The sequence below is a fragment of the Polynucleobacter sp. AM-7D1 genome, from assembly GCF_018688455.1.
In the GTDB taxonomy this organism is placed as follows: Bacteria; Pseudomonadota; Gammaproteobacteria; order Burkholderiales; family Burkholderiaceae; genus Polynucleobacter.
Map to the genome: position 1 here is coordinate 855,692 of NZ_CP061319.1, position 57,671 is coordinate 913,362.

Consider the following 57,671-nt stretch of genomic DNA (forward strand, 5'->3'; position numbering starts at 1 on the left):
TTATGTGCAAATTGTAGATCGCAAGAAAGATATGATCGTTGTTGCCGGCTTTAAAGTATTTCCGAATGAAGTCGAAGAGGTGATTTCATTAATGCCGGGCGTAAGAGAATGTGCGGTCATTGGAGTTCCACACCGCAAGCTTGGTGAGATTGTGAAGGCCTATATTGTTAAAGATAAACCTGATCTCACTGAGGCTCAAGTCATTCAGTATTGCAAAGAGCAAATGACGAGTTATAAACGCCCTAGAAAAATTGCGTTTATTGATGAAATGCCAAAGTCGAATGTAGGCAAGATTCTTCGTCGTCACTTGCGAGACTTATAAAGTTACAAACCGCCACCAAAGCGGTATTGCCAAGAAATACCATATAGGTCGTAGCTATTATTTGTCCTGGAGTACGCGCCAGTACTCGCTGATAGTCGGATAGAGTTATGTCTATTGACTGGATAGGACATCGTAGTGCCAAAGCGCCAGTTTTCTTGGTTCCCGTTAATCGGATTTCCGTTTAGATAGGATTGCCCACCAGTGAAGTAGGTTGCATCTACAGAGATCCAGGCCGTATTCTGAAAGTAATAGATCGCGTGAGTCTGAGTTGAGTAGACTGGGTTTTGGGATAGCGAGTTCCCGCCCATAAAGTCGGTATTGCTGGTGTAAAAAATTCCGGCACCAGCTAACTCTAATCTCCATGGGCCAAGTGCCTTCGATACGCCAAGACCTGGCTGGATAAACCAGCGATTGGCACCTACATTAATCAGTTGATTGTCGTTGTACTTACCCCATGGTACAGATGCCGCAAGACTCACGCCTACAATAAGATCTTGCTGATAGCCTTTAAATTGATCAAGATTTAATGCCGGGGCGCCATAGAGATTAATCGCAGCCTTAATCAGCGGGTCAGATAGACCTTCCGTGCTGGCATTCACTGTTCGACCGCCAATACTGCTTGATCCACTCAGTTGACCATAAGGAAAAACAAGGGTGATTTTTCCGGATTGACCGCCGGCATCAAAAATATGGGTGAGACCCATGACCTCACTAGTGAGCGTGTAATTTCCTGCTTTTGCTTGAGCAACTCCAGCGCTGATGAAGTTAATGCCTACTGGTGCATTGGAATAAGTGCGTGCCTCGATTTCTTGCGCCTGAGGTAAGCCAGGCAATAGCGAAATGAATGCTGCTACAAGGCCAGACAATATCCAGCCACTTCTACCTTGAAGAGGGAAGGCTGAATTGAGCATCAAGAATTTCAGACCGAAGTCTTATTTACTTGTTTTTTGTTTATTGCCAAATAAGATTTCTAAGGTGGCAGGACTTCCAAGCATTAAGCTCATGCCAGTCAATAGAAGATACGGCCAGACAATTAACCAATACACAATTGACATCGCTACTACCCGCAATGGATTTGATTGGCCAAATTCAGCCATGGAAGCAAGGAATGCTTTTCCATGAATCAATCCGTGAACGCCAGCCTCTAAATAATTTAATCCCAAAACAACCAGTAGATAAATCACGGACTCTAAAAAAAGTGAGCCAACGATGCCATCCGTTTTGTTCACTTTGATTGGAAAGGCAACCTGAGCTAGCAACATGAACTTAGCACATATGGCTGCTTTGAATAGGGCAAAGCCAAAGATGGATAGAGGAATAGGGCTTTCATCTAGCGAGGCAGCCCCTAAAAAAGCAATCGCACAAAACCAAGTACCGAAGTAAACGGTCAACTGAAATGCCTTTACAAATTCTTCCTTTGCTTTTTGTTTAAAGGTATGCGTGGGAGCTGAATTTGGTGATGTTCCGTTCATGAAAACTTTCTTAGAAATTGGATTAGCAGTTACTGCAAGAGCCGCCAGCCTCAACAGGGGCGGGTTCTTGGGTATAGCGAGCAATAAATGCGTGTTTACTCTTGAGTGGTAATTGAATCCAAACAAAGTGACCTGAGCCAGGCGCAACATCAATAGGTTCACCTTTGAGATTCCACATGGCATCTAGCACCATGTCTTGGTTGCCCTCGGGCTCAATGATTTCTAATTTATCGCCGATTGAAAAGCGATTTTTTACATCCACCTTGACGCGACCAGAGGATTCATCAATTTCTAAAGTTTCGCCAACATAGAGGCTTCTGCCGGAGAGGGAGTGACCGCGCATATAGAGTTGATATTCTTTGTCGTGGTGACGCTCATAAAAACCATCTGTATAGCCACGATTTGCAAGACCCTCTAGATTACCAATCAGAGACATATTCATGGGGCGACCAGCTACGGCATCATCAATCGCAGTACGGTAAGCCTGGCAAGTACGAGAAACATAATAAGGTGACTTGGTGCGACCCTCAATCTTGAAGGAGTCCACACCCATTTTGGTTAGTCGTTCAATGTGCTCAATCGCACGTAAATCTTTTGAGTTCATGATGTAGGTGCCATGCTCATCTTCTTCCATGGGCATCAAATCATCTGGACGACGCGCCTCTTGAAGTAGGACTACATCTCCGCTGGTATTTTGTTGGCCTGGCTTGACTTTGTAATCCCAGCGACAGGCATTGGTACAAGCACCTTGGTTAGAGTCGCGATGTGACATATAGCCAGATAGCAAGCAGCGACCTGAGTAGGCAATGCATAAAGCGCCATGAACAAATACTTCCAATTCCATTTCTGGACAGTCTTGACGCACTTCTTCGATTTCATCAAAAGAAAGTTCACGCGACAGAATGACGCGACTAATACCAACAGAGCGCCAGAACTTCGCAGAGGCTCCATTTACAGTGTTAGCTTGAACTGATAAATGAATCGGCATATCTGGCCAAGCTTCTCTAGCCATCATGATCAGACCGGGATCCGACATGATCATGGCATCAGGTTTCAATGCAACTACAGGATCCATGTCTTTAATGTAGGTGCGCGTCTTGCCGCCATGAGGAAGTAGGTTAGAGACTAGATAAAACTTTTTACCTAAAGCATGCGCGGTATCAATACCTTCTTTGAGTGTCTCCATTTTTCCGAAGTCGTTATTACGTACTCGGAGTGAATAACGTGGCTGTCCGGCATAAATGGCGTCAGCACCAAAGTCAAAGGCGGTACGCAGCATGGAAAGGCTGCCGGCAGGAGCTAGAAGTTCAGGGATCTTAGTCATGGGGGCTATTTTAGTGAATACAGGCATTCTTGGTGGATTTGCTGCAATGGCAAGCCCAGCAAGCTGCCAGACATGTGTTTATTCCGATTTCCAAGTAAATAACCCACCATCAAGAGTATCCTACGGGGTCTGTGGCCAGCGCAAAAATGAATGGGAAGCCTTCCCCTTGAGCTATCCACCCGAAATGAAGGCGCTCATTAAAGAATCAGAAAGAACGTAATGACAAAACTCACATCCAAGCCAATCCTAAAAAAAGCGAGTGGCATTTTGGCGCAAGAGTTTGCTATACCTAAGGACATCGCCTGGGCCTGGGTTACCTTATTGCTATCGCAAGAAGAGCAAAAGCGCGATAGTGAAGAAAAACGCTATGCCCGTATTGCAGAATTCGAAGCCTGGATTACGGAACTCAATTTACCAACTGACCCAAAAAATCCTGCAAGTGCTGCAGTAAGTCCAGAGTCAGTAAAAAATTCAGCCAGAAATGTGTTTGAGTGGCCGCATGAATACATCTTTGAAGAGCCTTTAGCAGCCAAGCATCCAGACTCTAAAGTCACATACAGCGATACGATTACCAAACCCATCTTAGATGCCATTAAAGATGCTGGAGGTTCTGATGATCGTCCGGCACTCATTGCCATATTGGAGGGTTACGCAAAAGAAGGAAAAGAACCATTTGCCAGTGTGACAGCAGAAGGAATTGAATGGAAGGGCAGCAATTGGTCTGAGGGCGACAAGCTGAATCTGCTCACCATCAAAACCCTTAATAACCGCCTCGCTAATCTAAAAAAGAAGGGGTTGATCTAGGCTCAACCATTTCACTCAAGTCGCAAAAGAAAAAACCACCTAAAAGGTGGTTTTTTTGTACTGGGCAAGGCCTATATCTGGTGCATTTCAGTCCAGAAGAATTAGCAAGAATCAGCCATAAATAAGTGTTAAATTTTTACCTTTAATACGCATCTATCTGAGGTTGCTATGAAAAAATGTCCGAGCATTAACTAACTAGTGTAGTTGTTGCGAGTCCAATAGTTGATATGACTCCGTAGTGATTCACCAGAGATATCTGCAAAATCCACTACTTAAATACATATGTATCAGATGGCATTCTAATCTCTCCTTTGTGGCTGGTTCATCGCCCGAAGTTATCCATTTAGCTGCAGTGTTCTTGCAATAATAGTGTTAGTTTTTTTGAAGTGATTATTTTTTCCTAGGATAAGAAATGAAATCTAAAAATTATTTATTAAGTAGTCTCATTATTGGGCTCTTTAGCGCGCAATCGCAAGCGACACAATTGCTTGAGCCACCTCCCATGGGGATACCTAAAGAAATCACAGTTTTTGTTGCAAAAAAGATCGTGACTATGGACCCATCTTGGCCTACTGCAACTGCAGTAGCAGTGTCCGATGGCAAAATTCTGTCGGTTGGCTCTCTAGATGATTTAAAGCCCTGGACAGATAAGTATCCAACCGCAATCAATCGCCAATTTGCTGACAAGGTTTTATATCCAGGATTTGTTGAGGCTCATGGCCATCCGCTATTAGGTGGCTTAACCCAAACAAGTTTGCCTTTAACCTATCAACCCCTGCCAAATCCTTGGGGACCAGCATTCCCTGGAGTTCGAAATTTAAAAGCAGCTGTTGAGCAGTTGAAGAAGTACTCTGCGCAAATGAAAGGCCCATCAGAACTATTGCTTGCTTTTGGTTATGACATTGCTGCAATGGGGCAGGCGCCTGACCGCCAGATATTGGATGAGGTTTCAACGACTCGCCCAATTATTGTTTGGGATAATTCAGAGCACAATATGTTTCTCAATTCTGCTGCAATTGCTAAATATAAAATTACTCGCGCTGCCGTAAAAAATATTATTGGCGTGGGTCTTGATAAGAGTGGCAATCCTAACGGAGAGTTCTTGGGCAAGGATGCATCTGAATATATCTTAAGTGTTGCTGGTAAAGAAATGATTTCACCAGCAAAGATCCCCAAAGCAATGCTGTACTCAAATGATTTAGCGCAGCAAAATGGTATTACCAGTACAAGTGATATGGCCTTTGGTGTGGTCAATATTGATTTGGAGACTGAGGCTATGAAAGCGATCACCTCATCCAAAGCCACCTCACTGCGTATTGTGCCTGTTGCGATGGCGCAGAACTTTGTTGAAAAGTACGGTAATCAAAGTATTGAGAAGGTAAAAGAGCTTCAAAAATTAAACACTGATAGATTAATGTTTCATGGTGTGAAGTTTATGAGTGATGATGCATATCTTGCGAACACCATGAAAGTGGAGGGCCCCGGCTATGTCGATGGTCATCAAGGTGTCAGTTTTTATACCTCGCCCCAGGGTTTATACAATGATATGAAACCTTGGTGGGATGCTAATATGCAACTTCACGTGCATAGCAACGGTACAGGTGGTAATCAAAACACCTTAAATGCATTGCAACTACTTCAAAATAGTAAGCCACGCTTTGATCACCGCTTTACTTTGCAACATTTTGGATTGCCTACAACAGCGATGGTCATGAAGATGAAAACATTAGGCGCTGTTGCAAGTGTGAATCCGGCCTATTTCTATACTCGTGCTGCTATTCAAGGTAAAGACGTTGGTGTTGATCGCATTTCTTCTGCAACGCGTGTAGGTTATTTAAACAAAGAGGGCATCGTAGTTTCTCTGCACTCAGATAATCCAGTGGCGCCGCCTTTGCCTTTGACCATGGTTTGGGCTGTAGTAAATCGTTTGAATATAGAAACTGGCAATAAAAAATGGGCCCCTGCAGAGGCTGTTTCAGTTGCAGATGCCATGAAAATGATTACGATCAATGCGGCTTACACGGTGGGCGTTGAAGATAAAGTAGGAACAATTGAGCCAGGTAAGTATGCTGACTTTGCGGTATTAGGTGATGATCCGCAAACTGTGCCTTCAATCAAGATCAAAGACATTCCAGTAGTTGCTACAGTTTTGGGTGGAAGAGTTATTCCTGTATCTGAAACTAAGCAACCCAGACCACTACAGTAAAGAAGCTGCCTTAGTTGGTTGCTTCACTAAAAAGCCAACCTTCGGGTTGGTTTTTCTTAAGCAATTGATTTGGTCGATTTTGAGCAAAAGAAAAAACCACCTAAAAGGTGGTTTTCTTGTATCTGGCTCCTCGACCTGGGCTCGAACCAGGGACCTACGGATTAACAGTCCGGCGCTCTACCAACTGAGCTATCGAGGAATAAGCCGATATTATAGCAAGATGAAATCACTCACCCCAACTTCTATACAGATACCCAAAGTATTGACCATTGCCGGGTCCGATAGCGGCGGTGGCGCGGGCATCCAGGCGGATCTCAAAGTCATTACAGCCCTTGGCGGATATGGGATGACAGTCATCACCGCTATCACTGCCCAGAACACTTTGGAGGTGAGCCGCATTCAGGATATGGACCTTGATGTGGTGGAGGCTCAGATCGATGCGGTATTCATGGATATCGGGGTGGACATCGTCAAAATTGGCATGTTGGCTAGCCCAGAAATTGTTCATACTGTGGCATCAGCCCTCAAGCGCCATGGAGCTAAAAGAATTGTCTTGGATCCAGTATTAAGAGCCACATCCGGCGCTAGTCTGGGTGGTGACGATACTGCCCAAGCCATGATTATGGATTTATTCCCAATGGCAACATTAATTACGCCTAATCTCGAGGAAGCCGGCCTACTTTTAGGGCGAGAGCTTACTGGTGCGGCAGATTTTCAATTGGCGGCTGAAGAGTTGCTTGAGATGGGTCCACAAGCAGTTTTGATTAAGGGTGGTCACCTCGATAAATCCCATACTCAATTGACTGATTTTCTGATGTGGCGAACGATTGAAGATGGTCTTGAAGTGGTTCAGTCAAAAGAGTTCAAACACTATCGCGTTAATACGGCTAATACCCATGGCACCGGCTGCTCATTAGCCTCTGCTATTGCAACTTATTTAGCAGATGGTCATGACTTGCCACATTCTGTAGCAAAGGCAATTTCTTACGTTGAAGCAGGGCTCGAGGCAGGGCGTTTCTTAAGTATTGGTGAGGGGCCTGGCCCTCTGTGGCACATGCACGATTTCTATAAAACTGCATTGCCGGATGAAGAGGGTAAGTATTAATTTAAGCCTGGGTTTAATGCCTTAGGTTTTCATTAACTCTTGTAATCGTTTCACTGCAGCCTTGGGATCACTTGCACCATTAATTGCTCTGACAACTGCAACAGAGCCCACACCGCTCTGTGCAACCGCATGAATACTTCCCTCATCAATGCCGCCAATAGCGACAAGCGGATAGTGATTCATCAATTGAGCATATTTATATAAACGTCCTAAGCCTTGGGGTGCTGTAGCCATCTTTTTAAGATTGGTTGGGAAGACTGCACCCATAGCGATATAGCTTGGGCAGAAGCGATCGGCATAAATCATCTCGGCATAGCCGTGCGTACTAAGACCCAAGCGGAGTCCTGCAGACCGAATGGCATCAAAATCTGCCGTTTCTAAATCTTCTTGGCCTAGATGAATACCGTAGGCACCAGCCTCAATCGCCTCTTGCCAGTAGTCGTTAATAAAAAGTAAAGTTCTGCTACCTTTAACCGATTCAACTGATTCCTTAATTTGTTTTTTAATCAGTTTTTTGTCTTCGGACTTAAGCCGAAGTTGTACGGTTGGCACCTCAGCCTCAACCATCCGTTTTACCCAATTGGCATCAGGCATGACAGCATACAAACCTAAACGCTTTGGACATTCTGCAAAGGCCTTGGGATTCATATTCCGAGTCCAAGGCAACAGATCGAAATGTTCTGGTCTGGATGGCCACTTAAGGGGATTGAAATTACCATCTTGATGAACCATGCGCGACCAGGCTTTGCCTAAGGCCTTGGCATCACATTCAATGAAGCCCATGTCAATTGCGGCAACTGTACCCGCTAACTCGTAATGATCGGCCGCCTGTTCATTATCAATTTTTGGTGGAGGTGATGACAAGCTGTATGCCGGAATGGGCAAACACAAATCATCCTTGATATGGGCTGCAACAATTTGATCCGCAAGGTCGCGAACTAGACTCATTAGTTTTATCTTTTAACTTTGATGCCAGAAAGGTGTGCCAACCAAAGGCGTGCTCGCTTGAGCTGACTGCTGGGCTTTCATAGCGCCAGAGAGGTAGGCAGTGCGACCAGCGTCAACTGACATTGCAAAGGCTTTAGCCATAGCCACTGGATCATCGGCTAGTGCAACCGCAGTATTGAGCAAGACCCCGTCAAAACCCCACTCCATTACAGTGCAGGCATGTGAGGGGAGGCCTAAGCCCGCATCCACCAGAAGTGGCACTTTCAAGCGGTCACGTAAAAGTTTTAGTGCGTAAGGATTTAAAGGTCCTTGACCTGTGCCGATCGGAGCAGCCCAAGGCATTACTGCCTGGCAACCGACATCTACTAAACGTTGGCATAGAATGAGATCTTCAGTGCAATAAGGTAAGACCTTAAAGCCATCCTTAATTAAAGTTTCTGCAGTAGAGACTAGACGCAAGGAATCTGGCTGCAGTGTGTAGTCATCGCCGATGAGTTCCAGCTTAATCCAGTTGGTTTCAAATACTTCACGCGCCATTTGGGCTGTAGCAATCACTTCTTTGGGGCTATGGCAACCTGCGGTATTCGGTAAAACGGGTACAGCCATTTTTTTCAAGAGATCCCAAAAACCAGAATGGGCTTCAGTAGTGGAAGTGCCTTGTCTGCGTAGACTTACCGTAATCATTCCAGGATTAGACTGCTTCACGGCATTCTCTAAAACTTGTGGAGACGGATAACGTGATGTCCCGAGCAATAAACGGCTAGCAAAAGTCTCCCCATACAGCACTAATGGGTCTGCAGTATTTAGAGGGTTCGGTAAAGGGGCTGTCATCTTAATCAAGTACTTTTATCTGTTTTGCTATATTCACCGCTGGATTAGCCACCAGTCACAGGAGAAATTACTTCCATTTCGTCACCTTCACGCAATACTTCTTCGGCATGTCTAGTCTTGGGAACGAATTCATAATTGATCGCAACAGCAAATGGCGGTTGTGCATCAATCATGACCAGTACATCATCAATCGTGCTGTTATCCGGAACCTCTTTGGCAACTTGATTCACCATTATGTGCATGCGCTCAGCTCCTGATGGATCGAACCTGTTAGGCCTAAGCCCAGTTTCATAGCGGTAGGACTTGATCCTGAGCCCAACACTTCTAATGCGCAATCCAAAATAGCTGGTGAGATCATGAAGCCATGACGATAGAGTCCATTGATCATCATGAGATTGGCTTGATCTGGTTTGTGATCAAGAGATATCTCCGGCAAATTATCTTTCAGCGTAGGGCGACACTGTGTTGACATCTCTAAAATACGCGCTTCAGCAAACCCACTGTGAACGGTATAGACCGCACTGAGTAATTCCATAGCGGATCGAACACTCATGGGAGATAAATCCTCTGACTCAATTTCTGTTGCGCCAACAACATAGACGTCATCTTCTTTAGGCGCAATGTAAATGGGGTAACGTGGATGGATCAGACGAGTAGGGCGACGCAGTTTGACTTCAGGCGCATACAAACGAATAACTTCGCCACGAACGCCACGCAAATTCTTGGAGGCATCTTTGGCGCCAAGACCACGACAATCTATGACCCAATCAAAACCATTCTCTGGTTTACGAAGTTGCTCTGGATCGGTGGATTGATTCCAGTGACAAGGCACCTTCATGAGAGTGAGTTCAACCAGTAAAGCTTCTAGGAGTTGACGGTTATCTAGCTGTCCTTCATTAGGAAGATAGAGGCCTTGAGTAAAACGCTCAGCCACACCGGGCTCAATTTCTGCAAGAGATTGGCTATCCAATTGAATTGGCTTAGCAAGCGCCTGGTTTTGAGCGCAATTGCGCTGTAAATGGGAAGTAAAGCGTTCTGCATCACTAGCATCTTGACGATGCCACAAAATCAAAGTGCCATCTTGCTGAAAGAAAACGGGCTTTGCTAACTCATCGATAAGTTGCTTCCAACGAGGCAGGCTATGTATACCCATGCGCACGACCTCATCTTCCGTGATGGCAGATTCTGCGAGTGGGGCCAACATCGCAGCAGCAATGCGTGCAGCCGAATTAGCAGCATCTGAACCACCTTTCTCAAACAGCTCTACACGAGCACCGCGCTTAGCAAGTGCGACCGCTAGCAACCGACCCATGAGGCCGGCGCCAACGATGGCATATTTGCCGTTTGAGAACACGCTCTTCACTTACTGATAAATCTCGCTACCGCGCTTACGGAACTCAGCTGACATCTCTTCCATACCTTTTTGAGGATCGGTAGAGGCTTCCGCGGTGATCGGAATGACCTTCGCTTTCGGATTGCCATCTGCATCTAAAGTTGCTGCGTAATCACGCACCTCTTGAGTGATCTTCATCGAGCAGAACTTCGGTCCACACATGGAGCAGAAGTGCGCAATTTTGGCGCCTTCAGCAGGCAAGGTCGCATCGTGGTATTCACGGGCACGCTCAGGATCTAAGCCGAGATTAAATTGATCTTCCCAACGGAACTCAAAGCGCGCTTTAGATAAAGCGTTATCGCGTACTTGAGCACCAGGCAAGCCTTTAGCCAAGTCAGCACCATGAGCAGCAATCTTGTAAGTGATGATGCCGGTACGAACATCCTCTTTATCTGGCAAACCTAAATGTTCTTTTGGTGTGACATAGCAAAGCATTGCTGTACCGTACCAACCAATTTGCGCTGCACCGATACCACTGGTGATGTGATCGTAGCCAGGAGCGATATCAGTAATCAATGGTCCCAGGGTATAGAAGGGTGCTTCTAAGCAGTGCTTTAATTCCTCGGTCATGTTTTCTTCAATACGCTGCATTGGAACGTGACCAGGGCCTTCAATCATGACTTGCACATCATGCTTCCAGGCTTTGGCAGTCAATTCGCCAAGAGTATGGAGTTCGCCAAACTGCGCTGCATCATTCGAGTCAGCAATACAGCCTGGACGTAAACCATCACCCAAGCTAAATGACACGTCATAGGCTTTCATGATTTCACAAATCTCATCAAACTTCGTATAGAGGAAGTTTTCTTTATGGTGAGCTAAGCACCACTTAGCCATGATGGAACCACCACGAGACACAATGCCTGTAATGCGATCAGCGGTGAGTGGAACATAACGCAGCAATACCCCAGCATGAATAGTGAAGTAGTCCACACCTTGCTCAGCTTGCTCAACTAAGGTATCGCGGAACATTTCCCAGGTAAGGTCTTCTGCAATGCCGCCGGTCTTATCAAGAGCTTGATAGATAGGAACGGTACCAATCGGAACTGGTGAGTTACGAATAATCCACTCACGGGTTTCATGAATATGTTTACCGGTAGACAGATCCATGATGGTGTCTGCGCCCCAACGAATTGACCACACCATTTTTTCTACTTCCTCATTAATGGAGGAGGTCACGGCAGAGTTGCCGAGGTTGCCGTTAATCTTCACGCGGAAGTTGCGGCCAATAATCATGGGCTCTAGTTCTGGGTGATTAATATTGGCTGGGATGATTGCGCGACCAGCAGCGATCTCAGAGCGCACAAACTCACCAGTAACAATGTCAGGCAAATTGGCGCCATAGCTCTTGCCAGGATGTTGCTTGAGAAGTTGTTTGTATTCAGGGTTCTTGCGCAATTGCTCCAGACCCATGGACTCACGCAAAGCAACGTATTCCATTTCAGGAGTCACGATGCCTTTGCGGGCGTAATACATTTGACTCACGTTCTGGCCTGCTTTAGCAACACGCGGAGGATTGATGTGGGCAAAACGTAAATTCTGTGTCGCTGCATCTTGTGAGCGCGCAACGCCGTACTCCGAACTTGGTCCTGCTAATTGCACTGTGTCATCACGTTCTTCAATCCAATTCTTGCGTAATAGCGGCAAGCCTTTTTCAAGGTTAATCACAATATCGGGGTCGCTATATGGCCCTGACGTGTCGTAAACCGGAACAGGTGGATTAGGGACTATTTCTTCACCTACGCGTGTTGATAACTGCTCAATCATGCGAATCGGTGCTTTGATGTCTGGGCGTGAACCCTCTAAATAGGTTTTTGTGGAGGCGGGATAGGCAAATTTTTGGCCAAAGTCACGCTCCAAGCTCTTAAGGCTGGGAATCTCTTGTTTAGATTTTGTATTGGTATCGCTCATGTCCATCTCCTGACTGTAATTAGATGGACGAAACCGGGTGACGGTCTGATGGAAAACTCCCCACGCCAGCATTACCTGGATCGGGTTAAAGGGTCTTTCTCAGCGCCTCGTAGTAAAAATCACTAGAAGGGCACCCCTGTTTCATCCTTAGGGCTAATTTAACCACGAAATCACGCCAAGCTGGGTGACCAAAATCAAGTAGAGAACTGAAGGCATGTCCAGAGCTGGAAATCTAAGCCGCTTTTATATTGCGCAAAATGAAATCTGCAGTGACAAATGCAGCATCGCTAGTGAATTCATCAGCCAGAATACGGGCTGCAGCCTCTGAAAGCGAGATTTCAATAAAACCACTGACCTCGCCATCATGATTGGTGGGTATAAAGTTATCCGCAAGCTCTAAGTCATAAATATAGAGCTGCTCATCATGAAATCCTCGCCCTAGAATGGGGCGGCGCATATGAATGCGGCCAACCGGCTCGATTTGATCGGCAATCTGGGGAGGAACACCGGCTTCCTCCCATAATTCTCGACGGGCATTAACCCAAGGGGTTTCATCTGCGCCGATGCCGCCTGCTGCCAGGTTATCTAGGCGACCTGGGTCGGTCTGCTTAGTTTCGCTGCGACGGCCAAGCCAAAGATTGCCAGCCTTGGTATAGCCATTAATGTGGGTTGCCATGCTCTGAAAGCCAAAAGTACGGAAGGCTGCACGCTCTAGGCGGAAGTATTCATGTCCATTTTGGCCAATCCAAGCAAAATCTTCATGCCTCCAGCCTGGAATAAACCCACCTTGGTGCATCCGATCGGCCAATTTCGCAAGACTCTGTGAAAGCACTAAAGGTCTTGCATGCTGAATGCTGAGTCGATCATGACCAATTCCGATATGAGGGATTGGATTTTTAGCCAAGGATTCTTGTAAATAGGCAGTGAATTCAGGGTTAAGGTGCCCAATAATCTGTCCAGCTGAGCTTTCCCCAGAAAAATGGATGGGCAAGAAATCTGGTGGGGCAGATCTTGCAGCATTTTGGAGCATCTCCTCTAAAGCGGCGACGGTGCTGGTGCTGAGTGTATTAGTGAGCCTGTGCATGTTCTCAGTGTAAGAGAAATTAAAAATACTGAAAAAGTAGTCTAAAAATCTATAAATGAATTCGAATTGTCAACAGATCTTGATTTATTTTTTTGTCAGAAACAAATGCTCATAATTTAGGCAAGCTAGGTCACTCTATACAAATCTATGACTTACGAAAACTTTTAGGTATTTATCCACAAAACCTGTGGATAAGTTTTATATTTTTTTAAGTGGTCCCGCCGACAGGAATCGAACCTGTATCCCACGCTTAGGAGGCATGTGCACTATCCATTGTGCTACGGCGAGAGTAAAAATAAAAAACTATTTTTGAAAAAGATGTTAAGCGTAAAACATTATCCACTGATTACCAACCACACATTGCCCACACTGAGTTCGTGATTGCAACCATCGTGTCTGGAGCAAAGTAGGCAGAAAAAATAATTCCCAAAGCAATGCTTGCAAATAGATATAAAAATAATTTTGGAATAGGATATTTTTTTTGCATGAAGTCTTAGGCGATTACAGTGCGTTCAAGTGCTCGCTCTTTTACGGGAAGATTAACTAAGAATGCAAACATACCTAATGCGATAGCGATATTCCAAACAATCAGATAAGAGCCGGTGCGATCAAATAAATATCCACCAAAGTAAGCACCGCAAAAGCTACCTAGTTGATGAGAGAAGAATACCAAGCCTGAAAGCATGGTGAGGTATTTGACGCCAAAGATTTGCGCCACAATGGCATTCGTCAGGGGGATTGTGGAGAGCCAGAGAAAGCCCATGATTGCAGCGAAGATGTAGGTAGAGACAGGGCTGAGAGGTAGCCAAATAAAGGCTGCGATGGCAATCGATCTACTAATATAGATGCCTGAAAGCAGGTATCGTTTCGGAAATCGTTGCCCCAGAATTCCGGCACTGTAGGTCCCAAATATATTGAAGAGTCCAATTAAGGCAAGTGCAGTTGTTGCAACTGCAGGTGCGCCCACATCGGGGTAGATTTTGGATAAATCTTTAAGATATGGTGCTAAGTGAACAGCTATAAATACTACCTGAAATCCACACACAAAATATCCCAAGGTAAGTAACTTGAAACTCGGGTTGCGGATTGCTTCTTTTAAAGCTTGCTTGATAGTTTGATCATTGCCTTGATGTTGATTGATAGCCTTGGGTTCACGCAACATAAATGCAATCGGAATCATGAGACTGGCCATGAGTGCCAACATCAGCAGCGCATCATTAGCGCCAAAGCTACTGAGTAATCCTTGCTCAACCGGAATCATGAGGAACTGTCCAAATGATCCTGCAGCGGCAGTAATGCCCATTGCCCACACTCTTTTTTCTGCAGCAACGTTGCGACCTAAGATTCCATAGACCACACTGTATGTTGTTGCAGTTTGCGCAAGACCAATGAGTAATCCACCAGCTAATGAAAAATTCAAAGCATCTGTGGAGATGGCCATGCCAGCCAAACCGAGTGCATAAAGTGCACCACCGGCGACCATGATTTTGAATGCACCATAGCGATCTGCTAAAGCGCCTGTAATAGGTTGAACTGCACCCCAAATTAAATTCTGTAATGCGATAGTTAGTGCGAACGTTTCACGGCCCCAACCATTTTCCATTGTGATTGGTAAATTAAAGAGACCAAATCCATGGCGTATCCCCATGGAAAAAGTTACCATCAGGCCGCCAAAAATCAGTACCTGTTTCAGAGATAGTTTTTGGCTTGTCGTACTCTGGGACATTGGGTTTAAGTAATCCCTTTTTCTTTCAGTGTGGCAATAGCCTGAGAATCAAGACTAAGGCGCTCCCGAAGTATTTCATCGGTATGCTGACCCAAGGTGGGTGGAGCCATACGGACCTCTACCGGGGTCTCTGATAGACGCATTGGGCTACCAACGAGCTTCATAGTGCCTGCCGTAGGGTGCGGGACATGGATTTGCACGCCTCGAGCCTTAACTTGCTCGTTATCAAACACTTCTTCAAAGTTATTGATTGGCCCACAGGGGACGTTTGCCGCTTCTAAAAGGCTAATCCACTCAGCCTTTGTTTTACGGCGAGTCATCACTTCTAGCAATGGAATCAATGACTTACGATTCTCAACACGGATTGGATTATTAATATAGAGGGGGTTTTCAGCCAAATGGGCCTCGCCACCCGCTGTGACAAAGTGCTTGAACTGCCCATCGTTGCCAACTGCCACAATCATCCAACCATCTGAGGTCGGAAAGGTTTGATAAGGAACAATGATGGGCGAGGCATTGCCCCAGCGACGAGGTACTTTATCTGAGCATAAATAGGCGCTGGAGACATTGGCCATCACTGCAATCTGGGTATCAAGGAGTGCCATATCAATATATTGACCCTGTCCCGTTTTATCTCGATGGACGACCGCAGCCAAAATAGCGGTGCTGGCATACATACCGGTAAAGATATCAGCAATGGCGACACCCGCTTTTTGTGGGCTAGCCCCCGGAAAGTCATCTGCTTCCCCGGTAACACTCATAAAACCACCCATTCCTTGGATGATAAAGTCGTAGCCAGGGCGATGCGCATAAGGACCATCTTGACCAAAACCAGTAATAGAACAGTAAATCAGGTCAGATTTGACCTTTTTAAGGCTTTCATAGTCCAGGCCGTATTTGGCTAGATCACCAACTTTGTAGTTTTCAATGACGACGTCTGACTCTTTTGCCAGTTGACGTATGATTTCTTGACCCTCAGGCTTGCTGATATCTACCGTAATTGAGCGTTTATTGCGGTTAATACAGATGAAATAGGCTGTTTCTAAGGTGTCATTGCCCTGGGTATCCTTCACAAATGGAGGGCCCCAGTGACGGGTGTCATCTCCAACGCCTGGGCGCTCAACTTTAATGACATCTGCACCGAGATCGGCGAGGTTTTGTGCGCACCACGGGCCGGCAAGCACACGGCTGAGGTCTAGAACGCGAATATGACTTAAGGCTCCCATTCATCAATTTTGGCATGAATATAGGGGTAATTGATGAAAATTCGGGTTTTGTTTCAGACATGACTACAATTTCCGCGCATGGCTACACGTAAAACTTCCGAATACAGCGAATCATCCATTCAGGTTCTAAAAGGTCTTGAACCCGTCCGACAGCGGCCGGGAATGTACACCCGTACCGATAATCCTTTGCACATCATCCAAGAGGTACTTGATAACGCTTCTGATGAGGCTTTAGGCGGATTTGGTAAGCAAATCATCGTGACTTTGCATACCGATAGCAGTGTGAGCGTGGAAGACGACGGTCGTGGAATCCCCGTTGGTATGCATCCAACTGAAAAGTTGCCTGTAGTAGAAATTGTCTTTACCCAACTTCATGCTGGCGGTAAGTTTGAAAAAGGCACTGGTGGCGCCTATGCTTTCTCTGGTGGTTTGCATGGTGTCGGTGTTTCTGTAACAAACGCCTTATCGAAGCGCCTAGAGGTCACTGTCTGGCGTGAAGGCCAAATTTCTACTTTGACCTTTGCTGATGGCAAGGTCATCGAAAAGCTCAAAACTAGCGCTGCTGGTAAAGAAGATAAATCTCACGGCACCCGTGTGCGTGCATGGCCAGATGGCAAGTACTTTGATAGTGCGGCCATCCCGATGCCTGAACTCATTCGGCTCTTGCGCTCTAAGGCAGTTTTACTGCCAGGCGTCAAAGTCACACTCATTCAAGAGAAGTCTGGCGAGAGTCAAACTTGGCAATATGCCCAGGGCTTACGCGGTTACTTAAATGAAGCAATAGCTCAAGCTGGCCATGGCCCAGAAGTGATTCCTCCATTTGAGGGGGAGCAATACGCTACTGGCAATGGTGATGATGATTCCTTTGCTGAAGGCGAGGGTGCAGCCTGGGTTGTGACCTGGACTGAAGATGGACCACCGGTGCGTGAGAGTTATGTGAACTTGATTCCGACTCCAGCAGGCGGAACCCATGAGAGCGGATTGCGTGAAGGCCTATTTAATGCCGTCAAAGGTTTTATTGAGATGCATGCTTTGCAGCCTAAAGGTGTGAAGCTCATGCCTGAGGACGTGTTTGCCCGCGCCTCATTTATTTTGTCTGCCAAAGTATTGGACCCACAATTCCAAGGTCAAATCAAAGAGCGTTTGAACTCCAGAGATGCGGTGCGCTTAGTTTCTGGTTACGCTAAATCGGCACTTGAGCTTTGGCTGAACGAGCATGTGGATTACGGTCGTAAATTAGCAGACTTAGTAATCAAGCAGGCGCAGGCACGAACCCGCGCCGGTCAAAAAGTCGAGAAGAAAAAATCCTCTGGTGTAGCAGTTCTACCTGGAAAACTGACCGACTGTGAGAGTCAAGACATTGGCCTTAATGAAATCTTCCTCGTTGAGGGTGATTCAGCGGGTGGCTCAGCCAAGATGGGTCGCAATAAAGAGTATCAGGCGATTCTGCCACTGCGCGGTAAGGTTCTCAATACTTGGGAAGCGGAGCGTGATCGCTTATTTGCGAACAATGAAGTGCATGACATTGCTGTTGCCATTGGTGTAGATCCCCATGGCGCTAACGATAGTCCTGATCTATCAAACCTGCGTTATGGCAAGGTCTGCATCTTGTCGGATGCGGACGTGGATGGTGCTCACATTCAGGTACTGCTATTAACTTTGTTCTACAAGCATTTCCCAAAACTAATCGAATTGGGTCATGTGCATATTTCTAGGCCACCATTGTTTAGGGTGGATGCACCAGCACGTGGCAAAAAGCCCGCACAAAAAATCTATGCGCTAGATGCAAATGAGCTTCAGGCTATTGAAGACAAATTGCGCAAAGATGGCGTAAAAGAATCTGCTTGGCAGATTTCTCGCTTCAAAGGTTTGGGTGAGATGAGTGCTGAGCAATTGTGGGATACGACTTTAAATCCAGATACCCGTCGCCTCTTGCCGGTGACCTTGGGCACCTGGACGGAAGATGAAACAATTAAAACAATGGATATGTTGATGGGTAAATCCGAATCCGGGGCGCGTCGTGATTGGTTAGAAGAGCGCGGTAACGAAGTGGAGGCGGATATCTAATGGCGATTAAAAAAACTCCAGGCGGTAACAAACCAGTAGAGCAAGCGGACTTGTTTGCAGGTGAACCTATTGAAATGAACATCGTTGAAGTGGATGAGCCCATTGCCGCTCAAGCAGGTGGCCCGAAAGATCCTCATGATCCAAAAGTTGTTGAGCTCAATGAAGATGATAAAGACAGCCTCACCTTGGCAGTCTATGCTGAGCGCGCTTACTTAGATTACGCAATCAGCGTTGTTAAAGGCCGCGCCTTACCCGATGTATCGGATGGTCAAAAGCCAGTACAGCGCCGTATTCTGTTCTCAATGAGTGAGATGGGTTTACGCGCTGACGCTAAACCTGTGAAGAGTGCTCGCGTGGTTGGTGATGTTCTCGGTAAGTTTCATCCCCATGGCGACCAATCTGCCTACGACGCATTAGTGCGTCTTGCCCAAAGCTTTTCACTGCGTTATCCGCTGATCGATGGTCAGGGTAACTTTGGTTCACGTGATGGTGATGGTGCTGCAGCAATGCGTTACACCGAAGCGCGTTTAACCAAGATTGCTGGACTCTTACTCAGTGAGATTGATGAAGGTACGGTGGACTTTGCACCGAACTACGACGGATCTTTCCAAGAGCCTAAGTTATTACCAGCGCGCTTACCCTTTGTTCTATTGAACGGCGCATCCGGTATTGCAGTAGGTATGGCAACAGAGATTCCTTCACATAATTTACGTGAAGTCGCTAGCGCGGCGATTGCTTTAATGAAGTCTCCGAAGATGAGTACTTCAGAACTATTGGAGATCATGCCTGGCCCAGACTATCCAGGTGGCGGTCAAATCATTTCCTCCTCAGCAGAGATTGCTCAGATTTATGAAGCAGGGCGAGGCAGCCTCAAAGTGCGTGCTCGCTGGTCTATTGAAGAGCTAGCTCGTGGCCAATGGCAAATTGTAGTGAATGAGTTACCGCCATCCACATCATCTCAGCGTGTATTACAAGAGATTGAGGAAATTACCAATCCAAAAGTGAAGGTTGGTAAAAAGACATTAACTCCTGAGCAAAACAATCTCAAATCCACCATCTTGAATGTGCTTGATGGTGTACGTGATGAGTCCAGTAAAGATGCGGCTGTGCGTTTGGTATTTGAGCCTAAGAGTAAAAATATTGACGTTAATGAGTTCGTCAACTTATTACTTGCGCATACCTCCTTAGAATCCAACGCGCCAATGAACTTGGTGATGATTGGTACTGATGGCCGTCCACGTCAAAAAGGTCTCAAAGAGATTATTGCTGAGTGGATTTCTTTCAGAGTTGGAACTGTTACACGACGGACTCAGCATCGCTTGGATAAAGTCAACGATCGGATGCATATTTTGGAAGGGCGCCTCATTGTTCTTCTCAATATTGACAAGGTCATTAAGATCATTCGTAATAGCGATGAGCCTAAGGCTGACCTCATTAAAGAATTTAAGCTGAGCGATCGTCAAGCCGAAGATATTTTAGATATCCGTTTGCGTCAGTTGGCTCGACTGGAAGGTATCAAGATTGAACAAGAGTTAAAAGAACTCAAGTCCGAGCGTGATGACCTTGAAGGTTTGTTGCAGAGTGATACCGTATTGCGTAAGCGCATCATCAAAGAAATCGAGTCTGACATGAAGGATTTTGGCGATGATCGCCGTACCTTGATTCAGGAAGATAAGCGCGCTGTTGCCGAGACTAAGGTATTGGATGAACCGGTAACGGTGATCGTATCTCAAAAGGGTTGGGTACGTGTACGCCAGGGTCACGAGCATGATGCAACGCAGTTTGGCTTCAAAGCGGGTGATGCTCTCTACGGCACGTTTGAGTGCCGCACAGTCGATGTGATGCAAGGCTTTGGTAGTGATGGTCGTGTCTATACAGTTCCCGTCAGTGAATTGCCGGGTGCCCGTGGAGATGGTTCGCCATTAACAAGCTTTGTGAACTTGGCAGCTGGATCGCAGATGGTGGCCTACTATGCCGGTCAATCTGATGATCTTGTGCTGATCTCAACTCGATCTGGTAATGGCTTCCTAGCAAACGTTGCAGACATGACTACGCGTAACAAGGCTGGTAAGTCATTTGTTGGTATCGATAGCAAATTCCCAGGCGGTGATGCACCGCTCGGAGCCGCTAAGGTGACTGCTGGCATGAAGCAAGTTGCCTGCTTATCTGAAAGCTCTAAGTTGCTAGTTTTCCCGCTCGACGAGCTCAAGCGTTTACCTACTGGTGGTAAAGGTGTAATTTTGATGGGCTTGGACGATAAGGAGAAGCTGGCTTCTGCAATTGCGGTGGGTCCTGATGGCGCTACATATTCTGGTGCTGGTCGTGCAGGCAAGCCAACAGAGTTGAGTCTCGACGCAAAAACCCTGAAGTCTTTTGCAGGTAATCGTGCTCGTAAGGGACATTTTGTAGAGCCAAGACTCAAGGATGGAAAGCTAAAAGCGAACTAAGATTCTTCGCTCAGCCTCTCAGAACTTAAAAAATCCGGTCATTATTTGATCTGATTTTTATTTTCGACTCAGACTTTCTTGGGGATTGGTAGGCCGTACTTAACTGAAATCACTTCAGCCAAAATGGATACAGCGATTTCTGGTGGAGTTAAGGCGCCAATAAATAGGCCAACAGGACCATGGAGGCGTTCAACTTGTTCCTGTGTCACATCAAACTCGAGCAAGCGGGCTTTACGTTTCTGAGTATTGATTCTGCTACCCAGCGCACCAACATAAAAAGCGGGAGACTTTAATGCCTCCATTAAGGCCATGTCATCCAGCTTCGGATCATGAGTTAGAGCAACTACAGCTGTATGAGAGTCAACCCCGATTTCTAGCAGGACGTCATCCGGCATGCCCTTGATAAATTGAATGTGCTCGCGATTAATTCCTTCTGCATACTCCTCACGTGGATCAATCACAATGACTTCAAAGTCAGAGGCGAGCGCAAAATCAGCGGTATAAAGCGAGAGTTGGCCTGCGCCAATGATGACCATGCGCCAGCGTGGACCGTAAGTAGTTTTCATCAGTCGATCATCACAGATGAACGCCTCATTACGATCACCAGCCTCTAGCGTTGATTTTCCTGTTGAGAGATCAACCGTGCGCGAAGTGATTTGGTGATTAGAGATGGACGTCAGAATGGATTCCAGAATCGCTAATTCCGGTTTTGGTTCTACCAATAAGCGTAGCGTTCCACCACAGGGTAGGCCAAAGCGGGCGGCTTCTTGTTGGCTAACCCCGTAGATCACCATTTCAGGCAAATCCTTTGTGAGGATTTCAGTTTGGACACGGCGAATCAAGTCATCTTCTACACACCCGCCAGAGACCGATCCAGTAACTTGTCCATCGCCACGAATAGCCAACCAAGAGCCTATGGGTCTTGGAGCAGAGCCCCATGTTTGAGCAACTGTAGCGATGGCGACAGGATGGTCGGATTTGAGCCAATCAACGGCAGCTTTTAATACGCTTAAATCGGTGCTGTTCATCTCTTATCTTTAATATTTTTTTGTATTTATTATTTTTTCACTAGCAATCTAATTATTATCACCTTAATGACAAGTTCTAGCCCATCCACTCAAACCTCGCCATTACGCTTAGCTGTGCTGTTATTGGCAGCAGGTGAGGGTAGTCGGCTAGGTACCTACCCTAAAGCCTTGCTTTGTAAAGATGGTCAGACTCTTTTGCAGCGCTTTTCGAGTGCAATCCAAGAATTTAGTCCAATTGAGTATCTAGTGGTGACAGGCTTTCATGCGGAGGCGATCCATTCGGAGCTTACTAAGTTGAATGCCTTGCTAGCTTGCCCCATTAAGGCTATTCAAAATCCTATCCCTGAAAGAGGTCAACCCTCATCTGTTCGCCTAGGACTTGAATCTCTCCATGGAAACTTTGACGTTTTGTTAATTGCACTATCCGATCAGCCAGAAGTGGGGGCAAAGGAAGTTCAAGAGTTATTGGATGAGTATGACAAGCGTGAGAGTGGTCAAGAAATCATTCTCCCAGTGGTAAAAGGGAGGCGTGGCAACCCCGTTCTATTTTCACGTAAAGCAGTAATGGATGTGTTAGCAAGTCCAGACATGGTTTGCCGAAAATATATGGATATCCATCCTGACCTCGTCAGACTGATGGCCACAAGTAATGAAGCATTCATAACGGATGTCGACACGCCGGAAGACATCCATCGGCACAATTTGAGTCTATTGAGTTTTTAAATCTCAGCAATCAACTCAATTTCAACGCAAGCGCCTAGAGGGATTTGCGCGACACCAAATGCGCTACGAGCATGTTTACCTGCATCACCAAACACCTCAAAGAGTAATTCCGAGCAACCATTCACAACCAAGTGTTGCTCAGTAAATTGAGAGGTGGAATTCACAAGACCCATGACTTTCACAATGCGTTTCACTTTATCAAGAGAGCCTAAGTGATTTTGTAATGTTGAAATTAAATCAATCGCAATTGACTTAGCTGCTGCTTTACCAGTCTCCGTATCCATATCTAAACCCAGCTTACCAACCCAGGGCTTGCCATCTTTCTTGGCAATATGTCCGGATAGAAAAACGGTGTTACCAGTCGTTGCAGCCATGACATAGGCAGCAGCAGGGGGTCCGGGCGGCGGTAAATCAATACCTAGGGTTTTCAGGCGATCGCTAATGTGATTTGTCATAGGGTGTTAAAAAAATAAAAAATGAAAAAAGAAATTGATGAGCGGTTTGGTATGAGTAAATACTACTAGATTACTTGGAAAGTTGACGCATGGCATTTTCAAGACCATTTAATGTAACGGGATACATGCGGTCCTTCATTAAGCCCTTCATGATGTCGATTGATTGTCGATACTGCCAAACTGATTCAGGCTCAGGATTAAGCCATGCAAAGTGGGGAAAGTGATCAATGAGGCGATTAATCCACGATGCACCCGTTTCTCGGTTGTTATATTCCACTGCACCATTTGGACTCAGAATCTCATAAGGGGACATGGTGGCATCCCCGATAAAAATGAGCTTGTAGTCCGGACCATATTTATTAATGATGTCTTGTGTAGCGCTGACCTGATCGCGTCTGCGGCGATTGCTCTGCCAGAGATGCTCATAGACGCAATTATGGAAGTAGTAATACTCCAAGTGCTTAAATTCAGTTTTGACAGCGGTGAACAATTCAGAGATGCGTTGAATATGATCATCCATAGATCCGCCAACATCCATTAGCAACAATACTTTGACTTGGTTATGGCGTTCGGGCCGCATTTGAATATCGAGCATGCCTGCATTTGCAGCTGTGGAATGAATGGTTTTATCTAGATCTAACTCAAGGCTAGAGCCTTCTCTAGCAAAACGACGTAAGCGGCGCAATGCCATTTTGATATTGCGCGTACCTAGACTGAGGTCGCTGTCGTAATCCTTAAATTCTCGCGCTTCCCAGACTTTAATAGCAGTTCGATTGCCAGCACTTTCGCCGCCAATACGAATGCCTTCTGGGTGATAGCCACTGTGACCAAAAGGTGATGAACCTCCTGCACCAATCCATTTATTGCCGCCACCATGCCACTCTTTCTGTTCTTTCAGAAGCTCTTGAAGGCGCTTTTGTAGTTCTTCAGGGCCACCTAATTTCTTAAGTGCTGCTTTTTCTTCTTCGCTCAATACGCGTTGTAGTTTTTTCTCAAGCCAGTCCAGCGGAATATCTGGAGCTAATGCAATGATTTGCTCTACACCATTGAAGTAAGAGCCGAAGACTTGATCAAAGCGATCAAAGTGCTGCTCATCCTTTACCAATGTTATGCGCGCTAGTTGGTAAAACTCATCAATCGAAGGATTAATGACGCCGCCTCTTAAAGCCTCAAGAAGCGTTAAAAATTCTCGAACTGAAACAGGTACCTTAGCCTCTTTGAGCTTGAGAAAAAATTGAATCAGCATGATTCAGCTATCGCTATATAAAGGTGGGTGAGGCTAGCGGTGATTCCGGTTCATCATCACGAGTCGCTCGAATAGATGAATATCTTGCTCATTTTTGAGGAGAGCACCATGTAGCGGTGGAATCGTAATTTTCTCTTCACTGCTATAGAGCGCATCTGCTGGAATGTCCTCTGCCAGCAGAAGTTTTAACCAGTCAATAAGCTCTGAGGTTGAGGGTTTCTTCTTTAAGCCTGGTAATGAGCGGATCTGGTAAAAAGATTTAAGGGCTGCCTCAAGCAATTCTTGTTTGATATTGGGGTGATGCACATCAACAATGCTTTGCATAGTTGCAGCATCTGGAAATGAGATGTAATGAAAAAAGCAGCGACGCAAAAATGCATCGGGTAATTCTTTTTCATTATTTGAAGTGATGATGACAAGAGGGCGGTGCTTGGCCTTAATGAGTTCACGGGTTTCATATACATAGAATTCCATGCGATCAATCTCCCTCAGGAGGTCATTGGGAAACTCAATATCTGCTTTATCTATTTCGTCAATCAGGAGAACGACAGGTTCATCCGCTTCAAACGCCTGCCAAAGAACCCCTTTCACAATGTAGTTACGAATGTCGTTTACTTTCTCTTCGCCAAGCTGAGAGTCCCTTAGTCGGCTAACAGCATCGTATTCATATAAGCCCTGTTGAGCCTTTGTGGTGGATTTAATATGCCATTGCATGAGCGGCATATTTAGGGCTGCAGCGACTTCCTCGGCCAACATGGTTTTGCCTGTCCCTGGCTCACCCTTAATCAAGAGGGGTCGCTGAAGTTGAAAAGCGGCATTTACCGCCAATTTCAAGTCATCGGTAGCAACATAGCTTTTGGAGCCATTAAAACGGGATTTGGTCTTTGTCATGGTTGTAGCAATCAATTTGTCTGAAACAGCATTCAAGTATAGGTAAAAGGGTGCTTATTTTCAGTGTTTTTACTGATTTCAGGGCTTGAATCGAGGCAATCCGCTCTGTCTCCGCTATACTCTTCCCAAATTGATTTAAATCAAACTTGTTAATGATGATTTCTATGAAAAAACACCTCATTCTTTCCCAATTGACCCTCTGCGCTGCTTTTGCTTTTGCTGGATTTTCTGCCCAGGCTCAAGATGTCAAAGGTTCTGCCCAAGCTGGACAAGGCAAGGTTTGGCTTTGCATTGGTTGCCACTCTATCCCAGACTACCGTGCTGACTATCCATTGGTTTACAGAGTTCCAATGTTAGGTGGCCAAAATGCTGCTTACATTTCTAGCTCTTTAGCTGCCTACAAAAAAGGCGAAAGAAAGCATCCAACGATGCGTTCTATTGCTGCCAGCTTGTCTGATCAAGACATGGCTGACCTTGGCGAATACTATGCTGCGCAAACTGCCAGCTCACCAAATAACCCATTGAAGTGATATTTAGAGGCACGTTTATGAAATTCGCACTAATTACCGCCATTTTGTTATCCAGTATTGGCATTGCTCACGCGGCTAGCGCTGATAAAGGCAAAGCCCTAGTTGAGAAGGCCAACTGCGCCTCTTGTCACGGTGCCGGCCTGAATGCACCAATCTTGCCTGCTTACCCAAAGTTAGCCGGTCAGTACCCTGATTACCTTTACTACGCTTTGCGTGCTTATCAAGTTGGCGGCAATAATGCTCAATTTGGTCGCAATAACGCTGTAATGTCTTCACAAGTACAGTCATTTTCAGATGCAGACCTTCAAGATATGGCTGCCTATATTTCCAAATTACCTGGAAATTTCGTAATTAAGAAGTAATCCAAAGGTTTGGGTTGCACAAACAAAAAGGCTTAGGTTAATCACCTAAGCCTTTGTTTTATCTGAGTTTTTTCTTGCAGACTTATTTAGTTGCTTCAAGACCTCTAGCCAGATGCTTGCGCATGGCTTGCTCTGCAGCGAGAGGATCTCTTTTGAGGATTGCCTGCAGAATCTCTCGATGTTCTACAAGGGAGCTCAATAGTCTTCCACTTCTACTGAGAGAATCTCGTCTTTGCAATTTCAGCACTTTGCGTAAGTCATCTATGACGCCATTCATCCATTTATTACCAGCAATTTCTTGGATTAACTCATGAAATTTGACGTTAATTTCAAAGAACTGCTCCAAATCTCGGTCTGCAGCCGCCTTTTCTAGGCGGTGATGAATGTTATCGAGTTGAGTTAGTTGGGCCTCTGAGGCCTTAATAGCAGTCTCTTTGGCTGCTTGACCCTCAAGGAGGGAGAGAACGGTAAAGATTTGCTCAAGATCGCGCCTATCTACCTCGGTGACATAGGCGCCTTTATTCATTTTGGTAGTCACTAGGCCTTCAGAGGCAAGTACTTTGATTGCCTCGCGCATTGGGGTTCTGCTGATTCCAAAGGCCATCGCCAGGCTTTGTTCATCTAGCCAGCTCCCTGGGGCTAATTCATGGGAAAAGATTTGCTCACGCAGTCGTTCAGCAACGTCTTCGTATAAGGGTCGATTAATTAGTTTTGTATTCATAATTATGTATACAGTATCTAGACAAATTTAGAAATGTCAAGCAAAATAACCCCACAAATTTAGTAACAATGTAATAAAGCCAACCAGGAGTGCTTTATGAGTGCGAGTGAAAAAAAGTCAGCAACGAACACATCTAATACTTGGCCAAATGTGCCGGACAGTAATTTAGATGCTTGGAAAAAATCAGCCCAAAAGTCAGCGCCGAATGGTGATGTCGATAAATTAGGTTGGCAAACTCCAGACGGGATACATCTCAAGGCCTTGTATACCGCTGAAGATACCGAAGGACTTCAGTACACACATTCCTTGCCTGGTTTCGAGCCATTTGTTCGTGGACCTCAGGCAACAATGTACTCAGTGCGCCCTTGGACAATTCGTCAATACGCCGGCTTTTCAACTGCAGAAGAATCTAATGCGTTTTATCGCAAAGCGCTGGATGCGGGTGGTCAAGGTGTTTCTGTAGCTTTCGACTTAGCAACCCATCGTGGCTACGACTCTGATCATCCTCGGGTAACTGGTGATGTTGGTAAGGCTGGTGTAGCCATTGATTCAGTGGAGGATATGAAGATCTTGTTTGATGGCATTCCATTGGACAAGGTATCAGTGTCGATGACAATGAATGGCGCTGTATTGCCGGTATTGGCTGGTTACATTGTTGCTGGTGAAGAGCAAGGCGTTAAGCAAGAATTATTATCAGGCACGATTCAGAATGACATTCTTAAAGAGTTCATGGTGCGCAACACTTATATCTACCCACCAGAGCCCTCAATGCGCATCATCGGTGACATTATTGAATACACCGCGAAGCACATGCCGAAATTTAACTCAATCTCTATCTCGGGTTATCACATGCAAGAGGCGGGTGCAAACCAAGTTCTCGAACTCGCTTTCACATTGGCTGATGGTAAAGAGTATGTCAAAACTGCTCTGGCTAAGGGCTTGGATGTTGATGGCTTTGCGGGTCGACTTTCATTCTTCTTTGCTATTGGCATGAACTTCTATTTAGAGGTCGCCAAGTTACGTGCTGCTCGTCTCTTGTGGTGGCGCATTATGAAGTCCTTTGAGCCAAAGAATCCAAAGTCCTTGATGTTGCGTACACATTGCCAAACATCGGGATGGTCTTTAACAGAACAGGACCCATATAACAACGTGGTTCGTACAACAGTTGAAGCTATGGCCGCAGTTTTTGGTGGTACACAATCTTTACATACGAATTCATTTGATGAAGCGATTGCTTTGCCATCTGAATTCTCAAGCCGTATTGCTCGCAATACCCAGTTAATTCTGCAAGAAGAGACCCATATCACTAGTGTGATCGATCCCTGGGCTGGTTCTTACATGATGGAGAATCTCACCCAAGAGATGGCTGATAAGGCCTGGGAAATCATTCAAGAAGTTGATGCCATGGGTGGTATGACTAAGGCAGTCGAGAGTGGTTGGGCTAAGCTGAAGATTGAAGCTGCAGCTGCTGAGAAACAAGCCAAAATCGATTCCGGTTCCGATGTCATTGTTGGCGTGAATAAATATAAGCTCGGCAAAGAAGACTTGGTTGACGTCTTGATGATTGACAACGACAAAGTCCGTGAAAGTCAGGTTGCACGCTTAAAAGACATCAGAGCTAAGCGTGATTCCAAAAAAGTGGAGGCCGCATTAGAGGCATTAACCAAAGCTGCAGAAGAAAATACCGGTAACTTATTAGAGTTGGCCGTGCAGGCAATTCGTTTGCGGGCAACGGTTGGTGAAGTTTCTGATGCGTTAGAAAAAGTTTACGGGCGCCATCGCGCCGATACTCAAAAGGTGACCGGTGTGTATGCAGCTGCTTACGACTCAGCAGAAGGCTGGGAAAAATTGAAAGTTGAGATTGCGGATTTTGCAAAAGACTTTGGTCGTCGCCCACGTGTGATGATTGCCAAGCTTGGACAAGATGGTCATGATCGCGGTGCCAAAGTTGTTGCAACTGCATTTGCTGACTTAGGTTTTGACGTCGATATTGGCCCCTTGTTCCAAACGCCAGAAGAGTGCGCTCGTCAGGCGATTGAGAATGACGTTCACGCTTTAGGCATCTCTACTCTTGCAGCAGGACATAAAACTTTAGTGCCAGCAATTATTGCTGAGCTGAAGAAGCAGGGTGCTGACGACATTATTGTCTTCGTTGGCGGCGTCATTCCAAGACAGGATTACGACTTCTTATATGAGGCTGGCGTAAAAGGTATTTATGGCCCAGGCACTCCAATTCCGGCTTCGGCAAAGGATGTGCTTGAGCAGATTCGTAAATCTGTAAAGCCTGATTAACTTACAGATCGTCGATATCAGCATGCTCAATGAAGTTGACCAAGCCTTGGTGAATGATCTCACCGGTGCGCCTTCATCGGCGCAGCGTCGAGCCTTGGCGAAGATCATCACTTTGCTTGAGTCCACTCGCATGGATCATCGCAAACGCGCTGATGAGGTGCTCAACACCTTATTGCCAAAGACCGGCAAATCATTTCGTGTGGGTATCTCAGGCGTGCCAGGCGTTGGTAAGTCCACATTAATTGAGACTTTGGGTTTGTATCTCATTGAAAAAGGACATCGCGTTGCCGTTCTGGCTATTGATCCCTCTTCAAGTCTATCTGGTGGTTCTATTTTGGGCGACAAGACTCGTATGGAGAGATTGTCAGTTTTAGATAATGCATTTATTCGGCCGAGCCCCTCATCCTGCACTTTAGGTGGCGTAGCTGAGAAAACACGAGAGGCCATGTTGGTTGCTGAGGCAGCAGGATTTGACATTGTGATTGTTGAAACTGTAGGTGTGGGTCAAAGCGAAATTGCAGTTTCCGGTATGACGGACATGTTTTTGCTACTGCAGTTGCCTAATGCTGGAGACGATCTTCAGGCGATTAAAAAAGGTGTCATGGAAATTGCTGATCTGATTGTGATCAATAAGGTAGATATTGATCCAGATGCAGCAATGCGGGCTCAATTATTTATCACCAGCTCCTTGCGTCTTTTAGGCTTCCAGGGCAACCCCGATCATGCTTCGCATAATCAAGAGTATTGGCACCCTCAGGTCATGACCCTAAGCGCCTTAGAAGGCAATGGCGTGCCTGAGTTGTGGGAAAAAATTCTACATTTTCAGAAACTGCAAAACGCCAATGGCCAGCTACAGTCACGCCGTAAGCAACAGGCAGGCGCCTGGATGTGGGATCGAATTGATGCAGGCCTCAAGAATGCCTTTCAGAATCACCCAGCAGTACAAGCACTATTACCCGGTCTGAGTGCCGAGGTAAATCAAGGAACCATGGCCGCTTCTGTTGCTGCGAGGCGTTTACTCGAAGCAATGGGACACGAATTTTTCTAAGGGAGTAGTTATGAAGGAAATCATTCAACAGCTTGAAGCAAAGCGCGAACTTGCCAGATTAGGTGGTGGGCAAAAGCGTATTGCTGCTCAACATTCCAAAGGCAAATTAACTGCACGTGAGCGTATTGAGCTCTTGTTAGATGCAGGTACCTTTGAAGAGTGGGATATGTTTGTTGAGCATCGTTGCCATGACTTTGGTATGGCCGATCAAACTGTTCCAGGTGACGGTGTTGTCACTGGTTATGGCATGATCAATGGTCGCTTGGTTTTCGTATTCTCACAAGACTTTACTGTCTTGGGTGGCTCTCTTTCGGAAGCGCATGCAGAGAAGATTTGCAAGATCATGGATCAAGCACTCAAAGTGGGTGCTCCTGTGATTGGCTTAAATGATTCTGGTGGTGCGCGTATTCAGGAGGGTGTTGCCTCGTTGGGCGGCTATGCTGAGATTTTCCAGCGTAATGTGACTGCTTCTGGAGTCATTCCGCAAATCTCTTTAATTATGGGGCCATCGGCTGGCGGTGCCGTGTATTCACCAGCGCTAACGGATTTCATCTTCATGGTGAAAGACAGTTCTTACATGTTCGTTACTGGCCCTGAAGTGGTAAAGACTGTGACCCATGAGGATGTCACCGCTGAAGAGTTGGGTGGCGCTATTACACATTCGACTATTTCAGGTGTTTGTGACTTAGCTTTTGATAATGATGTTGACGCCATCATGATGCTACGTCGTTTCTTTAACTATCTCCCCTTATCGAATCGTGAAAAGCCGCCAACTATCAATGGCGCACAACGCACTGAAGAGCCTGATTTCTCTCTCGATACATTGGTACCAAGCAATCCAAATCAACCTTACGATATGAAAGAGTTAATCGAGAAGATTGTTGATGATGGTGAGTTTTTTGAATTACAGCCTGATTATGCAAAGAATATCTTGATCGGTTTTGCGCGCATGGAAGGTCGCTCTATTGGTATCGTTGCTAACCAGCCTTTAGTGCTGGCTGGCTGCTTAGATATCAAAGCATCTATTAAAGCAGCTCGCTTTGTTCGATTCTGCGATGCCTTTAATATTCCGGTTGTGACTTTGGTGGACGTGCCTGGATTTATGCCTGGTACATCACAAGAATATGGTGGCATTATTAAACACGGTGCTAAGTTGCTCTACGCCTATGCTGACTGCACGGTACCGAAGGTCACTCTGATTACCCGTAAAGCTTACGGCGGTGCTTATGACGTGATGGCCTCCAAACACTTACGTGGCGACGTTAATTTTGCTTGGCCTTCAGCTGAAATTGCAGTGATGGGACCAAAAGGTGCTGTGGAAATTATCTTCCGTGAGGAAAAATCGGATCCAGCAAAAATTGCAGCTCGCGAAGCTGAATACAAAGCGAAGTTTGCAAATCCATTTGTAGCGGGGCGACGTGGCTATATTGATGATGTTATCTTGCCTCATGAGACGCGTAAGCGTATCTCACGTTCTTTGGCAATGCTTAAAGACAAAGAGCTGACAAACCCACCGCGTAAACACGGCAATATTCCTCTCTAAGGCGCCGACAAATCATGACTACGAAAATGTTTAAGAAAATATTGATTGCTAACCGCGGCGAGATTGCTTGCCGTGTAATGAAAACTGCCAAGAAGATGGGCATTAAGACGGTCGCCGTTTATTCTGAAGCAGACAAAGAGGCACGTCACGTGCAGATGGCTGATGAAGCGGTTTGCATCGGGCCTGCACCTTCGCGTGAATCTTATTTAGTAATGGATCGCATTATTCAGGCATGTAAAGATACGGGTGCAGAAGCGGTTCACCCAGGCTATGGCTTTCTTTCTGAGAATGAGCAATTTGCAAAGCGCTGCGAAGAAGAGGGCATCGTATTTATTGGACCTAAGCATCAGTCCATTGCTGCCATGGGCGATAAGATTGCATCCAAAAAGCTTGCCTTAGAAGCCAAGGTCAATACCATTCCTGGTTACAACGAAGCGATTGATACCAACGAGGAGGCGGTCAAGATTGCTCAAGGCATTGGTTACCCAGTCATGATCAAGGCATCTGCAGGTGGCGGTGGTAAAGGTTTGCGCGTTGCATTTAATGATAAAGAGGCGTCAGAAGGTTTTGCTGCTTGTAAAACAGAGGCGATGAATAGCTTTGGTGATGATCGTATCTTCATTGAGAAGTTTGTTGAGGGTCCTCGTCATATTGAGATTCAGGTTCTGGGCGATTCACATGGCAATGTAGTCTATCTAGGTGAGCGTGATTGCTCTATTCAAAGACGTCATCAAAAGGTCATTGAGGAGGCGCCATCCCCATTTATTGACCCTGCAACTCGTAAAGCCATGGGTGAGCAAGCTGTTGCATTAGCAAAGGCTGTGAACTATCAGTCTGCAGGTACCGTAGAGTTTGTTGTCGGTAAAGATAAGTCTTTCTACTTCCTGGAGATGAATACCCGCTTGCAAGTGGAGCATCCAGTGACTGAGGGTATTACTGGTCTTGATTTAGTTGAGCAGATGATTCGTGTTGCTGCGGGTGAGAAGCTAGCATTTAAGCAAGATGATATTAAATTAGACGGTTGGTCTATGGAATGTCGGATTAATGCGGATGACCCATTCCGTAACTTCTTGCCATCGACTGGTCGCCTAGTCAAATACCGCCCACCAGAAGAGTTAGATGGTGTGCGTGTAGATACTGGTGTCTTTGAGGGCGGTGAGATCCCGATGTATTACGACTCCATGATTGCCAAGTTGATTGTGCATGGCAAAGATCGTACTGAGGCGATTGAAAAGATGCGTGCCGCATTAAATGACTTTGTCATTCGTGGTATTCATTCAAACATTCCTTTCCAGGCAGCACTTTTGCAGCATCCACGCTTCGTCTCTGGTGACTTCACTACGGGTTTTATTGCTGAAGAGTATCCCGATGGATTCAAAAAGGATTCTGTACAGCCAGCAGATCCAAAGCGTTTAGCTGCTCTATCAGCCTTCATGCGCTATCGCTATCTTGAGCATATCCAAATGATTGATGGCCAGTTGGCCGGTCATGAGATGACTATTGCCAAGAAGTTCGTAGTGGTAACTGGTTCACGGGTTGGGTCGAATGAAGACATCAAAGAGATCCCTGTTCGTGTGGATCTCAAAGATGGCATTTACTCGGTCTACATTGAAGAAGAGGGTGATGTCAGTCGCTATAACATCGTTAGCAACTGGCGTCCAGGCGAGCTGTGCTTACGTGCAACCATCAACGGCACACATAAGATAACTGCTCAAGTTGAGCGCAAGGGTGTGAAATACGCACTTGTTTTGGATGGTGCACATTATGAGTGTATGGTCCTAAGCCCTCTAGGTGCTGAGCTTCAGCGTCGCATGTTAGTTAAAGTTCCGCCAGATACTTCTAAGCTTGTGATGTCTCCAATGCCTGGCTTATTAACCAATATTTCTGTAAAAGTTGGCGAGGCAGTCACTGCAGGTCAAAAATTAGCTGCTATTGAAGCCATGAAAATGGAAAATACATTGGTTGCTGCGCAAGATGGTGTGGTTGCGGAAATCTGCGCCAATGTTGGCGAAAGTTTAGCGGTTGATCAATTGATCATTCGCTTCGAGTAAGGTAGCCATGACTAAACCATTCAAGATATTGGGTATTCAGCAAGTTGCGATTGGTGGCGAAAATAAAGATCGTCTCCGCAAACTTTGGGTTGACTTATTGGGCTTTGAATATAAGAGCACATTTGTCTCTGAGCGCGAGAACGTGGATGAAGACATTTGCGCTATTGGCAAAGGAGTTCATGAGGTTGAGGTGGATCTCATGCAACCCTTTGATATCGAGAAGAAGCCGGCTGTTCATCAAACTCCTTTAAATCACATTGGCCTATGGGTAGACGATCTGCCAAAGGCAGTAGAGTGGTTATCAGCACAAGGCTTACGCTTTGCTCCGGGAGGAATTCGCAAGGGTGCAGCTGGGTATGACATTACCTTTGTACACCCCAAAGGTAATGAAGAATTTCCATTCTGTGGCGAGGGTGTATTGATTGAGCTTGTCCAGGCCCCACCAGATATCATTGCAGGCTTGAGTTCTTAAGTATCAGAGAGTCCATATTTTGACCCGTATATTGGCCATCGACACCTCATCAGCTTGGTGTTCGGTGGTTTTATCTTTAGGTGATGTTGCACCCTTAGTTCGCCACCAAAAGGTGTCGGCTGGCGCTAGCCAACTCTTATTACCCTGGGTTGAAGAGTTGTTATCTGAAGCTTCAATCGAGCTGAGCTCTTTAGATGCTATTGGCATTGGGGTTGGTCCAGGTGCATTCACGGGAGTTCGCCTTGGGGTTGCTGCTGTCCAGGGTTTAGCGATTGCGGCGAGGCTTCCAGTTCTACCTGTAGCAAGTCTGGATGCAATTGCAAGTCAACTGACTCTCAGTCCAGCGTTTATCACTTCGGGTGCCCAGTCTTTTGTGATTGCTGTTGATGCTCGTATGGAAGAGGTCTACTGGGCTCGCTATCTATGTACACCAAACGGTCTGCCTCAGCGGCAGGGCGACATTCATCTGACTGCCCCAGATGGCGTTGATCTGATAAATATCGACTTTCTTGCGGGCAGCGCGATTGCAGAGTTTGGCGACCGTATCTTTTCCAGTATTCCCAAGCCCCTTGCCAGTAGCCAAATTGATTCAAGCATTGGGGTTAACGCATCGGGTGTTTTAGCTTGTGCGCAGGATATGTGGAGTAAAGGTCTTCAACAAGACGTCCATTTGCTTGAACCACTCTATATCCGCAATAAAGTCGCATTGACCTCTGTTGAGCGGAGTCAACTTCATGGCTGATGCCGTCAACAGCTTGCAGTCAAGCACGGCGGGCATAACAGAGCTTTCTTTTCTTCCAATGACTGTCACGGATTTGGATTCAGTCCTTGCTATTGAATCGGTTTCGCATATTCATCCTTGGACCAGAGGCAATTTCTCAGATTCCCTTGCTGCTGGGCATTGGGCTTATTGTGTCAGACCGCAATTATCAGATGCAGTGAAAGGCAGTTATTTAGACCCAGAGATTCTGTGGGCTTACTGCATTCTTTTTCCTGCGGTAGATGAGTTGCATCTACTCAATATTACGGTTTCGCCAAAATTGCGTCGTTTGGGTATCGGCGTAAAAATGATGAATGCAATCGAGGGTGTCGCTGCACAGCAAAATATGCCCCGAATTATTTTAGAGGTACGCCCAAGCAACGAATCAGCCCTAAAGCTCTACCAAAGACTGGGGTACGAGCAAATTGGCATACGTAAAAATTATTACCCGGTTGATGCCGCTAGTGGATTGCGTGAGGATGCTCTGGTTTTGGCTAAATCGATTAAGCTTGAGGCATGAACACAAGCACGAATTCCGCCTTCCTTAAAGAGATGGGCATCACTGAATGGACATCACGTGATGCTATTTCTGATCAGCCCCAAGCTGTAGCAACCATGTCGCCTGTTGCTGAAGAAACTCAGGAAATAAGATCATCAGGAGTCTGGTGGTTTTTTGGCAATAAACCTCAAGGGGATGCAGAAGTGCTTTTTCAAAATATCATTCGTGTACTTGGCTTATGTGCACACGAGTGGTCCTGGAAAAATCCTGCAGAAGTGTTCAGTCCTGAGCTATTGCCATCGGATGGAACCCCGATTGTTGCAATTGCGTTTGGCGGGTCTGCTGCCCAAAAATTATCCGGTGAACGCGATGGATTGCCAGAGCTGCGTGAAACTGTTTTGGCAATCAACGCAGATGGCGCGGAGGATTTACCGCTCATCGCAACATTTGAATTAAATCAGTTGATTGCTAGGCCTAAGGATAAGGCTCTATTTTGGCAGGACCTATTGCTTGCTAAATCTGTCCTGCAAAATATCTAATGATTTTGCTTAGTGCTTATGCTCGCCAATTAAATGCATCGAGTCATATTCAGCCTGATTGGCTTTGTGACGCTTAATCACTAGCCACATGATCACGCTGACAGCAACACCAAAACCAATAATCACAGCCTGAATCGGTGCATCCAACCAAATTAATCCTGAGTAGATTAATAGCATCATCAGAACAGAAATGTTCTCATTAAAGTTTTGTACGGCAATAGAATGACCTGCAGACATTAGGACGTGCCCGCGATGCTGAAGAAGTGCATTCATCGGCACAACAAAGTAGCCCGCTAACCAGCCAACTAGTATTAATAAGAAATATGCTGGCAGTAAATTGAGTGAGATTTCAAATTTCCCAACAGTCAGAACGGTTGTATTGGGCAGCATGTCTGAGTTATAGATTGCCATAATGCAAACCACTAGACCCATCGCAATGCCGTATGGAAGGACTTTCAGGGAGCTGCGAAGCGGAATGCGCCAAGCGGCCCAAACTGCACCTCCAGCAACACCGACAGCGGAGATCGCCTGCAGAATGGCTCCTTGAGATAGGGTCATGTGCAGGGCAACTTGAGCCCACTTAATCACAATAAATTGCAGCGTGGCGCCGGCACCCCAAAATAGCGTGGTGACCGCCAAAGAGATCTGCCCTAAGCGATCAGCCCAGAGGGTTTTAAAGCAGATGGAAAAGTCCTTTACCAGCTCGATCGGGTTAGTTTTTTGGGACTCATAACGCGCCCCAGTGTCCGGTATGCGTAGATTAATCAGTGCGGCCAGTATGTAAATCATCATGATGATGAGGATGGCGGACTCTGCTGCAGTATCAATGCTAGTTTCTAGAATCGGCATATCAAGCCCTAAAAGGCTCTGTGATACGGATTTGCTGATCAGAACGCCACCAAGTACTGTCCCCAAAATGATCGAGCCTACAGTAAGTCCCTCAATCCAACCATTGGCTGCAACTAGCTTTTCTGGTGGTAGTAGCTCGGTCAGAATGCCGTATTTTGCTGGGGAGTAGGCCGCAGCACCCAAGCCAACAATCGCATAAGCCAACAAAGGGTGGCTACCAAATAGCATCACCACGCAACCGACAAATTTAATCGTATTGGTAATAAACATGACATTGCCTTTTGGGCGGGAGTCGGCAAAGGCTCCCACAAAGGCTGCCAGCAATACATAAGACAAAACAAAGAATAATTTGAGTAAAGGAGTCATCCAGGCCGGAGCGCTGAGCTGGACCAAGAGGGCAATTGCTGCAATCAGCAATGCGTTATCAGCAAGCGACGAAAAAAATTGCGCCGCCATAATGATGTAAAAACTACGGTTCATTCGTACAATCTAGTCATTAATGTAATTAAAACATGAAAGGAGGGGTGGATATGTGCTCATCAGCTAGTCGGTTGATAAATAGACCAATTTTGGCAACTATACACACTGAGGCCTTTCATCATAATTTAAGTCGGATTCGAGAGCTCGCCCCTGAGTCAAAGATCTGGTCGGTGGTAAAGGCTAAAGCCTATGGCCATACTTTAGAGACCGCATTTAAAGGCCTGGAATCTACCGATGGTTTTGCTTTGCTGGATATTGCAGATGCACAATGGCTGAGGGATCACGGCTGGGAAGGGCGCATTCTCTTGCTAGAAGGTATTTTTAATCAGCAGGAGCTTGATTTAGTAGCTCGACTTCAATGTGACTTAGTGGTTCATAGTGAGAAGCAGGTCGTTTGGCTTGAGGCCTTTAAAAATGATTCAGGACACCCAATCAGCGTATTTTTAAAGCTGAATTCAGGAATGAACCGCCTTGGATTTAAGCCAGCTCAATACCGCACCGCTTTTCATCGCCTGCATGCTGTTGGATGCCATATGCATCACATGACCCATTTTGCCAATGCCGATCAGGTAGATCATGCACCATCGGTTGGTGAGCAAATGGAGTGTTTCGAGCAAACTATTCAAGGTCTACAGGCGCCTAGCTCTTTGGCTAATTCGGCCGCAATTTTATGGCATCGCAATGCACTGGGGGATTGGGTTCGCCCAGGCATCATGTTGTACGGTGTTTCTCCAACCGGGGTTCATGCAGACATTATTCGAACGGAACTTCAAGCTGTCATGCAACTGCGCAGTGAAATCATCGATATTCAGGAATTAAAGAAGGGTGATCACGTTGGCTATGGTGGCCGCTATCAAGCTCCAGAGGATATGCGTATTGGTGTGATTGCCTGTGGCTATGCTGATGGTTATCCACGTCATGCAGAAGATGGCACGCCAGTTTGGGTTGATGGCGCTGATGCACAGGGTGATGGTGTGATTTGTCCAATCGTTGGTCGAGTTTCTATGGACATGTTGACGATTGACTTGCGTGAAGCACCCAATGCCAAGATTGGTAGCGTTGTAGAGCTATGGGGTAATGAAGTCCCGGTAGATGATGTAGCTCAGATGAGCGGAACTATTGGCTACGAGCTTATTTGTGCGCTGGCGCAGAGAGTGCCGGTAGTCATCAAGTAATGCAGCGCTACTTGATGAAACCCATTTCCGTTTTTTACTTATTCCAGATTTGCCACCAACGACGTTCTTTTTGAACGCGTTGGCCAGTAATCATCATTTGGCTGTCTGGGAAATTGAGCTTAAATACACGCAGAGAATCATTACTCAGATCAGTCATGCCCAATTTCTCGTAAGACTTAGTAAGTAGATAGAGCGCTTCTTCAACGGCTGGCGCACGATCGTAATCACGAATCACAAGTTGCGCGCGATTTGCTGACGCTAGATATGCACCACGCTGATAGTAATAACGAGCCACGATCACATCTGCTTCGGCTAGTGAGTTCACGATGTAGCGCATGCGATCTAAAGAGTCAGGCGCATATTTACTGTCAGGGAAACGCTCAACAACCACTTTGAAAGACTCAAATGCTTCTTTGGCTGCTTTTGGATCGCGCTCACTCAAGTCTTGCCCGGTAAATTTACCGAGCCAGCCTAAATCATCATTAAAACTAATCAAGCCCTTAAGGTAGTAGCCGTAGTCTAAATTAGGGCTACCTTGATGCAATTTGATGAAGCGATCAATCGCAACTTGAGCCTGAGCATCCTCTTGGGCTTTCCAATAGCAATAGGCTGCATTGATTTGCGCTTGCTGAGAATAGGGACCAAATGGGAAGCGACCCTCTAGTTTTTCAAAGTACTTGCCACACTTTGCATAATCAGCACCTTTTAATTTTTCGGTTGCTTCGGAATACAGTTTTGTTTCGGACCAAATATCTGCATCATCTTTTTGGCCCTCACCACCTGCGCACCCAACAAGAACCAGGCAAGCTGTACTTGCCCCAACAAATAGTGAAATAAGGGATTTTCTGGAAGATGCCCTAATAGTGGCAGCAAGCCTTAAACTGGCGTCTGTAATAACGTCCGACATAACTAAAAGGCTCTTTAAGCGTGGCATTGCCGCATACTCCCGATTCGAATCCCATTGATTATATCGATGATGAGGATTTCATAGCCCTAGAAGTTCCTGCTGAGGTCAGCGGGGAGCGTTTGGATAAGTTTCTTGGAGGAGCTTTACCTGATTATTCTCGCAATCGACTCAAAGCTTGGGTTGAGGCTGGGGCAGTCACAGTGGATGGAAAAGTCACCAAAGTACGCCATTTACTGCGCGGAAGCGAGAGTATTAAGGTATTTCCACAGGAAATGCCCGAACAATTTGCCTTTGCTCCGGAAGAAATCCCCCTCGATGTTGTCTATGAGGATGACTCCATCATTGTGCTAAATAAACCCGCTGGACTTGTCGTACATCCAGCTGCTGGAAATTGGACGGGAACCCTATTAAATGGCCTGTTATATCGTTTCCCAGAGCTAAAAAATTTACCAAGGGCTGGAATTGTCCATCGCTTAGATAAAGACACCTCTGGATTGATGGTGGTAGCCCGCACGGATATTGCGCAAACCTCACTAGTAAGACAGCTTCAGGAGCGAACTGTTGGACGGCGCTACCTTTCTTTAGTTTGGGGTGATGCACCTTCTCAGGGCAAGGTATTGGCAACCGTAGGTCGTGATCAGCGTGATCGCCTCAAAATGGCTGCTGGCTCCGCCCAAGGTAAACCGGCTGCCACTCTGTTCCGACGATTAGCTAAAGGGACTTTTTTAGAAAGTCCAGTTGCCTTACTGGAATGCCGTCTGGAAACTGGCCGCACCCATCAAATCCGTGTGCACCTTGAATCTTTGGGCTTCCCACTCTTGGGTGACCCGGTTTATCGCAAAAGAACGCCTGGAGCAGCAAAAACATTACCCTTTAGTCGTCAGGCTCTGCATGCTTATGCCCTCAGTTTGCAGCATCCATCGACACAAGACATGATGACCTGGTTTAGATTGCCCCCTCAAGATTTAATGAATTTGTTGCCTCTGCTTGGAATGAGTGAGGCAGACCTACCTAAAGAAGATGCCTTAATGGCATCCATCAAAAATGATCAGCGGAATTCAGCAGATTGAGCCAACTTGGGCTGTACCCAAGCAAATTCAAGCTTTTTGTACGACTCGGGAGGGTGGGGTTAGTAAACCTCCTTTTAATAGCCTTAATCTCGGGCTGAATGCTGGCGATGATTTAGATGATGTGCTGCAAAACCGCAGAGCCTTACGATCACACCTTCCTGCCGAACCAGCTTGGCTTAAGCAGATTCATGGCACTACAGTGAGCACCCCGACCTCAAGGAGCGATTTGCTTAGTGGACCATTTGAGGCAGATGCCTCTGTTACGAATATTCCAAACGAGGTACTGGCTATTTTGACGGCCGATTGCATGCCGGTATTGTTTTCAAGCAAGAATGGTGATGTTGTTGGGGCAGCTCATGCCGGCTGGCGAGGTCTCAGTGGCGGAGTTTTAGAAAATACCATTCGGGAAATGCGTCATTTATCCCCGGACCTGCTACCAAAAGATATTGCGGTGTGGATGGGTCCTGCAATCGGACCTACTGCATTTGAGGTCGGTGAAGATGTGCTGGAAGCATTTGCCGGCCAATCTCAAGCTATTTTGTCTGAGGCATTTAAATCTATTGCTGGTAGTCCTGGAAAGTATTTGGCCAATTTATATCTGCTCGCTCAGGACCGTTTACGCTCTGCTGGCATTGAGAGGGTCTATGGCGGCGACTTTTGCACATCCAGTGATTCAGTAAATTTCTTTTCCTATCGCAGGGACAAAGTAACCGGTCGATTCGCTTCCTTAATTTGGATCGAGGGTAAGACTCCATCTTCGGGTTATTACTAGCTTAGCCCTAGGGCTAGGGTTAGTGCGTATAACCCTTACAGCCTGATAGTTGGAGAATGAACTTAATTAATTAACGAGATCATTATGTTTGCAGGTATGAATACTGGTGTTGCCCCATCTTTGGCACCGCACCACATGGCATTAATTCCACCAGAACGTTTGGCGGAAATTCAAAAGGAATATTTTTCGGAGTTTTCTCAACTCGCAACGAATCCCGAGGGAATTGAAGTAAAAGATCGTCGCTTCTCTGGTAAAGCATGGCATTCATCTTGGAGCAAGATGATTGCTGCAACCTATTTGCTGAACTCCAAACATCTCATGGCACTTGCCGAGGCTGTGGATACTGATGAAAAAATGAAGGCAAAAATTTTGTTCACTACAGAACAAATGATCGATGCTTTATCGCCTTCAAACTTTATTGCTACCAATCCTGAGGTTCTTGAAAATATTATTAGCACCCAAGGGCAATCTATTCAAAACGGAATAGTGAACTTGTTGGGCGATTTAAAAAAAGGCAAAGTATCGCTGACTGATGAAAGCGCTTTTGAAGTTGGTAAGAATATTGCAACCACTGAAGGCCAGGTGGTCTTTCGTAACGAACTCTTTGAGTTAATTCAGTACACACCCTTAACTGAAACAGTGTATGAGCGCCCATACTTAATGGTGCCTCCTTGTATTAACAAATACTATATTTTGGATTTGCAGCCAGATAACTCCGTGGTCCGTTACATGGTGGAGCAGGGTCACACTGTTTTCTTGGTTTCCTGGAAAAATCCCGACGCATCGATGTCCAAAGTAACTTGGGATGACTATGTTGGCGATGGTGTCATCAAGGCGATTGAGGTTGTTAAGGATATTGGCGCTGCAGATCAAATTAATGTTCTCGGATTTTGTGTCGGCGGCACCTTAACCTCTACCGCATTAGCAGTATTAGCAGCACGTAAAAAAGATTATGTTGCGAGCTTAACTTTGCTCACCACTTTATTGGATTTCACTGACACCGGAATTCTGGATGTGTTCATCGACGAAGGCATGGTGAAGTTGCGTGAAACTACTATCGGCGGTGAGGGCGGTCACTTTGGGATGATGTCTGGTTTAGATTTGGGCAATACATTCTCTTTCCTGCGTCCAAACGATTTGGTTTGGAATTATGTTGTTGAAAATTATTTAAAAGGTAATTCACCGCCCCCATTTGATTTGCTCTATTGGAATGGCGACTCAACCAATCTACCTGGCCCAATGTATTGCTGGTATCTACGGCATACCTATCTACAAAATGAATTGGTTAAACCAGGCAAGCTCAACGTTTGTGGTGAAAAGGTTGACTTGGGCAAGATCACGGTTCCAGCGTATATCTACGCATCGCATGATGACCACATTGTGCCGTGGAAATCCGCTTATGAATCTACCCACATCCTGAAGGGTAAGAACCGATTTGTCTTGGGTGCATCAGGCCATATTGCTGGCGTGATTAACCCACCAGCAAAGAACAAGCGCCATTATTTTGAAAATAATAAATTGGCAAAGACTGCAGATGATTGGTTGGCTGCAGCAAAAGAGATCAAGGGTAGTTGGTGGCCCAATTACGCTCAATGGTTAGAACAGTTTGGTGGCAAGAAAATTAAAGCCAGCAAAACGTTTGGTAATGCACAGTACAAAAAACTAGAAGCAGCGCCTGGTAAGTACGTGAAAGAAAAAGTATCCGCTGCTCAATAATATTTTCATAAGGGGTAAGACATGTCTCAAAAGATTGCATACGTAACTGGTGGTATGGGTGGTATTGGTACCGCTATTTGTCAGCGCCTCTCCAAGGATGGCTTTAAGGTTATCGCTGGTTGTGGCCCAAATTCCCCGCGTAAAGATCGCTGGCTTGGCGAGCAAAAAGCTTTGGGTTATGACTTCATCGCCTCTGAAGGTAACGTTTCTGACTGGGACAGCACTGTTGCTGCTTTTGATAAGGTAAAGGCTGAAGTAGGTCGTGTTGACGTTCTCGTAAATAACGCTGGTATTACTAAGGACAGCGTATTCCGCAAGATGACTCCTGAGCAGTGGAAAGCGGTGATTGATACCAATCTCAATTCTTTGTTCAATGTAACCAAGCAAGTGGTCGATGGTATGGCTGATAACGGTTGGGGCCGGATTATCAATATTTCTTCTGTAAACGGCCAGAAGGGTCAGTTTGGTCAATCAAACTACTCCACTGCAAAAGCGGGCTTGCATGGATTTACGATGGCCTTGTCACAAGAGCTAGCTTCTAAAGGGGTGACTGTAAATACAGTGTCTCCTGGTTATATCGGTACGGACATGGTGAAGGCTATTCGTGAGGATGTTCTCGAGAAGATTGTTGCTGGCGTTCCAGTGAAGCGCTTGGGCACCCCAGAAGAGATTGCTTCAATCTGCTGCTGGATTGCCTCTGATGATGGCGGCTACGCAACTGGCGCTGACTTCTCCTTGAATGGTGGCCTGCATACGGGTTAAACCCATCAAAAATGCAGTTTTAGTGGTCTGCTCATCGGCATATTTACCTTTAGGTCAAACTAGGGATAAACTATGCCGATGTTGCATTGCAGTAATGAGAGTTAGGAAAAATACATGGCCACACGTTCCAAAAAAGCCGGCGATAGCCGCTTGATCAAGAAGTATCCCAATCGTCGTTTATATGACACCCAAACCAGCACCTACGTCACGCTGGCTGATATCAAAAATTTAGTAATGGCAGGCGATGCATTCAGCGTTGTTGATGCAAAAACTGAAGATGATTTAACACGCAATATCTTGCTGCAAATTATCTTGGAAGAAGAGGCTGGTGGTGCCCCGGTTTTTTCAACTCAAATGCTTTCTCAAATCATTCGCTTCTATGGCAACTCCATGCAAGGCTTGATGGGTAGCTATCTTGAAAAAACCATGCAGTCTTTTGTGGACATTCACAATAAGCTGGGCGATCAAACTCAGGGCTTAGGTGCAGGTAGCACGCCCGAAGCATGGGCCAAGATGATGAATTTACAAAACCCGATGATGCAAGGCCTGATGGGCAACTATATGGAGCAGAGCAAAGATCTATTTGTGAAGATGCAAGAGCAAATGCAAAACTCCCCAACGATATTTAGTGGCTTCCCATTTCCAGGTCAGCCTAATAAGACAGAAAAAGAATAGTTGTGGCGGGTAAAGTTGGTTTTGTTTCCTTGGGATGCCCCAAGGCATTGGTTGATTCTGAACTCATTCTCACTCAATTAAGTGCTGAGGGTTACGAGACTGCTAAGGATTATTCGGGAGCCGATCTCGTTGTCGTGAATACCTGCGGCTTTATCGATTCTGCTGTTGAGGAGAGTCTTGCCGCGATTGGTGAAGCCTTATCAGAAAATGGCAAGGTGATCGTTACTGGGTGCTTAGGTGCTCGTAAAAATGCCGATGGTAGTGACCTCATTCAGAGCATTCACCCTAAAGTCCTAGCTGTTACAGGCCCGCATGCCACTCAAGAAGTAATGCAGGCGATTCATCTGCACTTACCAAAACCGCATGACCCGTTTACTGATTTGCTTCCACCAATTGGTGTGAAGCTCACACCAAAGCACTATGCATACCTCAAGATCTCCGAGGGCTGCAATCACCGTTGCACCTTCTGCATTATCCCAAGCATGCGTGGTGACCTGGTTTCACGTCCTATTGGTGAAGTGCTGCTTGAGGCTAAAAAATTATTTGAGTCCGGCGTAAAAGAATTATTGGTTGTTTCTCAAGATACGAGCGCCTATGGTGTTGATATTCAATATCGCACTGGTTTTTGGGATGGTAAACCTGTTAAGACTCGTATGTTTGATTTAGTAAACGCTTTAAATCAAATTGCCAGAGAGCATCAAGCTTGGGTTCGCCTGCATTACGTCTACCCCTATCCGCATGTTGATGATGTTTTGCCATTAATGGCTGAGTTTTCTGATCATGGCTATGGCGTGTTGCCTTATCTAGATATTCCTTTGCAACATGCGCACCCAGATGTGCTCAAACGCATGAAGCGTCCTGCAAGTGGAGAAAAGAATCTAGAGCGCATACAAGCATGGCGGGCTGCATGCCCAGATTTAGTTATTCGCAGTACATTTATTGCAGGCTTTCCAGGCGAAACCGAGGAAGAGTTTGAGTACTTGTTGAATTTCCTGGATGAGGCTCAAATTGATCGTGCCGGTTGTTTTGCCTATTCACCAGTTGATGGTGCAACAGCCAATTCCTTGGATAACCCAGTTCCGGAATCCTTGCGCGAAGATCGTCGTGCTCGTTTTATGGCTAAGGCTGAAGAAATCTCCATAAAACGCCTTGCTAAAAAAATAGGCAAGCGTATTCAGGTCATCATTGACCGAGCAGATGAATCCGGTGGAATGGGTCGAACCATCGGTGATGCCCCTGAAATTGATGGTTTAGTGCGGGTTTTGCCCCCAAGCAAGCCCTCTAAGCGTTACCGTGCCGGTGAAATCATCAAAGTGACGGTGATTAGCTCCCAAGGGCATGACCTAATAGCCGAAACTTGACTATTGGAATAAAAATAGTGTTTTGGCTTTTTATTTGGGCCAATATTTTGCCTAATTAGGCACCGTAAAGGGGATTAATATGAGTCGTGATGTCGTCGTTTTGAGTGCTGTACGTTCAGCAATTGGTACTTTTAATGGATCACTGAGTAGCCTTGAGCCATCAGAGCTCGGCGGTATGGTGATGAAAGAAGCAGTAGCCCGATCTGGAGTAGATCCAGCCTTAATTAATTACGTTACTGTAGGAAATACTATTCCTACGGATAACCGTTATGCCTATGTTGCACGGGTTGCCTCAATCCAGGCTGGTCTGCCAATGGAATCTGTTGCTATGGCCTTAAATCGTTTATGCAGCTCAGGTTTGCAAGCAATTGTGACAACTGCCCAACAAATTATGTTGGGTGACTGCGATTACGGTATTGGTGGTGGTGTTGAAGTGATGTCACGCGGTATGTATGGCTCACCAGCAATGCGTAGTGGCGCTCGCATGGGCGATACCAAAATGATTGACTTGATGGTTTCTGTATTGACCGATCCATTTGGCGTTGGACATATGGGCGTTACTGCGGAGAACCTCGTTGAGAAATGGAAGCTGACTCGTGAAGAGCAGGATGCTCTAGCCGTCGAATCACACCGTCGCGCAGCTAATGCAATTAAAGAAGGACGCTTTAAGTCTCAAATCGTTCCAATTACTATTAAAACTCGCAAGGGTGATGTGGTGTTTGATACTGATGAGCACGTCAAGCCAGACACCACGATGGAAACTTTGGCAAAGATGAAAGCAGTATTCAAAAAAGAGGGCGGTAGCGTTACTGCAGGTAATGCTTCAGGCATTAATGATGGCGCAGCATTCTTTGTATTGGCTGATGCTGATACGGCGAAGAAGGCTGGTCATAAACCAATCGCTCGCTTAGTTTCATATGCTGTTGCTGGCGTACCGAACCACATTATGGGCGAAGGCCCAATTCCGGCAACCAAGATTGCTCTCGAGCGTGCCGGCCTGAAATTAGATCAAATTGATGTGATTGAATCTAATGAAGCGTTTGCTGCACAAGCTTTGGCTGTGACCAAAGGTTTGGGCTTAGATCCAGCTAAGACCAACGTCAACGGTGGAGCAATTGCATTAGGTCACCCAATTGGTTGTTCTGGTGCTGCAATTGCTACTAAAGCTATCCATGAATTACATCGCGTTCAAGGCAAATATGCTTTGGTCACAATGTGTATTGGCGGTGGTCAAGGTATCGCAACTATTTTTGAGCGCCTCTAATCAACGTTCATTTACTGCTCTAGCTTAAGCAAGCGCTTTAGTTAATCAGCAGTAAAGCAGCATCTAAGCCGACTCGGTCAAAAGCCGCGTCGGCTTTTTCTTTGACAATCGGTTTTGCTCTATAGGCAATGCTAATACCTGAGCCATGCATCATTGGTAAATCGTTGGATCCATCACCCATAGTGATGGAATTCTGTTTATGGCAATTCATGAGCGTGCAGGCTTGCTCTAGATAGGCGCTCTTCGCTGCGCCATCAACAATATCGCCAATGACTTTACCGGTGAGTTTGCCATCAACAATTTCCAAGGTGTTGGCCTGGGTTTGTTTGAAGCCCAATTCTTTCTGCAGTTTTTCAGTAAAGAAGGTAAAGCCACCAGAAACTAGGAGCGTATAAAGACCCATTGCATTTGCTCCAGCTAATAATTCAGCGGCGCCAGGGTTAGGGCGCAAGCGTTCTTTATAGACTGAATCCAATACATCAGCGGATACGCCTTCTAGCAAAGCAACACGTCTGCGCAAGCTTTCTTTAAAGTCTTTAATCTCACCGCGCATTGTGGCTTCAGTAATTTCAGATACTGCCGCTTTTTTTCCTGTGAAATCAGCAATCTCATCAATGCACTCAATATTAATCAGGGTAGAGTCCATATCCATGGCCAACACCTTTACCGCATCTTCCTTAAATCCCGGAGATAGAAAAGCCAAATCCGTGTCGTACCGAGCAGCGATATCGCGCATTGCAAGTCTTGCCTCAGGCAATAAGTTTTGAGAACAAGTCAGGCGCGCAGTGAAATATTTCGATGGTGATGGTTCTAATGGGAGTTCAGTAATCTCTAGTCCTAAAACTTTGGCATGCGCATTGAATGCAGCATTCAAATCTGTTGGGATTGGAGCATTAGCAAGTGCTACTAGAGTGAGGTGGCTAGACATGGGTATGAAGTAATCAGCAATTAGTTAACGTGAGCAGTATTAAGTACTGCGGATTCATTGAGGCTTCGGAGAATTTTCCGGATTTGGTCTAAACGTTGCTCTAGTTTCTCAAAATCTTTTTCTTTCTGGGGAAGAATTTTTAACTTATCTTGACCATTTAGTTGAATGTATTTTGATGACTGAATTAACTGAATGATCTTCATTGGGTCAATTGGCGGATTAGGAATAAATTGAATCTGAATTGAGCTTGGGCTCGCATCAATCTTCTTAATGCCAAAGCCACTCATCTCCAATCGTAGGCGGTGAGTTTCATAAAGCGATTTAGCTTGGTCTGGTAAATCACCATAGCGGTCAACTAGCTCTTCACGCAATCCCATGAGCTCGGAGAAGTCGTTTGTGCCAGCAAAGCGCTTGTACATCGAGAGACGATCATGGACATCAGGGCAGTAGTCATTTGGGAAGAGGGCGGGCACGCCTAGATTGACGTCAGTTGTAGCTTGAAGCGGTGATAGTAGATCAGGCTCTTTACCGCTGCGGAGGGATTTTACTGCGCGATTGAGCATCTCGGTATACAGCTGAAAGCCAATTTCATGAATCTCACCAGACTGTTTGTCGCCCAATACTTCTCCTGCTCCCCGAATCTCTAAATCATGCATTGCTAAATAGAAGCCCGAGCCTAATTCTTCCATTGCCTGAATGGCATTCAAACGTAATTGCGCTTGCTTACTGAGTGCCTCAGGGTCTGGCACGAGCAGATAGGCATATGCTTGGTGATGAGATCGACCAACACGACCACGTAATTGGTGTAACTGCGCCAAACCAAACTTATCTGCGCGATGCATGATGATGGTATTAGCAGTGGGAACGTCAATACCTGTTTCAATAATGGTGGTACATAACAAGATGTTGGTGCGTTGAGTCACAAACTCACGCATGACGGATTCCAATTCGCGCTCGTGCATTTGACCATGCGCTACGCTGATGCTTGCTTCTGGTATTAGCTCTTGTAAAGCATGCTTACGGTTCTGAATCGTTTCAACTTCGTTATGTAGGAAATAAACTTGGCCACCACGCTTAATCTCGCGAAGTACTGCCTCACGAATGACGCCGTCACCTTCGCGACGCACAAAGGTTTTGATAGCCAAACGCTTCTGGGGTGCTGTAGCAATAACAGAAAACTCACGTAGGCCCTCCATCGCCATACCCAGTGTTCTTGGAATCGGCGTAGCAGTCAGAGTCAGAATATCCACTTCGGCGCGCAATGCTTTAAGCGCATCCTTTTGACGTACACCAAAACGATGCTCCTCATCGACAATCACTAATCCCAAATTGGCAAATTGAGTTTCTTTTGATAGCAGCTTATGTGTGCCAATGATGATGTCAGCCTCGCCTTTAGCAATGGCTTCAAGTGCTGCATTGATTTCTTTAGTAGTTTTAAAGCGTGAAAGCTCAACAATACGTACAGGCCAATCGGCAAAGCGATCCTTCCAGGTGGCGACGTGCTGTTCGGCAAGAAGAGTTGTTGGAGCCAAGATTGCTACTTGCTTGCCGCCCATCACTGCAACAAAGCTAGCGCGTAGAGCAACCTCGGTTTTGCCAAAACCCACATCTCCACATACCAGTCGATCCATTGGAGTACCACTGGTCATATCGCCGATGACTGCTGCAATGGCATTAGCCTGATCTGGTGTTTCTTCAAAGCCAAAGCTTTCTGCAAAAGCAGCGTAATCATGGGCTGAAAATTCAAAAGCATGGCCTTTGCGTATCGCTCTTGCGGCATACAAACTCAGCAGTTCAGCAGCGGTATCTCGAATTTGTTGCGCAGCCTTACGTCGTGCTTTATCCCACTGTCCAGACCCTAGTTGATGCAGTGGCGCCGAATCGGGATCAGAGCCTGCGTAACGGGTGACCATTTGTAGCTGTTGTACCGGTACATAAAGAGTCGCATCTTTGGCGTAAACCAAGTGCAAGAACTCTTCAAAAATGGGCTCTTCTTTGGGTGGAGCTAAATTGAGTAGTACCAATCCTTGATAGCGCCCGATACCATGATCAGAGTGAACAACAGGGTCGCCAATCTTGAGCTCAGATAAATCCTTAAAGAGCATGTCCGGATCGGCGCTCTCACTTTCTTTTCCCTTACGTCGTTGACGCGCAGTAGTGGTAAAGAGCTCTGCTTCGGTAACAACAATGAGGTTTGCAGCTGGCCAAGTAAAGCCGTTAAAGAGTTGGGCTGTAACCAATCCAAAAAGTGAATCACTCTTAATGAAATCAGCTATACCTTCAAAGCCCTCTGGCTTTAATGGGAAGAGTGGTTTGCCATTTAGTCCTGCAACAGAATTACTCTCTTCAAAGAGTTGGCGGATAGATTCTTTTCGACCATTGCTATCACTACAAATGACTATGCGCACTTTCTCTTGGGAGACTAAAGCACGCAAACGATTAATAGGGTCGGCATCACGGCGGTGCACTGCTAAATCTGGTACGGCTAAAAATTGCGGTGATTCTTTGCTTTCTTTATCCGCCTCTTTCTCTAATGCCAAGCGTGCATTGGGTTTAGCTGCTGTAAAAAATTGATCGACATCCAGAAATAATTCTGCAGGCGGAAGAATGGGGCGATCAAGATCATGCTTTAAGAATTCATATCTAGAAAGCGTATCTTTCCAAAACCCCTTGATAGATTCTTCAACATCACCAATATTCACCAACCAAACAGGATCACCTGAGCGGGGGAAGTAATCAAAGACGGTAGAGCACTCATCAAAAAAGAGAGGGAGATAGGATTCAATACCTGCGCTGGGAATACCCAGGTTGGCATCTTTATAAATCGAGCAACGCGTTGGATCACCCTCAAATACTTCGCGCCATCTACCACGGAAGGCGGTGCGTGAAGCATCATCAAATGGAAACTCATGTCCAGGTAAAAGACGAACCTCCTTAACGGAATAGAGGCTGCGCTGGGTGTCGGGATCAAAAGCTCGAATTTGCTCAATCTCATCACCAAAGAGATCTAGGCGATAAGGCAGGCTTGAGCCCATCGGAAATAAATCAATCAAGCCACCGCGAATACTGTATTCACCTGGGCGCATGACAGAGCTGACGGGGTCATAACCAGCCTGTTGTAACTGAAGTTTTAGTGCCGCCTCATTGAGCTTGTCACCTTGTCTAAAAAAGAAGGTGTGGCCCGATAGGAAATTTGGCGGACCTAATTTTTGCAGTGCTGTAGTAATAGGCACCAATACAATGTCGCAGCTACCGTTGAGCAATTCATAAAGGGTAGCTAAACGTTCTGAGACCAAATCCTGATGTGGTGAGAAGTGGTCATAAGGCAGGATTTCCCAGTCGGGCAACAGGCGCGTCTTCAGTTGCGGCGCAAAAGCAGGGATTTCTTCTAAGAGACGCTGTGCTTCCTGTGCTTGAGCACAGAAAATCACCATGACGGAGAATTCAGATCGATAACGAAGGGCGGATTGGGCAATTAATGCGGCATCAGAAGACCCAACCAAGCCTGAAAAGGTAAAGCGCTGCCCAGCCCGCAGTGCAGGTATGGGGGGTGCTAGTTTTAATGCATCAGACATCTGACCTCATTATAGAATCAGGTATGCACGCTGGAAACCCATCTTCTCAGTCTTTACCGCAATGCCACGCTGTGTTACCCACGGCCGGCACAGGATCAAGGCTTGGTGGATCTTTACCAAAACAGTTTCAGGAGTTGGCAGGCAAACCCATGCTGGCTTATGCCTTAAATGCCTTTGCTGCTACCCCAGAGATTGCCTCCATTTGGGTGGGGGTTAGCCCGGGTTTTATCGATAACCCCGTCTTAGGCCCACTTTCCAACAAATCTGCATCTATTCAATTTCTTGCAACTGGTGGTCCAACTCGCCAAGAAACCGTCAGAAACACCCTTGCAGCTATGCTCAAGGCGGGCGTTCCAGAGAATGACTGGGTTTTAGTCCACGATGCAGCACGACCTGGAATTTCTCCTGAACTCATTCAAAAACTGATTCACGCTGTCACTGTAGCTGGTGAGGGTGGCCTCTTGGCAATGCCGTTAGCCGACACCTTAAAGATGGCCGATGCCAATTCAGCAATTGCTGGAAATCCGAATAGATCGATGAAGACAATTTCTAGAGATCATCTTTGGCAGGCTCAAACACCGCAGATGTTTGGTTTAAAACACCTGCATGATGCAATTGATGAGGGTATTCGTCTGGAGGCCGACATCACGGATGAGGCAAGTGCAATGGAGCTCTCGGGCGCTAGCCCATTATTAATAGAGGGTGCCACTCGCAACTTCAAAGTAACCCACCAAGCAGATTGGGATTTAATGCAAACCATTTTGCGGGCAAGCACTAAATAAGCTCTCAGAACCTATCAAGATAACTTAATGACTTCAAACACATCCCAAATCCCTCAGTTCCGTATTGGTCAAGGTTATGACGTTCATGCCCTTGTTGAGGGTCGAAAACTCGTCTTGGGTGGTGTGCACGTCCCCAACGAAAAAGGCTTACTTGGTCATTCCGATGCAGACGCTTTGTTGCACGCCTTAACCGATGCCCTACTGGGAGCTGCTGGATTGAATGACATTGGCCAGCTATTTCCAGATACCGATCCTCAATTTAAGGACATGGATAGCCGTATTCTGCTCAGAGCCGCTCTCCAGAAGATTCAGGCTGCTGGATTTCAGGTTGGGAATGTCGATGCGACGATTATTTGCCAAAAGCCCAAATTGGCTACTTTTTTGCCCGAGATGGTCCGCAATATTGCATCAGATTTGGCCGTTACACCAAGCCATGTCAATCTAAAGGCCAAAACCAATGAATCCCTTGGGCACTTAGGGAGAGGTGAGGGCATTGCAGTCCATGCTGTGGCTTTGCTCTATAAGGCTTAAATATCTTCTAAAACCGCTAAGCATTGTAGAATTACGGTCTTTAGAGTGAAGCTTCAGCTCGGTAGTGTTTGCGGAATTCGCGCGAGGATGGCGAAATTGGTAGACGCACCAGGTTTAGGTCCTGACGCCAGAAATGGTGTGGGGGTTCGAGTCCCCCTCCTCGCACCACAAGATTGCTACTTGGCTTGGGCTTCACATATCCGATTTTCAATTAAGAGACGAGAATGGCTGTGCAGATAGAAAATTTAGGTCAGTTAGACCGCAAAGTGACCTTAGAGTTCGCTCGTGCCGATTTGGCTAAGGCAAGAGAAACCCAATTGGCTAAATTGGGTAAGACCATGAAAGCTCCAGGCTTCCGTCCAGGCAAAGTGCCTAAGAATATGGTTGAAAAGCAATACGGTATGCAAGTGGATTTTGAGCTGCAGTTCGATAAAGCTCAAGAACTCTTCTTTGAGTTGGCTAAAAAGGAAAATATCCTTTTAGCCGGCCAACCACGCCTTGACCCAAAAACAGAATTAGACGCAGACAATATTGTGTTTGATGCCTACTTTGAAGTGTTGCCAGAAGTAAAGATTGGCGACTTCAGTACAGCAGAAGTGACTAAGTACACAACTGATATTTCTGATGCAGAAATTGATCGCGCATTAGATGTATTACGTAAGCAGCAAGTTCATTACCACCCACGTGGCGAAGCCGGTGCACATGGTGATGGCGGTGCAAATACTGCAGCACAAGCTGGCGACCAAGTGATGATCGATTTTGTAGGCAAGATCGATGGCGTTGAATTTGCTGGTGGCAAAGCTGAAAACTTTGAATACGTTCTTGGTGAAGGCCGTATGCTCCCAGAATTTGAGGCTGCTACATTGGGTCTCAAAGCAGGTGAGAGCAAGACTTTCCCATTAAGTTTCCCAGCGGATTACCACGGCAAAGATGTCGCTGGTAAGACTGCAGATTTCACTATCACTGTGAAGTCAGTCAATTGGGCGCACCTGCCAGCAGTTGATGATGCTTTCGCATTGTCCATGGGCGTTGCTGAAGGTGGCGTTGCCAAGATGCGCGAAGAAGTAAAAGAAAATTTAGAGCGCGAAACCAAACGTCGCATTACCTCCTTGTTAAAAGGTGAGGTAATGGAAAAGCTCAACAGCCTTTGCGAGCTCGATGCGCCAAAGTCTTTGGTTGCTCAAGAGCAAGAGCGTTTAGTTGAGTCTGCACGCCAAGACTTGATGCAACGTGGCATTCCAAATGCTAAAGATGCTCCAATTCCTGCTGAGATGTTTGCTGAGCAAGCTATCAAGCGTGTACGCCTTGGCTTGATATTGAGCGACTTGGTTAAGCAGCAAAACTTGGCTGCTACAGCTGATCAAATTAAAGCTGAGATTGATGAGCAAGCTGCTACTTACGAAGATCCAAAAGAAGTGGTACGTTGGTTCTACAGCAACCCAAGCCGACTCAAAGATATCGAGAACTTGGTATTGGAAGATAACGTGATTAAGTATTTCACTTCGCAAGCTAAAGTGATTGATAAAGCGGTTACTTTCGAAGAACTCAGCAAGCTCAATTAAGTATTTAACAAATAAAGGCCTGATCACATGAACCAGAATCATTTCCAGTCTGAGAATCTAGAACCCCAAGGTTTGGGTTTAGTTCCCATGGTGATTGAAACCTCTGGTAGAGGTGAGAGGGCCTATGACATATACTCACGTTTACTGAGAGAGCGGGTTGTGTTCTTGGTTGGCGAAGTAAATGATCAAACTGCAAACTTAGTGATTGCCCAGCTGCTATTCCTTGAGAGCGAGAACCCAGATAAAGAAATTTCTCTGTACATCAACTCTCCTGGCGGCTCTGTATCTGCTGGATTGGCAATCTATGACACCATGCAATTCATCAAGCCACACGTAAGTACTTTGTGTATGGGTATGGCTGCCAGCATGGGTGCATTCTTATTGTGTGCAGGCGAGAAAGGCAAACGTTACGCATTGCCGAATTCACGTGTCATGATTCATCAGCCATTAGGTGGCGCACGTGGTCAAGCTTCTGATATTGAAATTCAGGCTCGTGAAATTCTTTACTTGCGTGAGCGTTTGAATAAGATTCTGTCTGAACGCACTGGTCAATCTATTGAAACAATTGCTAAAGACACGGATCGCGATAACTTCATGTCTGCAGATCAAGCTCAAGAGTATGGCTTGATTGATAAAGTCATCGACAAACGTCCTTAATCACTACTTCTCATTTAGACGGCCATCTTGAGCGATATCAACAACACCAATAGCGCAGATAAAGTTTTGTATTGCTCTTTCTGCGGCAAGAGCCAACATGAAGTGAAGAAGTTGATTGCTGGCCCGTCTGTTTTCATTTGTGATGAGTGCATCGATCTCTGTACTGACATCATTCAAGAAGAGCTTTCTAAACTTCCCAAAGTGGAGGGCGATGACTCTTTGCCAACACCGCATCAGATTCGTGAAAATCTGGATCAGTACGTTATTGGCCAAGATCATGCCAAGAAGACATTAGCGGTTGCGGTCTACAACCATTACAAGCGTTTGCAGTACTTGCCAAAACCTAAAAAAGAGAAGCTCGATAAAGACGGCAAAGCTGTCGAGCCAGCTGATAAGAAAGAGTCTAAAGTTCCTGCCAAGGCTATGGTTGATGGTGTTGAACTAGCAAAGAGCAATATTTTGCTGATTGGTCCGACTGGCTCTGGCAAAACTTTATTGGCTCAGACTTTGGCTCGAATGCTTGATGTGCCCTTTGTCATGGCTGACGCAACCACACTAACTGAAGCAGGCTATGTTGGTGAAGATGTCGAAAATATTATTCAGAAGTTGTTGCAGGCTTGTGATTACAACGTTGAAAAAGCCCAGCGTGGCATTGTTTACATTGATGAGATCGATAAGATCTCCCGCAAATCAGATAACCCATCCATTACTCGTGACGTATCAGGCGAGGGTGTTCAGCAAGCCCTGTTAAAGCTGGTTGAGGGCACGATGGCCTCTGTTCCGCCTCAAGGTGGCCGTAAGCACCCCAATCAAGATTTCTTACAAGTTGATACAACCAACATCTTATTTATCTGTGGCGGCGCTTTTGACGGCCTGGAAAAGGTCATTCAGCAGCGTACTGCTAAGACTGGTATTGGCTTTAATGCCACGGTCCCCGGTAAAGATGATCGTGGCGTTAGTGACCTCTTAATTGAGGTTGAACCAGAAGATTTGATTAAGTTTGGTCTGATCCCTGAATTGATTGGTCGTTTGCCAGTTGTAGCAACTCTGGCGCAATTGGATGAAACAGCCTTAATTCAGATCCTGACAGAGCCTAAGAATGCCTTGGTTAAGCAATATCAAGCACTATTGACAATGGAGGGCTCTGAGCTTGAGGTTCGCCCAGCAGCACTGTCAGCCATTGCCAAGAAGGCTATTGCACGCAAAACAGGTGCACGTGGACTGCGTTCTATTCTTGAGGGTTCCCTCATGGATGTGATGTATGACCTGCCATCTTTAAAGAATGTTCAAAAGGTAGTCATCGATGAGAGCACTATTGCAGAGGGCGGAAAGCCCATTCTGGTCTACAAGCAGGGTGACGAATCTACAGAAATGAGCAAAAAAGCCTAATTTTTAGTCTTTTTTGCTGTTTTCACAGGGTTTTTGCTCACTTTTTGCATATTTCCCCCTTGTTTTTCACTTGGTGACACCCATATAGGTAGTATCCTATTCCTAAATTATGTCCGTATGTAGTGGTGCGGCATTTTTAGAGATTTTTACGGAATGACTATTTTGGAGGAATTGCCCCATGCCTGGCCACTTATTACTACCCTCTGAACCTATTCAACTACCACTTCTCCCATTGAGAGATGTCGTGGTGTTCCCGCACATGGTTATCCCATTATTTGTAGGGCGACCAAAATCAATTAAAGCCCTAGAAGCCGCCATGGAAACTGGCAAAAATGTGCTTTTAGTTGCTCAAAAGACGGCTGCTAAGGATGAGCCAGGCGTTGAGGACCTCTACGAGGTCGGCTGTATCGCCAACATTCTGCAAATGCTGAAGTTGCCAGATGGCACTGTTAAGGTCTTGGTTGAGGGTGTACAACGGGCTGAAGTAAGTCAAGTCGAAGATAGCCTGGGCTACTTTGCTTGTGAGGCAACCCCAACTCCCATGTCAGCACTAGATGCGCATGAAACTGAAGCATTGCGTCGTGCCATCATGGCGCAGTTTGACCAGTATGTAAAACTGAATAAGAAAGTTCCTCAAGAAATTCTGTCTTCATTGGGCGGCATTGACGACCCAAGTCGTTTAGCGGATACGATTTGCGCTCATCTCCCAGTCAAGCTTGAGCAGAAGCAGCGCTTGCTAGAGATGACTGACGTGGTTCAGCGTTTAGAAAGTCTCTTGGCTGATCTTGAGAGTGAGATCGACATTCTTCAAGTTGAGAAACGTATTCGTGGACGCGTAAAGCGCCAGATGGAAAAGAGTCAGCGCGAGTATTACCTGAATGAACAGGTTAAAGCCATTCAAAAAGAATTAGGCGAGGGCGAAGAGGGTGCTGATCTCGAGGAACTCGAGAAGCGCATTAAAGCTGCTCGTATGCCTAAGGAAGCATTGAAGAAGGCCGAGTCTGAGCTGAAGAAACTTAAGCTGATGTCACCAATGTCTGCAGAAGCGACAGTGATTCGCAATTTCATTGATACATTAGTAACGCTTCCTTGGAAGAAGAAAACCAAGATCAATAATGATTTAACTAACGCTGAAAAAGTATTAGATGAGGATCATTACGGTCTGGATAAAGTTAAAGAACGTATTTTGGAGT

The 57,671-nt window shown here is 46.0% G+C and carries 53 protein-coding genes, 3 tRNA genes and 1 riboswitch (2 of these 57 running past the window's edge); of the genes, 33 read left to right on the forward strand and 23 right to left on the reverse strand.

What is annotated here, in order from left to right; all coding sequences use genetic code 11:
• Window positions 1–322: the 3' portion of an AMP-binding protein gene (locus tag GQ359_RS04470; protein WP_215387740.1), read on the forward strand. The gene continues 1,346 nt to the left of window position 1, outside the view; 322 of the gene's 1,668 nt are visible here — the last part of the coding sequence; its start codon lies beyond the left edge, outside the window; it ends in the stop codon at window positions 320–322.
• 2 nt (window positions 323–324) lie between these two features.
• Here the strand turns inward: GQ359_RS04470 and GQ359_RS04475 are convergent, their stop codons facing one another.
• Genes GQ359_RS04475 through GQ359_RS04485 form a run of 3 tightly spaced genes read right to left on the reverse strand, consistent with a single transcriptional unit; the run spans window position 325 to window position 3,118 of the window.
• Entirely contained in the window at window positions 325–1,233 is a 909-nt protein-coding gene (locus tag GQ359_RS04475; RefSeq protein WP_215387741.1) for a transporter, read from the reverse strand.
• A 21-nt stretch (window positions 1,234–1,254) separates the two neighbouring features.
• On the reverse strand, window positions 1,255–1,794 hold the full coding sequence (locus tag GQ359_RS04480; protein WP_215387742.1) for a hypothetical protein: 540 nt from the start codon (window positions 1,792–1,794) through the stop codon (window positions 1,255–1,257).
• A gap of 22 nt (window positions 1,795–1,816) precedes the next feature.
• Window positions 1,817–3,118: a U32 family peptidase gene (locus GQ359_RS04485; protein WP_215387743.1), complete on the reverse strand. Its 1,302-nt coding sequence runs from the start codon at window positions 3,116–3,118 to the stop codon at window positions 1,817–1,819.
• Between GQ359_RS04485 and GQ359_RS04490 the strand changes: the two genes are divergently transcribed.
• From GQ359_RS04490 to GQ359_RS04500, 3 genes are all read left to right on the forward strand, one after another.
• Window positions 3,117–3,338: a hypothetical protein gene (locus GQ359_RS04490; RefSeq protein WP_215387744.1), complete on the forward strand. Its 222-nt coding sequence runs from the start codon at window positions 3,117–3,119 to the stop codon at window positions 3,336–3,338. The genes GQ359_RS04485 and GQ359_RS04490 overlap by 2 nt on opposite strands.
• Complete coding sequence (locus GQ359_RS04495) at window positions 3,338–3,922, forward strand: hypothetical protein (protein WP_215387745.1); 585 nt, start codon at window positions 3,338–3,340, stop codon at window positions 3,920–3,922. Before GQ359_RS04490 ends, GQ359_RS04495 begins: the two co-directional genes overlap by 1 nt.
• A gap of 412 nt (window positions 3,923–4,334) precedes the next feature.
• Window positions 4,335–6,128: an amidohydrolase gene (locus tag GQ359_RS04500; RefSeq protein WP_215387746.1), complete on the forward strand. Its 1,794-nt coding sequence runs from the start codon at window positions 4,335–4,337 to the stop codon at window positions 6,126–6,128.
• Window positions 6,129–6,251: 123 nt separating this feature from the next.
• Here GQ359_RS04500 and GQ359_RS04505 read toward each other — a convergent pair.
• Window positions 6,252–6,327 (reverse strand) — tRNA-Asn (locus GQ359_RS04505).
• Window positions 6,328–6,348: 21 nt separating this feature from the next.
• On the opposite strand from GQ359_RS04505, the gene thiD reads away from it, so the two are divergent.
• The gene (gene thiD, locus GQ359_RS04510) at window positions 6,349–7,233 is read left to right on the forward strand and encodes a bifunctional hydroxymethylpyrimidine kinase/phosphomethylpyrimidine kinase (RefSeq protein WP_215387747.1); all 885 of its coding nucleotides are present in this window, start codon (window positions 6,349–6,351) and stop codon (window positions 7,231–7,233) included.
• 21 nt (window positions 7,234–7,254) lie between these two features.
• Here thiD and GQ359_RS04515 read toward each other — a convergent pair whose 3' ends face one another.
• The 10 genes from GQ359_RS04515 to GQ359_RS04560 all read right to left on the reverse strand — a co-directional run bounded on the left by GQ359_RS04515 (window position 7,255) and on the right by GQ359_RS04560 (window position 16,349).
• Complete coding sequence (locus GQ359_RS04515) at window positions 7,255–8,181, reverse strand: thiamine phosphate synthase (RefSeq protein ID WP_215387748.1); 927 nt, start codon at window positions 8,179–8,181, stop codon at window positions 7,255–7,257.
• Between the two features lie 12 nt (window positions 8,182–8,193).
• The gene (locus tag GQ359_RS04520) at window positions 8,194–9,012 is read right to left on the reverse strand and encodes a thiazole synthase (RefSeq protein ID WP_215387749.1); all 819 of its coding nucleotides are present in this window, start codon (window positions 9,010–9,012) and stop codon (window positions 8,194–8,196) included.
• Between the two features lie 44 nt (window positions 9,013–9,056).
• A complete protein-coding gene (thiS, locus tag GQ359_RS04525) occupies window positions 9,057–9,254 on the reverse strand; it encodes a sulfur carrier protein ThiS (RefSeq protein WP_215387750.1) in 198 nt (65 codons plus the stop codon).
• Window positions 9,245–10,366: an FAD-dependent oxidoreductase gene (locus GQ359_RS04530; RefSeq protein ID WP_256442536.1), complete on the reverse strand. Its 1,122-nt coding sequence runs from the start codon at window positions 10,364–10,366 to the stop codon at window positions 9,245–9,247. The genes thiS and GQ359_RS04530 overlap by 10 nt, the downstream gene beginning before the upstream one ends.
• 9 nt (window positions 10,367–10,375) lie before the next feature.
• Window positions 10,376–12,313: a phosphomethylpyrimidine synthase ThiC gene (thiC, locus tag GQ359_RS04535; RefSeq protein WP_251367933.1), complete on the reverse strand. Its 1,938-nt coding sequence runs from the start codon at window positions 12,311–12,313 to the stop codon at window positions 10,376–10,378.
• A 40-nt stretch (window positions 12,314–12,353) separates the two neighbouring features.
• Window positions 12,354–12,461: riboswitch (TPP riboswitch) on the reverse strand.
• 84 nt (window positions 12,462–12,545) lie between these two features.
• The gene (locus GQ359_RS04540; protein WP_215387751.1) at window positions 12,546–13,397 is read right to left on the reverse strand and encodes an NUDIX domain-containing protein; all 852 of its coding nucleotides are present in this window, start codon (window positions 13,395–13,397) and stop codon (window positions 12,546–12,548) included.
• 213 nt (window positions 13,398–13,610) lie between these two features.
• A tRNA-Arg gene (locus GQ359_RS04545) sits at window positions 13,611–13,685 on the reverse strand.
• Between the two features lie 58 nt (window positions 13,686–13,743).
• The gene (locus GQ359_RS04550; protein ID WP_215303568.1) at window positions 13,744–13,884 is read right to left on the reverse strand and encodes a hypothetical protein; all 141 of its coding nucleotides are present in this window, start codon (window positions 13,882–13,884) and stop codon (window positions 13,744–13,746) included.
• A 6-nt stretch (window positions 13,885–13,890) separates the two neighbouring features.
• Entirely contained in the window at window positions 13,891–15,123 is a 1,233-nt protein-coding gene (locus GQ359_RS04555; protein WP_215387752.1) for an MFS transporter, read from the reverse strand.
• 5 nt (window positions 15,124–15,128) lie between these two features.
• Complete coding sequence (locus GQ359_RS04560) at window positions 15,129–16,349, reverse strand: CaiB/BaiF CoA-transferase family protein (protein ID WP_215387753.1); 1,221 nt, start codon at window positions 16,347–16,349, stop codon at window positions 15,129–15,131.
• Window positions 16,350–16,427: 78 nt separating this feature from the next.
• Here GQ359_RS04560 and GQ359_RS04565 point away from each other — a divergent pair, with 78 nt between their 5' ends.
• Window positions 16,428–18,416, forward strand: a complete 1,989-nt coding sequence (locus GQ359_RS04565; protein WP_215303573.1) for a DNA topoisomerase IV subunit B — start codon at window positions 16,428–16,430, stop codon at window positions 18,414–18,416.
• A gap of 74 nt (window positions 18,417–18,490) precedes the next feature.
• Complete coding sequence (parC, locus tag GQ359_RS04570) at window positions 18,491–20,863, forward strand: DNA topoisomerase IV subunit A (protein ID WP_215387899.1); 2,373 nt, start codon at window positions 18,491–18,493, stop codon at window positions 20,861–20,863.
• A gap of 68 nt (window positions 20,864–20,931) precedes the next feature.
• Here parC and GQ359_RS04575 read toward each other — a convergent pair whose 3' ends face one another.
• Window positions 20,932–21,891 carry an XdhC family protein gene (locus GQ359_RS04575; RefSeq protein WP_215387754.1) on the reverse strand — a complete coding sequence of 320 codons (960 nt, stop codon included), beginning with the start codon at window positions 21,889–21,891 and terminating at the stop codon, window positions 20,932–20,934.
• A gap of 66 nt (window positions 21,892–21,957) precedes the next feature.
• Here GQ359_RS04575 and GQ359_RS04580 point away from each other — a divergent pair, with 66 nt between their 5' ends.
• On the forward strand, window positions 21,958–22,614 hold the full coding sequence (locus GQ359_RS04580) for an NTP transferase domain-containing protein (RefSeq protein WP_215387755.1): 657 nt from the start codon (window positions 21,958–21,960) through the stop codon (window positions 22,612–22,614).
• Here the strand turns inward: GQ359_RS04580 and GQ359_RS04585 are convergent.
• The 3 genes from GQ359_RS04585 to GQ359_RS04595 form a co-directional block, all read right to left on the reverse strand.
• A complete protein-coding gene (locus GQ359_RS04585; RefSeq protein ID WP_215387756.1) occupies window positions 22,611–23,069 on the reverse strand; it encodes a RidA family protein in 459 nt (152 codons plus the stop codon). The two genes, GQ359_RS04580 and GQ359_RS04585, sit on opposite strands and share 4 nt — an antisense overlap.
• Window positions 23,070–23,139: 70 nt before the next feature.
• Window positions 23,140–24,315 (reverse strand): VWA domain-containing protein, encoded by a 1,176-nt coding sequence (locus GQ359_RS04590; RefSeq protein WP_215387757.1) that lies wholly within the window; start codon window positions 24,313–24,315, stop codon window positions 23,140–23,142.
• A 33-nt stretch (window positions 24,316–24,348) separates the two neighbouring features.
• Entirely contained in the window at window positions 24,349–25,206 is an 858-nt protein-coding gene (locus tag GQ359_RS04595) for a MoxR family ATPase (protein WP_215387758.1), read from the reverse strand.
• Between the two features lie 164 nt (window positions 25,207–25,370).
• Here GQ359_RS04595 and GQ359_RS04600 point away from each other — a divergent pair, with 164 nt between their 5' ends.
• The gene (locus GQ359_RS04600; protein ID WP_251367934.1) at window positions 25,371–25,736 is read left to right on the forward strand and encodes a cytochrome c; all 366 of its coding nucleotides are present in this window, start codon (window positions 25,371–25,373) and stop codon (window positions 25,734–25,736) included.
• Between the two features lie 17 nt (window positions 25,737–25,753).
• Window positions 25,754–26,098, forward strand: a complete 345-nt coding sequence (locus GQ359_RS04605) for a cytochrome c (protein ID WP_215387760.1) — start codon at window positions 25,754–25,756, stop codon at window positions 26,096–26,098.
• Between the two features lie 82 nt (window positions 26,099–26,180).
• On the opposite strand, the gene GQ359_RS04610 is transcribed toward GQ359_RS04605, so the two are convergent.
• Window positions 26,181–26,819, reverse strand: coding sequence for a GntR family transcriptional regulator (locus GQ359_RS04610; RefSeq protein WP_215387761.1), 639 nt, complete (start codon window positions 26,817–26,819; stop codon window positions 26,181–26,183).
• A 96-nt stretch (window positions 26,820–26,915) separates the two neighbouring features.
• Here GQ359_RS04610 and scpA point away from each other — a divergent pair, with 96 nt between their 5' ends.
• The 8 genes from scpA to GQ359_RS04650 are packed head-to-tail and all read left to right on the forward strand — an operon-like array spanning window position 26,916 to window position 36,023.
• On the forward strand, window positions 26,916–29,111 hold the full coding sequence (gene scpA / locus GQ359_RS04615) for a methylmalonyl-CoA mutase (protein ID WP_251367935.1): 2,196 nt from the start codon (window positions 26,916–26,918) through the stop codon (window positions 29,109–29,111).
• Window positions 29,112–29,133: 22 nt separating this feature from the next.
• Window positions 29,134–30,159 (forward strand): methylmalonyl Co-A mutase-associated GTPase MeaB, encoded by a 1,026-nt coding sequence (gene meaB / locus GQ359_RS04620; RefSeq protein ID WP_215387762.1) that lies wholly within the window; start codon window positions 29,134–29,136, stop codon window positions 30,157–30,159.
• A 10-nt stretch (window positions 30,160–30,169) separates the two neighbouring features.
• Entirely contained in the window at window positions 30,170–31,702 is a 1,533-nt protein-coding gene (locus tag GQ359_RS04625; RefSeq protein WP_215303590.1) for an acyl-CoA carboxylase subunit beta, read from the forward strand.
• A 26-nt stretch (window positions 31,703–31,728) separates the two neighbouring features.
• Complete coding sequence (gene accC, locus GQ359_RS04630; protein WP_215387901.1) at window positions 31,729–33,753, forward strand: acetyl-CoA carboxylase biotin carboxylase subunit; 2,025 nt, start codon at window positions 31,729–31,731, stop codon at window positions 33,751–33,753.
• Window positions 33,754–33,760: 7 nt separating this feature from the next.
• The gene (locus tag GQ359_RS04635; RefSeq protein WP_215387763.1) at window positions 33,761–34,225 is read left to right on the forward strand and encodes a VOC family protein; all 465 of its coding nucleotides are present in this window, start codon (window positions 33,761–33,763) and stop codon (window positions 34,223–34,225) included.
• Between the two features lie 19 nt (window positions 34,226–34,244).
• A complete protein-coding gene (gene tsaB, locus GQ359_RS04640) occupies window positions 34,245–34,967 on the forward strand; it encodes a tRNA (adenosine(37)-N6)-threonylcarbamoyltransferase complex dimerization subunit type 1 TsaB (protein WP_251367936.1) in 723 nt (240 codons plus the stop codon).
• A complete protein-coding gene (gene rimI / locus GQ359_RS04645) occupies window positions 34,960–35,505 on the forward strand; it encodes a ribosomal protein S18-alanine N-acetyltransferase (protein ID WP_215387764.1) in 546 nt (181 codons plus the stop codon). Before tsaB ends, rimI begins: the two co-directional genes overlap by 8 nt.
• On the forward strand, window positions 35,502–36,023 hold the full coding sequence (locus GQ359_RS04650) for a hypothetical protein (RefSeq protein ID WP_215387765.1): 522 nt from the start codon (window positions 35,502–35,504) through the stop codon (window positions 36,021–36,023). The genes rimI and GQ359_RS04650 overlap by 4 nt, the downstream gene beginning before the upstream one ends.
• A 9-nt stretch (window positions 36,024–36,032) precedes the next feature.
• Here GQ359_RS04650 and lplT read toward each other — a convergent pair whose 3' ends face one another.
• On the reverse strand, window positions 36,033–37,352 hold the full coding sequence (gene lplT, locus GQ359_RS04655) for a lysophospholipid transporter LplT (protein ID WP_215387766.1): 1,320 nt from the start codon (window positions 37,350–37,352) through the stop codon (window positions 36,033–36,035).
• Window positions 37,353–37,426: 74 nt separating this feature from the next.
• Here lplT and alr point away from each other — a divergent pair, with 74 nt between their 5' ends.
• On the forward strand, window positions 37,427–38,527 hold the full coding sequence (gene alr / locus GQ359_RS04660) for an alanine racemase (protein ID WP_215387903.1): 1,101 nt from the start codon (window positions 37,427–37,429) through the stop codon (window positions 38,525–38,527).
• 34 nt (window positions 38,528–38,561) lie between these two features.
• On the opposite strand, the gene GQ359_RS04665 is transcribed toward alr, so the two are convergent.
• A complete protein-coding gene (locus GQ359_RS04665; RefSeq protein WP_371822461.1) occupies window positions 38,562–39,461 on the reverse strand; it encodes an outer membrane protein assembly factor BamD in 900 nt (299 codons plus the stop codon).
• Here GQ359_RS04665 and GQ359_RS04670 point away from each other — a divergent pair.
• From GQ359_RS04670 to GQ359_RS04700, 7 genes are all read left to right on the forward strand, one after another.
• On the forward strand, window positions 39,455–40,504 hold the full coding sequence (locus GQ359_RS04670) for an RluA family pseudouridine synthase (protein ID WP_215387767.1): 1,050 nt from the start codon (window positions 39,455–39,457) through the stop codon (window positions 40,502–40,504). The genes GQ359_RS04665 and GQ359_RS04670 overlap by 7 nt on opposite strands.
• Window positions 40,479–41,276: a peptidoglycan editing factor PgeF gene (gene pgeF / locus GQ359_RS04675; protein WP_215387768.1), complete on the forward strand. Its 798-nt coding sequence runs from the start codon at window positions 40,479–40,481 to the stop codon at window positions 41,274–41,276. The genes GQ359_RS04670 and pgeF overlap by 26 nt, the downstream gene beginning before the upstream one ends.
• 84 nt (window positions 41,277–41,360) lie before the next feature.
• Window positions 41,361–42,992, forward strand: a complete 1,632-nt coding sequence (gene phaC, locus GQ359_RS04680; protein ID WP_215387769.1) for a class I poly(R)-hydroxyalkanoic acid synthase — start codon at window positions 41,361–41,363, stop codon at window positions 42,990–42,992.
• Window positions 42,993–43,013: 21 nt separating this feature from the next.
• Window positions 43,014–43,754 (forward strand): 3-ketoacyl-ACP reductase, encoded by a 741-nt coding sequence (locus GQ359_RS04685; protein ID WP_215303606.1) that lies wholly within the window; start codon window positions 43,014–43,016, stop codon window positions 43,752–43,754.
• 114 nt (window positions 43,755–43,868) lie between these two features.
• Window positions 43,869–44,429 carry a polyhydroxyalkanoate synthesis repressor PhaR gene (gene phaR, locus GQ359_RS04690; protein WP_215303608.1) on the forward strand — a complete coding sequence of 187 codons (561 nt, stop codon included), beginning with the start codon at window positions 43,869–43,871 and terminating at the stop codon, window positions 44,427–44,429.
• Between the two features lie 2 nt (window positions 44,430–44,431).
• Entirely contained in the window at window positions 44,432–45,790 is a 1,359-nt protein-coding gene (rimO, locus tag GQ359_RS04695; RefSeq protein WP_215387770.1) for a 30S ribosomal protein S12 methylthiotransferase RimO, read from the forward strand.
• 79 nt (window positions 45,791–45,869) lie between these two features.
• Complete coding sequence (locus GQ359_RS04700) at window positions 45,870–47,054, forward strand: acetyl-CoA C-acyltransferase family protein (RefSeq protein ID WP_215303611.1); 1,185 nt, start codon at window positions 45,870–45,872, stop codon at window positions 47,052–47,054.
• 37 nt (window positions 47,055–47,091) lie between these two features.
• Here GQ359_RS04700 and serB read toward each other — a convergent pair whose 3' ends face one another.
• Both serB and mfd read right to left on the reverse strand, forming a co-directional pair.
• Window positions 47,092–47,982 carry a phosphoserine phosphatase SerB gene (gene serB / locus GQ359_RS04705; protein WP_215387771.1) on the reverse strand — a complete coding sequence of 297 codons (891 nt, stop codon included), beginning with the start codon at window positions 47,980–47,982 and terminating at the stop codon, window positions 47,092–47,094.
• 20 nt (window positions 47,983–48,002) lie between these two features.
• Window positions 48,003–51,557, reverse strand: a complete 3,555-nt coding sequence (gene mfd, locus GQ359_RS04710; RefSeq protein WP_215387772.1) for a transcription-repair coupling factor — start codon at window positions 51,555–51,557, stop codon at window positions 48,003–48,005.
• A gap of 23 nt (window positions 51,558–51,580) precedes the next feature.
• On the opposite strand from mfd, the gene ispD reads away from it, so the two are divergent.
• From ispD to lon, 7 genes are all read left to right on the forward strand, one after another.
• A complete protein-coding gene (ispD, locus tag GQ359_RS04715) occupies window positions 51,581–52,339 on the forward strand; it encodes a 2-C-methyl-D-erythritol 4-phosphate cytidylyltransferase (protein ID WP_215387773.1) in 759 nt (252 codons plus the stop codon).
• 27 nt (window positions 52,340–52,366) lie between these two features.
• On the forward strand, window positions 52,367–52,870 hold the full coding sequence (gene ispF / locus GQ359_RS04720; protein WP_215387774.1) for a 2-C-methyl-D-erythritol 2,4-cyclodiphosphate synthase: 504 nt from the start codon (window positions 52,367–52,369) through the stop codon (window positions 52,868–52,870).
• Window positions 52,871–52,951: 81 nt separating this feature from the next.
• A tRNA-Leu gene (locus tag GQ359_RS04725) sits at window positions 52,952–53,038 on the forward strand.
• 56 nt (window positions 53,039–53,094) lie between these two features.
• Window positions 53,095–54,432, forward strand: a complete 1,338-nt coding sequence (tig, locus tag GQ359_RS04730) for a trigger factor (RefSeq protein ID WP_215387775.1) — start codon at window positions 53,095–53,097, stop codon at window positions 54,430–54,432.
• A gap of 27 nt (window positions 54,433–54,459) precedes the next feature.
• Complete coding sequence (gene clpP / locus GQ359_RS04735) at window positions 54,460–55,089, forward strand: ATP-dependent Clp endopeptidase proteolytic subunit ClpP (RefSeq protein WP_215303623.1); 630 nt, start codon at window positions 54,460–54,462, stop codon at window positions 55,087–55,089.
• Window positions 55,090–55,125: 36 nt separating this feature from the next.
• Complete coding sequence (gene clpX, locus GQ359_RS04740) at window positions 55,126–56,478, forward strand: ATP-dependent Clp protease ATP-binding subunit ClpX (RefSeq protein ID WP_371822467.1); 1,353 nt, start codon at window positions 55,126–55,128, stop codon at window positions 56,476–56,478.
• 178 nt (window positions 56,479–56,656) lie between these two features.
• Window positions 56,657–57,671: the 5' end (the start) of an endopeptidase La gene (gene lon, locus GQ359_RS04745; protein ID WP_215387777.1), read on the forward strand. 1,418 nt of this gene lie beyond the right edge of the window; 1,015 of the gene's 2,433 nt are visible here — the first part of the coding sequence; it begins with the start codon at window positions 56,657–56,659; the stop codon falls past the right edge of the window.

Coding starts and splice junctions, on each gene's coding strand:
- GQ359_RS04475 (WP_215387741.1), bottom strand. CDS start 1,233: ATGCTCAATTCAGCCTTCCCTCTTCAAGGTAGAAGTGGCTGGATATTG.
- GQ359_RS04480 (WP_215387742.1), bottom strand. CDS start 1,794: ATGAACGGAACATCACCAAATTCAGCTCCCACGCATACCTTTAAACAA.
- GQ359_RS04490 (WP_215387744.1), top strand. CDS start 3,117: ATGGGGGCTATTTTAGTGAATACAGGCATTCTTGGTGGATTTGCTGCA.
- GQ359_RS04485 (WP_215387743.1), bottom strand. CDS start 3,118: ATGACTAAGATCCCTGAACTTCTAGCTCCTGCCGGCAGCCTTTCCATG.
- GQ359_RS04495 (WP_215387745.1), top strand. CDS start 3,338: ATGACAAAACTCACATCCAAGCCAATCCTAAAAAAAGCGAGTGGCATT.
- GQ359_RS04500 (WP_215387746.1), top strand. CDS start 4,335: ATGAAATCTAAAAATTATTTATTAAGTAGTCTCATTATTGGGCTCTTT.
- thiD (WP_215387747.1), top strand. CDS start 6,349: ATGAAATCACTCACCCCAACTTCTATACAGATACCCAAAGTATTGACC.
- GQ359_RS04515 (WP_215387748.1), bottom strand. CDS start 8,181: ATGAGTCTAGTTCGCGACCTTGCGGATCAAATTGTTGCAGCCCATATC.
- GQ359_RS04520 (WP_215387749.1), bottom strand. CDS start 9,012: ATGACAGCCCCTTTACCGAACCCTCTAAATACTGCAGACCCATTAGTG.
- thiS (WP_215387750.1), bottom strand. CDS start 9,254: ATGCACATAATGGTGAATCAAGTTGCCAAAGAGGTTCCGGATAACAGC.
- thiC (WP_251367933.1), bottom strand. CDS start 12,313: ATGAGCGATACCAATACAAAATCTAAACAAGAGATTCCCAGCCTTAAG.
- GQ359_RS04540 (WP_215387751.1), bottom strand. CDS start 13,397: ATGCACAGGCTCACTAATACACTCAGCACCAGCACCGTCGCCGCTTTA.
- GQ359_RS04550 (WP_215303568.1), bottom strand. CDS start 13,884: ATGCAAAAAAAATATCCTATTCCAAAATTATTTTTATATCTATTTGCA.
- GQ359_RS04555 (WP_215387752.1), bottom strand. CDS start 15,123: ATGTCCCAGAGTACGACAAGCCAAAAACTATCTCTGAAACAGGTACTG.
- GQ359_RS04560 (WP_215387753.1), bottom strand. CDS start 16,349: ATGGGAGCCTTAAGTCATATTCGCGTTCTAGACCTCAGCCGTGTGCTT.
- GQ359_RS04565 (WP_215303573.1), top strand. CDS start 16,428: ATGGCTACACGTAAAACTTCCGAATACAGCGAATCATCCATTCAGGTT.
- parC (WP_215387899.1), top strand. CDS start 18,491: ATGAACATCGTTGAAGTGGATGAGCCCATTGCCGCTCAAGCAGGTGGC.
- GQ359_RS04575 (WP_215387754.1), bottom strand. CDS start 21,891: ATGAACAGCACCGATTTAAGCGTATTAAAAGCTGCCGTTGATTGGCTC.
- GQ359_RS04580 (WP_215387755.1), top strand. CDS start 21,958: ATGACAAGTTCTAGCCCATCCACTCAAACCTCGCCATTACGCTTAGCT.
- GQ359_RS04585 (WP_215387756.1), bottom strand. CDS start 23,069: ATGACAAATCACATTAGCGATCGCCTGAAAACCCTAGGTATTGATTTA.
- GQ359_RS04590 (WP_215387757.1), bottom strand. CDS start 24,315: ATGCTGATTCAATTTTTTCTCAAGCTCAAAGAGGCTAAGGTACCTGTT.
- GQ359_RS04595 (WP_215387758.1), bottom strand. CDS start 25,206: ATGACAAAGACCAAATCCCGTTTTAATGGCTCCAAAAGCTATGTTGCT.
- GQ359_RS04600 (WP_251367934.1), top strand. CDS start 25,371: ATGAAAAAACACCTCATTCTTTCCCAATTGACCCTCTGCGCTGCTTTT.
- GQ359_RS04605 (WP_215387760.1), top strand. CDS start 25,754: ATGAAATTCGCACTAATTACCGCCATTTTGTTATCCAGTATTGGCATT.
- GQ359_RS04610 (WP_215387761.1), bottom strand. CDS start 26,819: ATGAATACAAAACTAATTAATCGACCCTTATACGAAGACGTTGCTGAA.
- scpA (WP_251367935.1), top strand. CDS start 26,916: ATGAGTGCGAGTGAAAAAAAGTCAGCAACGAACACATCTAATACTTGG.
- meaB (WP_215387762.1), top strand. CDS start 29,134: ATGCTCAATGAAGTTGACCAAGCCTTGGTGAATGATCTCACCGGTGCG.
- GQ359_RS04625 (WP_215303590.1), top strand. CDS start 30,170: ATGAAGGAAATCATTCAACAGCTTGAAGCAAAGCGCGAACTTGCCAGA.
- accC (WP_215387901.1), top strand. CDS start 31,729: ATGTTTAAGAAAATATTGATTGCTAACCGCGGCGAGATTGCTTGCCGT.
- GQ359_RS04635 (WP_215387763.1), top strand. CDS start 33,761: ATGACTAAACCATTCAAGATATTGGGTATTCAGCAAGTTGCGATTGGT.
- rimI (WP_215387764.1), top strand. CDS start 34,960: ATGGCTGATGCCGTCAACAGCTTGCAGTCAAGCACGGCGGGCATAACA.
- GQ359_RS04650 (WP_215387765.1), top strand. CDS start 35,502: ATGAACACAAGCACGAATTCCGCCTTCCTTAAAGAGATGGGCATCACT.
- lplT (WP_215387766.1), bottom strand. CDS start 37,352: ATGAACCGTAGTTTTTACATCATTATGGCGGCGCAATTTTTTTCGTCG.
- GQ359_RS04665 (WP_371822461.1), bottom strand. CDS start 39,461: ATGCCACGCTTAAAGAGCCTTTTAGTTATGTCGGACGTTATTACAGAC.
- pgeF (WP_215387768.1), top strand. CDS start 40,479: ATGATCAGCGGAATTCAGCAGATTGAGCCAACTTGGGCTGTACCCAAG.
- phaC (WP_215387769.1), top strand. CDS start 41,361: ATGTTTGCAGGTATGAATACTGGTGTTGCCCCATCTTTGGCACCGCAC.
- GQ359_RS04685 (WP_215303606.1), top strand. CDS start 43,014: ATGTCTCAAAAGATTGCATACGTAACTGGTGGTATGGGTGGTATTGGT.
- phaR (WP_215303608.1), top strand. CDS start 43,869: ATGGCCACACGTTCCAAAAAAGCCGGCGATAGCCGCTTGATCAAGAAG.
- GQ359_RS04700 (WP_215303611.1), top strand. CDS start 45,870: ATGAGTCGTGATGTCGTCGTTTTGAGTGCTGTACGTTCAGCAATTGGT.
- serB (WP_215387771.1), bottom strand. CDS start 47,982: ATGTCTAGCCACCTCACTCTAGTAGCACTTGCTAATGCTCCAATCCCA.
- mfd (WP_215387772.1), bottom strand. CDS start 51,557: ATGTCTGATGCATTAAAACTAGCACCCCCCATACCTGCACTGCGGGCT.
- ispD (WP_215387773.1), top strand. CDS start 51,581: ATGCACGCTGGAAACCCATCTTCTCAGTCTTTACCGCAATGCCACGCT.
- ispF (WP_215387774.1), top strand. CDS start 52,367: ATGACTTCAAACACATCCCAAATCCCTCAGTTCCGTATTGGTCAAGGT.
- tig (WP_215387775.1), top strand. CDS start 53,095: ATGGCTGTGCAGATAGAAAATTTAGGTCAGTTAGACCGCAAAGTGACC.
- clpP (WP_215303623.1), top strand. CDS start 54,460: ATGAACCAGAATCATTTCCAGTCTGAGAATCTAGAACCCCAAGGTTTG.